Origin of the sequence: Stenotrophomonas sp. CFBP8980 (assembly GCF_034046095.1) — a bacterium.
Taxonomy (GTDB): domain Bacteria; phylum Pseudomonadota; class Gammaproteobacteria; order Xanthomonadales; family Xanthomonadaceae; genus Stenotrophomonas; species Stenotrophomonas lacuserhaii.
On record NZ_JAXCXF010000004.1, the window covers coordinates 57,672 to 114,621 of the forward strand.

Below are 56,950 nucleotides of genomic sequence, written 5' to 3' on the forward strand. Positions count from 1 at the left end.
TTGACTTGTGGCTAAAGGCTGGGCAGGCAGTGCCGTTATTGATTTCAGCAGCGGCAGCACACCCCTTCGGGGCGCCCATCCACTGCCCCCGTTACCGGCCAGGCTGATCTGCCGGACCCACTGCCAAAAAGGAAAACCGCACCATGGCACAAGTCATCAACACCAACACCATGTCGCTCAACGCACAGCGCAACCTGGGCACCAGCGGCAACAGCCTCGCCACCTCGATCCAGCGCCTGTCCTCGGGCCTGCGCATCAACAGCGCCAAGGATGACGCGGCCGGCCTGGCCATCTCCGAGCGCTTCACCACCCAGGTGCGCGGCATGAACCAGGCCTCGCGCAATGCCAATGACGGCATTTCGCTGGCACAGACCGCCGAAGGCGCGCTGGGCGAGATCGGCAACAACCTGCAGCGCATCCGCGAGCTGGCCGTGCAGTCCCGCAACGCCACCAACTCCGATTCCGACCGCCAGGCGCTGAACTCTGAAGTGCAGCTGCTGAAGGCTGAAATCCAGCGCGTTGCCGAGCAGACCAACTTCAACGGCACCAAGCTGCTGGACGGCAGCTTCCAGAGCCAGTCCTTCCAGATCGGCGCCAACCAGGGCCAGACCATCGACATCGCCCAGATCGCCAACGCGAACATCGCTTCGCTGGGCAACTGGAACAAGGTCGACACCGCCGCCAAGATGACCGGCGCAGCCCCGGCCGGCGCAGCAGGCGCAGGCGGTGGTGCCGCTACCCCGGGCACCGCCACGCTGGACCTGTCGGCGGTGGACGTGGAAGCCGAATTCAACTTCACCGTCGATGGCGCTGACGTCACCGTGGCAGCCGGCGTCGGCCGCAGCGCCGCTGACTTCGCCACCGCCGTGGCCGCTGCCATCAACGGCGAAGCCACTGGCCTGGCCACTGTTGACGGCACCAACGTCGCCCTGTCCAACACCACCGCCGCCGCAGTTGAACTGGCCGGCGACGTGCCGGGTGGCGTCACCACCGTGGCGGCCCAGACCGCTGGCGGCGCCGCCGGTGCCAACACCTTCTCCTCGGGCAGCTTCACCCTGACCGGTTCGAAGGGTTCGGCCACGATCAACTTCGGCGAAGCCGGCAGCTCGGCACAGCGCGCTGACGAACTGGTCAAGTCGATCAACGCCCAGAGCTACAACACCGGCGTCTCCGCTTCACTGGATTCGGGCAAGCTGGTCCTGACCGGCGCTGATGGCAACGTCACCGTGGCTGCCGGCGGTGGCTCCGATGCCGCTGGCCTGCTGGCCCAGACCGGCCTGACCGCAGGTTCCACCGCCGCCAGCGCCGTGGGCACCGCCTGGGCCGCCGGCGCTGCCGACACCGGCTTTGACGACCTGGACATCTCCGACGTTGCCGGTGCCGACAACGCACTGAAGGCGATGGACGCTGCACTGGACTCGATCAACTCCGCCCGCGCCGACCTCGGCGCCGTGCAGAACCGCTTCACCTCGGTGGTGGCCAACCTGAGCACCTCCTCGGAGAACATGTCCGCTGCACGCAGCCGCATCCGCGATACCGACTACGCTTCGGAAACCGCAGAACTGACCCGCAACCAGATCCTGCAGCAGGCCGGTACGGCGATGCTGGCCCAGGCCAACCAGTCCAGCCAGAACGTGCTGAGCCTGCTGCGCTGATCCTTCGGCCAGGCAATACGTAAGACCGGAAAGGGGGCGAAAGCCCCCTTTTCGTTTGTGCGATCGTTGGAAGAGCTGACGGCCAGCGGCCGTCACTACCGCAGCGTGGCATGGGGCTTGCATGAAGGCAGCCAGCGCAACCGCGCTCAAGCTTGCCCGACCACGGCCGATAGCTGATGCATGGCATCGGCTCGTGCCGTCACAGCACAAGGATCCCTCCATGTCCCTCGGCACCATCGGTTCCGGCCTCGACATTCCTACCCTGGTCTCCCAGCTGGTTGCCAGTGAGCGCGCGCCGCGCCAGAACCAGATCAATACCGCCGGAACCGCCGCGACCGCCAAGGTGTCCGCGCTGGGCAGCATCAAGAACGGCATGACCAGCCTGCAGACGGCCTTGAGCGCACTGGTCAAGGGTGCCGCCGCGCCGGGCATCAAGCCCAGCACGCCGACGGAATCGAACTTCACCGCCACCCTGGACACCGCCACGACCGCCGGCAAAGCGGCGGCCGGCACGCACGAGGTGGAGGTCAAAACACTGGCGCAGAGCCAGAAGCTCAGTTCCAAGGCCTATGAGAAGGACGCGGTGATCGGCGACGGCACGCTCAGCATCGGCCACGGTGACAAGACGATCAACGTCACCATTCCTGTCGGCGCCAAGCTGGCGGAGGTCGCTGCGGCGATCAACTCCGCCGCCGGCGGAAAGGGCGTCACCGCTGCCATCGTGACCGCCGATGATGGCCAGCACCTGGTGCTGAGTGCGGTGGATTCGGGCACCAAGGGCGCACTTACCATCAGCACGACTGGCGGCAATGGCGGCCTCGCCGACCTGGTCCACGATCCGGCCGGCACCTCGAAACTGACCGAGATGGTCGCGGCCCAGGATGCGGTGGTCGTGGTGGACGGCTTCACACGCACCTCCAGTTCAAACACGATCACCGATCTGGTTCCTGGCATCAGCTTGACGCTGACCAAGGCCAAGGAAGGCGAAAAGCAGACGCTGACCCTGACCCCGGACAACACGGCGCTGAAGTCCAACCTGACTGCCTTCGTCAGCGCCTACAACGCCATCCAGGGCACGCTGAAATCCTCGAGCGCCTACAACGCCGAAACCGGTACGGCCTCCACGCTGACCGGTGATGCGATGGTGCGCGGACTGCAGCAGCAACTGCGCAGCTCGCTCAGCGCCAACGTCAACGATCTCAAGGCCATGGGCGTGACCATCGCCGCAGATGGCACCCTGAGCCTGGACGCGGCCAAGCTCGATACCGCGATCGGCAAGGATCCCGAGGCGGTGAAGGCGTTGTTTGGGGCAGAAGGCAGCATTGGTAAATCGATGACCGCCCTGCTGAAGAGCAACCTCGATACCAGCACCGGCACGCTTACCCAGCGCACCAATTCGCTCAACAAGGAAATCAAGGCGCTGGAAAAGCAGCTTGATGACCTGGATGCGCGGATGGAGAAGGTGAGCGAGCGCTACACCAAGCAATTCACCGCCATGGAAAAGATGGTAGCGCAGATGCAGAGCGCGAGCGGTTCGCTCAGCTCGCAGCTGCTCAGCAACAGCTGATCGACTCAAGTTCGTCGGCCTCCGGGCCGATATCAAATGAAACATCTGGTGCCATCGCGCGTCGCCCGCCTCCGGGACCGCACGCACCATGGGACCCCAGGAGAGATACATGTACGGCACAAACCGGCAGTTCGCCGAGCAGTACCGCAAGGTCGGCGTCAGCACTTCGGTGGTCGATGCGGACCCGCACAAGCTGGTGGCGCTGCTGCTGGCCGGTGCCTGCGAGCGCATCCGCACCGCCGAGGCCGCGCTGCAGCGCAGTGACCAGGCGCGCAAGGGCAAGGCGATCGGCGAAGCCTGCTCGATCGTCGGCCATCTCGACGGATCGCTGGACCATGAGGCGGGCGGTGAGATCGCTGCCAACCTGTCCGCGCTCTACGAGTTCGTGATCGTGCGCTTGACCGAAGCCAACCTGCACAACGATCCGGCTGCGCTGAAGGATGCACTGAGCCTGATGATGGAGATCGACTCGGCCTGGAACGCCATCCCCGGCGACCAGCGCCAGATCCGTGGCGCAGGTACACCATGACCGACCTGCTGCTGCAGCCGCTGCACGCCTCGCTGGAGACGCTGGAAGCGTGGCTGCCCAGCGGCGACCATGAAGGCAGCGAACGCCTGATGGGCGAGCACCTGCAGGCGGTGGCCGCACTTTCACTGAGCATCGAACGCCCCACCGACGAGGCGATCCGCGCCCTGCTGGCCCACCAGCAGCGGGTGATGGGCCGCATGGTGCAGCTGCGCGATGAAGCCGCTGCCCACATCAACCACGGCAAGCGCTCCCTTCGCGCTGCGCATGCCTACCTGAAGGCAGAATCGCTGGCATGAATACGCCCGCCGCGCCCTCGATCCACCACCCAGCAGAAAGCGAGCTGTTCGATGAAACGCTGAGCTGCGACGTGGACCTGCCCGCGGACTTCCTGCGCGGCAGCGGCGGCGTGCGCGCCAGCGCGGCCGAGCAGCTGCTGCGCAGCATCGGCCTGGTGGAAGACAGCCGCGGCGAGGACAAAGACGACCGCGGCGAAGCCAGCCCCGGCCAGCAGCGCATCGAAGCCAAGCTCGATCTGGTGCTGCTGCTGGTCGGCCGGCTGGTACGCCAGCAGGCCGATGCCCTGCCCCTGCGTCCGCTGCGCTGGTCACGGCGCGGCATCCGGCTGCAGCTGGGCCCGCGCAGCGGCGCGGTTGCGGGCAGCGCGGGCACGGTGCGCCTGCAGCCCAGCGACTGGCTGCCCGACCACGTGGACCTGCCCGTGCAGGTGTTGGCCGAAGCGGCCAATGGCGCCGGCGGCCACTACCTGTGGCTGCGTTTCGACGAACTCGGTGACGGGCTGGAAATGGCGTTGGAACGCCACCTGTTCCGCCTGCACCGCCGCCAGATCGCCGACGCCCGACGCTACCGCTGAGGCGCAATACGGGATGGCCGTCGCTGTACGCGCCTGTCGCTATTGGCTGCCCGGTCCCGGTCCGCTATGGTGGTCCCTTCCCTGCCTGTAGTTGCTCACCTTGCGCGTTCTGATCGTCGACGACCACACCCTAGTCCGCGCCGGCCTTGGGCGACTGCTGCAGGGATTCGCCGACGTGCAGCTGGTGGCCGAAGCCAGCAACGCTGAACAGGCACTCCAGCAGGCCCTCCAACATGCACCGGATGTGGTGCTGATGGATCTTTCCCTGCCCGGGCGCACCGGTCTGGAAGCACTCAGCGATATCCGCCTGCATGCCCCTGGATCGCGCGTGGTGATGATGACCATGCATGACGACGTCGCCCACGTGCGCGATGCGCTGGATCGCGGCGCAGTCGGTTTCGTGGTCAAGGATGCCGCGCCGGGCGAACTGGAACTCGCACTGCGCGCGGCGCATGCCGGCCAGGTGTTCCTGAGCCCACAGATTTCGGCAAAGATGCTCGCCCCGATGCTGGGGCGGGAGAAGCCGGTGGGCGTCGCGGCGCTGTCCCCGCGCCAGCGTGAGATCCTGCGCCGGATAGGCAGCGGTCAGAGCAACAAGGAAATGGCGGCCGACCTCGGGATCAGCGTCAAGACCGTGGAGACCCATCGCGCCCGGATGATGGAATCGCTGGGCTGCCGTCGCGCCAACGACCTGGTGCTGCTGGCCGCGCGCCACCAGAGCGATCTGGAATAGCGGGCGACGACGCTTTTCCGACGCCGCGGCCGCCGCGGGTCGAGATTCCTGCGACGGCAGGCCGGGCTGCTACTGCGGATCAGGCACTTGCACCCGGCCCCGTGACGGAAACCCGTTGCGATGTAGGGATTTTCCTGACCACGGGTCAGGGGCGGCCCTAGCGCGCTCAGGAAGCCCCCGATTTCCCCTACCCCGGCCAACAAGCAAGATGTGTTCCATAACGCGTCGGGGATGGCGCAGGGGAATGCAGATGAAAGCCGCACTCAATGTCCAGCTGGGCCAGAACCTCCACCTGACGCCACAGTTGTTGCAGTCGATCCGGCTGCTGCAGCTCGATGGCCTGCAGCTGGAGCAGGAAATCCAGCGCGCCCTGGACAACAACCCGCTGCTGGAAATCGAAGAAGTCCGCGACAGCGTGACCGAGGCAGGCAGCGCGGTGGACGCGGCCACCGATGCGGCCGCCTTCGACGAACTGCCCGAGAGCGGCATGTGGGACATCCCCGGGGCCAGCTGGCAGGACGGTGACGACGACCGCATGGCGCGCATCGCCGCCGGCCAGTCCAGCGATCCGCACCTGCGCATCCTGCAGGGCCTGGCACTGGAGCTGGACGAGCGCGCACTGGGCATCGCCGCCTTCTGGCTGGAACATTGCGACGATGCGGGCTACCTGCAGTCTCCGCTGGCGCAGCTGCACCTGCTGGGCAGCGCCCGGCTGGACGTGGAGGCCGAAGAACTGGAAGCCATCCGCCAGCTCCTGCTGCAGGGCGACCCGGCAGGCATGGCCGCGCAGCACCTGGGTGAATGCCTGCAGGCCCAGTTGGACGCCCTGCCCGGCGCCGTGGCCGCCCGCCACCTGGCACGGCGCATCCTGGCCGGATCGCTGGAGCTGCTGGCCAGCCACGATTACCCCGCCCTGGCTGCGGCCCATGGCAGTGAAGAAGCCGACGTGCACGAAGCGGTGCGGCTGATCCTGTCCCTGCAGCCGCGGCCCGGTGACAGCCTGCTGCCCGAGCGCAACGCGGTGGTGGTGCCCGACGTCAGCGCCTGGCACGCCGACGGCCAGTGGCGCGTGGCGCTGAACAGCCGCAGCAGCCGCCGGGTGGGCATCAACCGGGACTACGAACAGGCCCTGGCCGACTGCCCCGATGCCAGCCCGGCCATGCGCGAAATGCTCGCCGAGGCGCGCTGGCTGACCCGTGGCCTGTCGATGCGCCACGACACCCTGCTGCGCACCGCGCGGGTGATCGTCGAGCGCCAGGCCGCCTTCCTGACCCGCGGCGACGAGGCCATGGCCCCGCTGACCCTGAAAGAGGTGGCCGATACCATCGGCATGCACGAATCCACCGTTTCGCGCATCACCACCGGCAAATACCTGCAGACCCCGCGTGGTACCTTCGAACTCAAGCACTTCTTCGCCGTGCGGCTGGAAGGGGCCAGCGTCTCCGGGGCGGCCGTGAAAGCCATGGTGCGCCGGCTGATCGAATCTGAACCGGCGGGGCGGCCGCTGGCCGATGAAGCCATCGCCGGGCTGCTGGCGCGCCAGGGAGTGAACATTGCACGCCGGACCGTTGCAAAATACCGGGAACAACTGGATATCGCCCCGGCGCGCGAGCGCCGTCGGCCGGTGGTCCGGCAACCGCTGATGGCCCGGGTGGGCTGAGGACGAACTGGAATGGACAAGCTCACCGTGTTGCTGGTTGATGACCACGAGGGTTTCATCAACGCCGCCATGCGCCACTTCCGCAAGGTCGACTGGCTGGCCGTGGTCGGCAGCGCCGGCAACGGACTGGAAGCCATCGAGCGCTCGGAGAGCCTGCGTCCGCAGGTGGTGCTGATGGACCTGGCGATGCCGGAAATGGGCGGCCTGCAGGCTACCCGCCTGATCAAGTCGCAGGACGATGCCCCGTACATCGTGATCGCCAGCCACTTCGACGATGCCGAACACCGCGAGCACGCGCTGCGCGCCGGCGCCGACAATTTCGTCAGCAAGCTGTCCTATATCCAGGAAGTCATGCCGATCCTGGAAGGGTTGAAGGGAAACTGAAATGAGCGAGTCACGGATCCTGCTGCTGGACAATGACGCCGTCCGCGCCGAGCACACCGTCGCCCTGCTGGAGTTCATGGATTTCAACCCGCGCTGGGTTTCCGACGCGGCGGATTTCTCCACCGGCCGCTATCGCCAGAACGACTGGATGGCGGTGATCGTCGGTGCCCTGGACGACAACGAAGCCAGCAGCGCGTTGTTCCAGTGGCTGGGCCAGAGCAGCCTGCCGCCGCCGGTGCTGTTGATCGACGGCGATGCACAGGCGTTCGCGCGCCGGCACGGCATGCATGAGGCCAACATCTGGCCGCTGGAGGCGCCGCTGCGCCACGCCCAGATGGAAGCGCTGCTGCGTCGCGCCAGCCTGAAGCGGCTGGATGCCGAACACCAGGCCGGCGCGGTGCAGGAGCAGGGCCCCACCGGCACCGGTCCAGCAGTGATCGCGCTGCGCCAGATGATCGAGCAGGTTTCGGCCTTCGACACCACCGTGCTGGTACTGGGTGAGTCCGGCACCGGCAAGGAAGTGGTGTCGCGCGCGATCCACCAGCGCTCACCGCGGCGCGACGGGCCGTTCGTTGCGATCAACTGCGGCGCGATTCCGCCGGACCTGCTGGAAAGCGAGTTGTTCGGTCACGAAAAAGGCGCGTTCACCGGTGCGCTGAGCACGCGCAAGGGCCGTTTCGAAATGGCCGAGGGCGGCACCCTGCTGCTGGATGAGATCGGGGACATGAGCCTGCCGATGCAGGTCAAGTTGCTGCGCGTGCTGCAGGAACGCAGCTTCGAGCGCGTCGGAGGCAACGAGACGATCCGCTGCAACGTGCGCGTCATCGCCGCCACCCACCGCGATCTGGAAAGCCGCATCGCCGATGGCAAGTTCCGCGAGGACCTGTTCTACCGGCTCAACGTGTTTCCGATCGACGTACCGGCGCTGCGCGAACGCATCGAAGACCTGCCGATGCTGGCCGAGAACATCGCTGGCCAGCTGGCGCGCACCGGCCGTGGCGAAGTCCGCTTCGCGCCCGAAGCGCTGCAGGCACTGACCACCTATGCCTGGCCTGGCAACGTGCGCGAACTGACCAACCTGGTCGAGCGGCTGGCCGTGCTGCATCCCGGTGGCACCGTGCGCGTGCAGGACCTGCCGGTGCGTTATCGCGCCGACCTGCCGGTGCCGGCGGTAGCGGCCGCCCCCGTGGTGGACGCCCCGGCGTCCGGCGATGACCGGCTGGACCTGCGGAGCTTCTCCTTCCATGCCCCCGGCCAGGGCCACGCCCCGCCGGCACCGCCGGCCGGCCTGCCGGATGACGGGCTGGACCTGCGCAACCACATGGCGACCATCGAACTGGCGCTGATCCACGAGGCGCTGGAACGTACCCAGGGCGTGGTGGCGCATGCCGCCCAGCTGCTCGGCCTGCGTCGCACAACACTGGTGGAAAAGCTGCGCAAGTACGGTATCGAACGCGACCAGCCGGAAATGACCGGCTGACCTGCCGGACGCGACTTCCTCCTGGTAGCGCCGAGCCGCGCTCGGCGAGCGCAGCGGCGAAGGCAACGGTGTGACGACCAACGGTCGTCACCTACCCAGCGCAAAGGGCTGACGGCCGGCGGCCGTCACTACCGATAAGCGCCCACGCGCCGATTGGGGCTTTTCTTGAAGCCACGCCTCCGCTCGTGGCGCACGCTGGAAGCTCCGTCCTGCCGGAGCACCTCCATGCGTACCCTCGCCTGCATCCTGCTGGCCTCCAGCCTGCTACCTGCCCACGCCAGCCCCTACACCGCCGGGCCCGGCTGCCGCCTGCCCGAGCATGTCGACGGCCGCCGCTTCACCAATCTCAGCGACCCCATCTGGGCCCCGGACAATCCGAACGCCGGGCGCATGGTCCGCGTGGATTTCTCGGGCAACCGTTACCTGCTCAGCGTGCTCGGCACGCGCCTGCGCGTCCACGGCAGCTATACCTATCGGCGCATCGCCGACAACATGGCGGTCATCGACATGCACGAAGCCTTCCAAGCCGCCGACAGCCACTATCAGTTGATGCTGAGCTGCCACACCGACCTGCAGGGCCGCTTCGTGTTCACCCAGTTCGATGGCCCCATCGAGCCCCGACGCCGCCAGAACGGTGGCACCTGGACCCTGCAGCCGCGCTGATCGGGCACTGCCGAGGCGGAAACCCGGCGCCGGGTTTCCGTCGTCGTCTTCCCGGATGGCAGCTGAACCACTCATCGATTCCGGCACGACACTTGCATGAGCCTCGGGGCAAGCCCCCCCGTTCCCGCTCCATGGAATCGCGCCACATGACCCACTCCGTCACCTCGATCCTTTCGCAGATCCGCAGCTTCCAGACCCAGGCCTCGCAGCCTCTGGCCAGCCCGCTGGGGGAGATGCCGCGTACCAATGCGATCCCGACCGGAGCCCCGGGCACCATCGGCGCGCCCGCGCCGGCCAGTTTCAGCGACACCCTGCGTGGCGCCCTGTCCGGGGTAAACGAGGCACAGGCCAAGTCCGGCGCCCTCGCCCGCGACTTCGAACTCGGCGTCCCGGGCGCAGACCTTGCCAAGGTCATGGTCGCTTCGCAGCAGTCCCAGATCGCCTTCCGCGCCACCGTGGAAGTCCGCAACCGTCTCGTCCAGGCTTACCAGGACGTGATGAACATGCCGCTGTAAGGATCACCTGCGATGGCTTTGACCCTTTCCAAGGAAGCACTGAACGGCGAAAAGGCCGGGCAGTGGTTTGATCGCCTGCAGAGCCTGCAGATCGCCCGCCGCCTGGGCCTGATGGCGATGATCGCAGTGGCCGTGGCCGCCGGCCTGGCCGTGTTCTTCTGGTCGCAGAAGCCGGGCATGGTGCCGCTGTACACCGGCCTGGACCAGAAGGCGACCGCCGAGGCGACCGACCTGCTGCGTGCCGCACAGATTCCGTTCGAACTGGACGCGGCCACCGGCGGCATCACCGTGCCGGAGAAGAACCTGCACGATGCGCGCCTGAAGTTGGCCAGCTCCGGCCTGACCGACAGCGGCCGGCTCGGCTTCGAACTGATGGAGCGCGACCCGGGCTTTGGTGTCAGCCAGTTCGTGGAAAGCGCGCGCTACCAGCACTCGCTGGAAACCGAACTGTCGCGCACCATCAACACGCTGCGCCCGGTGCGCGATTCCCGCGTCCACCTGGCCATTCCCAAGCCCAGCGCGTTCACCCGCCAGCGCGACGTGGCCAGTGCCTCGGTGGTGCTTGAACTGCGTGGTGGCCAGCAGCTGGAGCGCGGCCAGGTCGATGCCATCGTGCACATGGTGGCCGCCAGCATCCCGGATCTGACCCCAGAGCGGGTCACCGTGGTCGACCAGAGCGGCCGCATGCTCAGCGTTTCCGATCCGAACAGCGAAGCGGCGCTCAGTGCCGCCCAGTTCGAACAGGTGCGCCGCCAGGAAACCTCGTTCAACCAGCGCATCCGCGAACTGCTGGAACCGATGACCGGCCCCGGCCGGGTCAAGCCGGAAGTGACCGTGGCGATGGACTTCTCCACCACCGAAGAGGCGCGCGAGCTGTACAACGGCGAGCCGGCCAAGGTACGCAGCGAACAGACCAGCGAGAACTCCACCAGCACCGCCGGCCCGCAGGGTGTGCCGGGGGCGGCCAGCAATGCCCCGCCCGGCCAGCCGGCGCCGGCGGCCACCGCGGCCGCACCGACGGAGACCTCGCGCAATGCCACGCGCAACTACGAACTGGACCGCACCCTGCAGCACACCCGGCAGCCGGGTGGCCGCATCGAACGCGTTTCGGTGGCGGTATTGCTGGACAACGTGCCGCGCCCCGGCGCCAACGGCAAGATGACCGAACAGGCGCTGTCGGCGGCCGAACTGACCCGCATCGAAGGCTTGGTCAAGCAGGCGGTCGGCTTCAACGCCGAGCGCGGCGACACCGTGTCGGTGATGAATGCCCCGTTCGTGCGCGAAGTGACCCCGGTGGAAGGCCCGAACTGGTGGGAACTGCCGTGGGTGCAGGATGGACTGCGCCTGCTGCTGGGCGCCATCGTGGTGCTGGCGCTGCTGTTCGGCGTGCTGCGCCCCGCCCTGCGTGCGATCAGCGGCAACGGTCCGAAGCCGGCGCAGCTCGGCCAGGATCCGCTCACCGCCGATGTGCAGCTGGTGGACGATGACATGGACCTGCCGGCCCTGGAGCGCGACCGCGCCAGCCTGGGCGGCGTACCGCTGGCACTGCCAGTGGACTCTTACGAAGAACGACTGCGGATGGCGCGCGAATCTGTGAAGACCGACTCCAAGCGGGTGGCCCAGGTGGTCAAGGGCTGGGTGGCCCATGAGTGAGGCCCAGCTCAACGGCGTGCAGCGCGCCGCCATCCTGTTGCTGTCGCTCGGCGAACAGGAGGCAGCCGACGTGCTGCGCCACATGGAGCCGAAGGAGGTGCAGAAGATCGGCATCGCCATGGCGACCATGAGCAACGTCACCCGCGAACAGGTCGAAGGGGTGATGGACAGCTTCAACAACGAACTGATGTCCAAGACCTCGCTGGGCGTGGGCTCGGACGACTACATCCGCAACATGCTGGTGCAGGCGCTGGGCAGCGAGAAGGCCAACAGCCTGATCGACCGCATCCTTCTCGGCCGCAACACCACCGGACTGGACGCGCTGAAGTGGATGGATCCGCGCGCAGTGGCCGACCTGGTGCGCAACGAACACCCGCAGATCATCGCCATCGTGATGGCCCACCTGGAAACCGACCAGGCCGCCGACGCGTTGAAGCTGCTGCCCGAGCGCACCCGCGTGGACGTGCTGCTGCGCATCGCCACGCTCGACGGCATCCCGCCGAACGCGCTGAACGAGTTGAACGAAATCATGGAACGCCAGTTCGCCGGCAACCAGAACCTGAAGTCGTCCAACATCGGCGGCGTGCAGGTGGCGGCCAACATCCTCAACTTCATGGACAGCGGGCAGGACCAGGTGATCCTGGGCGAGATCGCGCGCGTGGATGCCTCGCTGAGCGGCCGCATCCAGGAAATGATGTTCGTGTTCGACGACCTGGTGGACCTGGACGACCGCGAAATGCAGCTGGTGCTGCGCGAAGTCAGTGGCGAGCGGCTGGGCCTGGCCCTGCGCGGCGCCGACATCCGGGTGCGCGACAAGATAACCCGCAACATGTCCCAGCGCGCCGCGGAAATCCTGCTGGAGGACATGGAGGCACGCGGCCCGGTGCGCCTGTCCGACGTGGAAGGTGCGCAGCGCGAGATCCTGGCCATCGTCAAGCGCATGGCCGATGAAGGCACGGTTACCCTGGGCGGCAGCGCGGAGGCGATGCTGTGAACAACACCGCCATCCGCTGGAATGCCCCCGACCTGCTGGCCGCCACGCAGCTGCTGCTCGACGAGCAGGCCCTGCATGACGAACCTGAGATCGAACCCGAACCGATCCTGCAGCCGCCCACGCTGGAAGAAATCCAGGCCATCCAGGACGCGGCCGAAAAAGAAGGGTTCGCCCATGGCCATGCCGAAGGCTATGCCCAGGGGCAGGCCGAAGTGCGTCGCGTGGTCGCGCAGATGGAAGGCATCCTGGACAACTTCAGCCGGCCGCTGGTGCGGCTGGAAAACGAGGCCGTCGCCGCGCTGGGCGAACTGGCCGTGCGCATTGCCGGTACCTTGGTGGGCCGTGCGTACCAGACCGATCCGGAACTGCTGGCGCAGCTGGTCGCCGAAGGCGTGGATGCGGTCGGCACCAGCAGCCGTGATGTCGAAGTGCGCCTGCACCCGGATGACATCGCCGCATTGTCGCCCCTGCTCACCCTGTCGCCGCAGCAACGCCTGGTCCCCGACGCAGCGCTGAGTCGCGGCGACCTGCGCGTGCATGCCGAAAGCGTGCGCATCGACGGCACCCTGGAAGCCCGCCTGCGCGGCGCGCTGGACAAGGTGATGCGCCAGGTAGGGGGCCCGACATGAGCACCCTGGACCTGCCGCTGCCGCCGGAATGGACCGGTGCGCGCAACCTGCGCCTGGGCGCACGTCTGGACGCCCTGAATTTCGACACCCTGCATGGACGCGGGCTGATCCGCGAAGGCGTGCTGCGCCGCGCCGTCGGCCTGACCCTGGAAGCGGTCGGCTGCGAGGCCCCGCTCGGTGCCAGCTGCAAAGTTGAAGTGGACGGCGGCTGGGTGGATTCGGAGGTGGTCGGCTTCGCCGGCGAACGCACCTATCTGATGCCCAGCGCCGAACTGCATGGCCTGCTGCCCAACGCCCGCGTGGTGCCCTCGCTGCGGCGCGGAGGCGGCGTGGACGTGGGTGAAGGCCTGCTGGGCCGGGTCATCGACAGCGATGGCGTGCCGCTGGACGGCAAAGGTCCGATCCGTGCCGAAGGCTCGGTCGGGATGGCCGGCGTCTCGATGAATCCGCTTTCGCGCGAACCGATCACCCAGCCGCTGGACGTCGGCGTGCGCGCGATCAACGCGCTGCTGCCGATCGGGCGCGGCCAGCGCGTCGGCCTGTTCGCCGGTTCCGGCGTCGGCAAGTCCACCCTGCTCGGCATGATGACCCGCTTCACCTCGGCTGACGTGATCGTGGTCGGGCTGATCGGCGAGCGCGGTCGCGAAGTCCGTGATTTCGTCGAATCCACACTGGGCGAGGAAGGCCTGCGCCGCGCGGTGGTGGTGGCCGCCCCGGCCGACCGCCCGCCGCTGGCGCGCCTGCACGGCGCCTACCGCGCAACGGCGATTGCCGAGTGGTACCGCGACCAGGGCCTGAATGTCCTGTTGCTGATGGATTCGCTGACCCGTTTCGCCCAGGCGCAGCGTGAAATCGGCTTGTCGGTCGGCGAGCCGCCCACCACCCGCGGCTACCCGCCGTCGGTATTTGCCAAGCTGCCCGCCTTGGTGGAACGCGCCGGCAACGGCGCCAAGGGCCGCGGCTCGATCACCGCGTTCTACACCGTACTGACCGAAGGCGATGACCCGCAGGACCCCATTGCCGATGCGGCGCGCGCCATCCTGGACGGCCACATCCTGCTCTCGCGCCGGGTCGCCGACAGCGGCCTGTATCCGGCCATCGACGTGGAAGCGTCGGTCAGCCGCGTGGTCACCGAGATCGCCGACGAGCCGTGGCGCCTGCGCATCCGCAAGCTGAAGCGGCTGGTATCGGCGTACTCCTCCAACCGCGACCTGATCGCCATCGGTGCTTACCAGCGTGGCAACGACGCGGCCACCGACGAAGCACTGGAGCGCTGGCCGGAGATCGTCGAATTCCTCGGCCAGGACGTGGCCAAGGCCGCCGACCTTCCCCACAGCCAGGCCGCATTGAAGCGCCTGGTGGAACCGGAGAATCCCGCATGATGCAATCCAAGCGCATCGACCCGCTGCTCAAACGCGCGCAGGAAAAGGAAGACACCGTCGCCCGCGACCTGGCCGAGCGCCAGCGCACCCTCGACACCCATCTGTCGCGGCTGGACGAACTGCGCCGGTACGCCGAGGAGTATGCCAACGCACAGATGGCCGCCACCAGCCCGGCGCAGCTGCTTAACCGGCGCGCCTTCCTGGACCGGCTGGACAGCGCGGTCAGCCAGCAGAGCCAGACCGTGGACAGCAACCGCGAAAAGGTGGAAGCCGAGCGCGCGCGCCTGCTGCTGGCCAGCCGTGACAAACAGGTGCTCGAGCAGCTTGCAGCAAGCTATCGCGCGCAGGAGCAGCAGGTCATTGAAAAACGCACCCAGCGCGAGATGGATGATCTCGGCGCCCGCCGCGTACGCCTGTTGCAGGCCGGCGACGGCGAATCCGGCGGCCAGTCATGATGGCATCTCCCCTCGCAAGCGGTGTGGCCGCCGGCGCAGGTAACGGCACGTCCGCACGCACGGCGTCTGCTGGCAGCGAAGCGCCCGACAACGGGTTCGACCGCCTGCTGAAGGGTGGTGAGCGCAGCAAGCCCTCCGCCCCGCCAGCCGCGCAGTCCACCGATGCAGCCCCGCCCCGGAAGGATGCGCAGGCACCTGGCGAGCACGCAGACGCGGCCGTCGCCGACCCTGCCGCCGAGGCAACCCCGGCCAGCCCGGCTGCACCTGCCGACAACGCCGATACCGAAACATCCGACGAGGTGGCCGCCGCGTGGCCCCCGCCCGGACTGGCCGGCCTGCTCCTGTCCGCCGCACCGGTGGCACCGGAAACGGCGCCGACTTCGGCTACCCCAGCGACAAACGGCGCCCCGGCATCGGTTCCCGCCTCGGCATTGCCTGCACTGGCGAACGCCGGCGCGGCCGCCGCCGCGGGCGGCATCGCACTGGTGCCGGACGGCCCTGCAGCGGACGCATTGCCGGCCGACATCGAGGCAGCGCTGGCCGCGCTGAGCGCCGAACCGGGCGAAGCCAACGACGAAGCCGCCCCGGCCCCGCTGCTGCACGCCCCCGGTGCACTGCAAGCCACCCGTTCGGCCGCTGATATCACCCTGGCGCGGGCGCTTGACCCGACCCCCACCCCGGTTTTCGGGCAGGAAGGCTTCGATGAAGCCATCAGCGCACGCGTCGGCTGGCTGGCCGAACAGAAGATCGGCCACGCCCACATCCGCATCAGCCCCGACGACATGGGCACGATCGACGTGCGCCTGCAGATGGACGGCGACAAGGTCCACGCCAGCTTCAGCAGCCCGCACGTCGAGGTGCGCCATGCGCTGGAAAGCAGCCTGCCGCGGCTGCGTGAACTGCTCGGCGAGCAGGGTTTCCAGCTCGCCCATGCCGATGTCGGCCAGCAACAGCAGGGCGATTCCGGCCAGTCCCCGCGTGGCGGCAGCTTCCCCGCCAGCGGCGATGGCGAACCCGGCACGGCCGAGGTGACGCTCTCCAGCGCCCAGTTGATCCGCCAGCGGGGGCTGCTGGACGTACACGCGTGACGGTTTGCCGCCGCCAATAAACCGTCAGGCTTGGTCGCGAACGGCTGAGCCCCTCGTGGTGGGTCGCGACGAGCCTCTCCTGGATTGGGCCGGGCGGTGGGGCTGGTCGGGGGACGGCAAGAGCCGCTCCTGCGGGCCTCGTTTCGCGCCATCCATGGCGCTCAACGCCCCCGCCCAGCCCCACCGCCCGACCCCCTGACAGGTTCCGGTGACGCCACCCTTGGGATGAGAAAAGCGCTGGCGCCCGCGACCGGAAAAACAGCACTTTTCGTTCGAAAAGACTGGATTAAAGTGATGCCTCACGATAAAGTGCGCGGCCGTTTTCCGCTCTACTTCCGCATGCGCGACGACAAAGACCCTGGCACGTTCGAACTGGCGCTTCCGCGCAAGCGGGGCAGGCCGCCGAAATTCGGGTACGCGATGAGCGATGCGCAGCGTGCTGCGCGCTATCGTGCGCGCCGCGCGGGCCAGGCCAACCATGCCGATGTGCGCAAATGCTCGGACATGGTGCTGCTGGACAAGATCCGTGGTGCGATCAGGGGCAAGGATCCGGAGCTGACCGGCTTCCTGGTGCACGTACTGTGGCAGCGTTATCCGCTGCAGCTCAAGTAAGGCGGATACGGCGGGGTGGTGATTGCCACGTGGCTTGTTGATAATGCGGGCTTCATGTTCCACCCGCATTCGCGCCCGGGATGGCTGGCGCGTTAAGTAGAGATGGCTTTCTGATGACCACCGGCAACGACACCGCGCCTGCAGCAGGCTCCCCTTTGTTCTACAGCCGCCCGGTGCCGCTGCAGTCGGATATCCACGGCGACCTGCGCATCCTGCCGGGCAAGCTGGGTTTCGCTGCCAAGACCAATGCGATTCCGTTGATCGTCAACGAATTCTCGTTGGCACTGCACCATTTCCCGATCCTGTTCGCCGGCCCGGAAGCGGTCCCGATGGCCGCCCTCGGCGTGACCGAGGACAACCTGTTCGTCACTGACGGCCAGTGGGAGCCGGACACCTACGTGCCGGCCTATGTGCGCCGCCATCCCTTCATCTTCATCGATACCGACGGCAGCCAGAACTACGTGCTGGGCTTCGACGAGGGCACTGAGCGCATCGTCAAGGGCGGAACCGAAGGCGAGGCGTTGTTCGTGGACGGCAAGCCGAGCGAACTGCTGCAGCAGGCCATGGAATTCTGCGGCCGCTTCACCGCCGACCACAACCATACCCAGGCGTTCTCCAAGGCACTGATCGAGCAGGACCTGCTGGTGATGCGCAACGCCAACGTGCGCCTGCCCAATGGCCGCGAACTGACCCTGCAGGGCTTCAACGTGGTGGACGTGGAGAAGTTCCAGAAGCTGCCCGACGACGTGGTGCTGGCATGGCACCGCAATGGCTGGCTGGGCCTGGTGCACCAGCACCTGATGTCGCTGTCGCGTTTCGGTGATCTGACCCGCAAGCAGGCCCAGCGCGACGCCTGATCGCGTGGTTCGTGGTAGCGCCGAGCCATGCTCGGCGTTCCTGCCACGCTGGTGACGGAGGCTTTCCGCCGAGCATGGCTCGGCGCTACCGTCCATCCGTCTCCGTCTCCGTCTCCGTCTCCGAGATCTGGTAGTGCCGACTTCAGTCGGCACCTGGCGCGATCGCGACAGAGGCTTTCCGCCGAGCATGGCTATGCCGCTCGTCCTGACCGGCACCCTACGGGCCGTCGCTACCGGGCCTTCGGTTTGCGTTTGCGCGTCGCTGCGGTCGCTGCCGGCGTTGGCTGGGGCCGCTGTTCCAGCCATGCCAGCGTGTCGGCGTAGGCAATGAAATGCCGCAGGTATTCCGGTGACAGGGCCTGCATCGCGCCAAGCATGCGATGTACCAGCACGGTCGAATTCAACGGGCCGCCCTCGGCAGGCGTCTGCTCCAGCGCAATACGCAGGCGGCTTTCGGCATGCAGCTGCTGCCAGGCATCGCGCATCGGCTGCAGCGCCGGCAACTGCGGATAGTGCTGCAGCGAGACCGAGCCCGCCTCCAGCTGGCGCACCAGTCCGGCCAGCCCTGTACCGGTGCGCTCATCGCGCATCGTCGGCATCCTTCGCGCCCGGACGCGGCATCGGCGCGATTTCCACGCGGCGGTTGCGCGCCCGTCCGGCTGCATCGGCGTTGGAGCTCACCGGCTGCTCGGCACCGAACGCGGCGGCGAATACGGAAGACGAAGGCAGGCCCTCGGCGATCAAGGTGCGCGTCACGGTCAGCGATCGCTGGGCGGACAGTTCCCAGTTGTCGGCGAACTGCCGGTTGTGCGCGTGCACCGGCTGGTCATCGGTGAAACCGCTGACCATCAGGATGTCCTGGCGTTGCGCCAACCATCCCTTCAACGGGCCGGCCAGGCTGCGCAGCACCTCGCGTCCCTCCGGCTGCAACTGGTCGGAATTCAGCGCGAACAGGACATTGCCGCTGATGCCGATGCGGCCATCCACCAGCGTGACCCGGCCGCCCGCCAGCGGTCCGGCCAAGGCCTGTTCCAGTGTCTGCTCGGCGGCCTGGCGCTGCCTGGTTTCCGCATCCAGTCGCCCGCTCAGCTCCAGCTGCATGGCCACCACGCCCACCAAGATCAGCACGAAAGCGCCCAGCAGCACCGACATCAGGTCACCGAACGCGGCCCAGATGGGCGTGCCGCTGTCGCCATCCAGTTCGTCGTGACCGCTCATGCGTTCCCTGCCGACGTGCGGCCATTACCGAGCTGGCGCAGCTCTTCGGTGATCTGCTTCTGCGACAGCAGGCTCAGGTCCACCACTTCGCGCGCCTGCGCCACGTAGTAGGCCAGTTGCTCATCGCTGCGTGCCAGCGAAGCGTCGAGGGCGCCGGCCAGCTGTTCCAGATGGGTTGACAGGCTGCTGCTGGTCGCGGTGAACGCGGTCACTGCGCCTTCCAGTCCGGCGGCCAGTTCGCGGCTGCCGGTGGCCGCATCGGCAACGCTGCCCACCAGCTCCTGCAGGGTGCCCGCCTGGGCGTCAACCTGTTCGGCGAAGCGCTCGCCGGTGTGCTGCATCAGCCCCGCGGCGTTTTCGATCAGCTGGTCCACTGCGGTCCGCTGTGCACTGGACGTGGCCTGGATCGACTCCATCAAGCTGCCGACCGTACCCAGCAACTGGGCGCGCTCTTCAAGCATTGATGTATCGCGCACCAGGCTGTCGGACAGGCGCTGGCGGAGCTCGGCGACCACTTCGGCGGCGGCGCGTGGCGCTTCGCTGGCGACATCCAGCAGGCGGGCGATTTCGGCGATGGTGGCGGCGGACTGTCGGCGCGCCTCTTCGCCGATGCTGCTGGCGGTCTGCTGCAGCGTTTCGCTGATGTGCTGCTGCTGTGCGGTGGCCCGTTCGCTGTGCGTGGCCCACTGCGCACCGGCCTGTTCGGCCAGCGCGGTGAAGGCCTGCGACCACTGCTGCAGGCGCGCCTGGTCGTCTTGTCCGCTTCGCTCCAGCAAGGCGTGGTGCGTGTTCTGCAGCTGGGTCACCAGCTCGTGCGCATGGGCTTGCTGCGCCTCCAGTGCCGCCGCCCGCGCCAGCGCGTCGCGTTCGCTCGCCGCGCTGGCCGCGGCCTGCTGCTGCTCCGCCAGCGTGGTCCAGTGGGCGCCCAGCTGCTCGACCTGCCCGCGCAGGCGGCCATCGAGTTCGCCCAGCAGTCGATCAGTGCCGTCCTGCTGGCTGGCGATGACGTTGGACAGCGCGCTGCCAAGTGCGGTGACAAGCGCGGCATTGGCCGCCTGCTGCGCGTCGAGCGCTCCGTCGAACTGCGCGCGCAGGTCGCTGGATACCACCTGCGTCGATGCCTGCAGCGCATCAAGCTGGCGCTGCACCGCGTCGGTCACGCTGGCCTGGGTGCGCGCGGCGGTAGCCTCGATGTTTCCCAGTGCATCACGCAGCAGCGGTTGCAGCGTGGTGCCGATGGCTTCACTTCCGGTGTGCACGCCGCGCTGCAGGGACTGCTCCAGTTGCGCGGCCAGGCGCTCCTGCGCGGCGTCATGCCGGGCGATGAATGCCTCCTGGCGTGCCTCCAGCTGTGCATGGCTGGCCGCAGCTGCCTGCTGCACGCCGTCCACCATCTGCTGCAACTGCTGCACCAGGGCGGGCAGTACGGCCGCCTGGGCCTGCATCAGGCGCAGGCCTTCCGAACGCTGCCATGCCGGGCCATGCACCGACAGGTCCGTGCGGATGTGCTGGTCAAGCACCTGCACGGCGGCCAGGCGCTCACGCCGCAGCAAGGCCGATAGCAGGCCGAGCATGGCCGATGCCGCGACACCGGCGATGGAGGTGCCGAACGCTACGGCCAGTCCTTCCACCGGCGATGCCAGCGAGCCGCGGATGGCCTGCAGGTCGGTCGCGCTCTGCAGGGCCATGCCGGTGCCGCGCAGCGTCGCCATCATGCCCAGCAGCGTCCCGAGCATGCCCAACAGTACCAGCAGGCCGACCAGATACGGGGTGAGCGCGGGGCCGGGCAGGGCGGTCCGGTTGCCTTCCACGCGCAGCCGCACTGGCCCGCGCAGGGGAGATGGCACCCGCTTCAGCCAGTCATCCAGGTCTTCCCGGTCATCCCCGTTGCGGGTGGCGCCAAGCAGTGCGTCGGTCGCGCGGCGGAACTGCAGCAGCTCCCACCCGCCAACGCAGTAGCACGCGGCGATGAGCAGTGCGACGGCGGCGCCGAGCGTGTTGTGGCCGATGTAGCCGATCCCGATCCAGACGGCAGCGGCAAGTCCGAGGAGGAAAACGATCAGGTGCAGTACGTTACGCAGCATGGGGCGGTGCTCGGTGCGGATGGACGGCGGCGGACAGCCCGTCGATCGGGTGGAAACGGAGGTCGAGTTCGGCCAGCAGCAGGTCGCGCACGGTATCGCGCAGCGCGGGCGGCCAGGACGGCTCGGGCAGGGAGTCGGGCATCACGGCAGGCGATGTGGCGTCCGGGTTCGCGGAAGTGGCATCTGCGGTCGCGATGGCGGGCAGGCAGCCGGCCAGGTGGGCGGGCAGGCGGCTGAGCAGCCGGTACTCCCGCGGGGCCAGCACCTGCTCCATCACGGCATCGATCTCGGCCAGGCGTGCGCCTTGCTCGCCGGTCCGCGCCAGCACGTCGCGCAGGCGACCGCGAAGGCGGCCGGTGCTGGTCAGTTGGGCGCGCTGGAGCGCGGCGTGCCGCCGCTCGAGTTCGGCCGGCCCCATCGGCTGCAGCAGGGCGGTCACCAGCGCGTGGATGGCCTCGGCGTGGGCGCTGCGCGAACGCGCGCATTCTTCGACAAGGCGGTCAGCGTCGGTGTCCACCGGCGGCTCCGGGAGATCAGGAAGGCTGCCATCCAGCGCCCGTGCGAGGGCGACGGCGCGGTTCCAGTCGACCCAGCCGCCCAGCGCCGCAGGCAGCGCGGGGCTGTCTGGTGTACCGGAATGATGATCAAGCCGCTGCAGTGCGCGGATCAGGGGCGGCCCGGCAACGGGCGGCCGAGGTGACGGTTTCGCCATTGTCAGGAGGCCAAAAGACGCGATTTTACACGCTTGCCGGCGCGGCTGCCTGCGCCGGACCGCCATCCGCCACGTGAACGGCCGTTGCTTCACTCGACATAACTGTACAGGACGTCCGGTATAGTTACGTCCATCCCGCAAGCGTGCCTATCGTCATGTCGTTGACTGCCCCCGCTCCTTCCACGTCCGCATTGTCTCCCGCACGCCGCTGGAGCCTGCTGTTCACCGTAGCGGCCGGCCTGTTGCTGGTCACCTTGGACAATTCGGTGCTGTACACCGCGCTGCCGACGCTGGCCAGCGAGCTGCATGCCAGCGACAGCCAGCAGCTGTGGATCATCAATGCCTATCCGCTGGTGATGGCCGGCCTGCTGCTGGGCGCTGGCACCCTGGGCGATCGCATCGGTCATCGGCGGATGTTCCTTGTGGGATTATCTGCGTTCGGCGCGGCGTCACTGGCGGCGGCGTTCTCGCAGTCCGCTGGCCAGTTGATCGGCGCGCGCGCCGCACTGGCGGTTGGTGCCGCCGCGATGATGCCTGCGACCCTCGCACTGATCGGGCTGACCTTCCATGAAGAACGGGAGCGCAACATCGCCATCGCCATCTGGGGTTCAGTGGCGATCATCGGCGCCGCGCTGGGCCCGATCATCGGCGGACTCCTGCTGGCGCGTTTCTGGTGGGGATCCGTTTTCCTGGTCAACGTGCCGGTGGTGGTGCTGGCCTTCATCGCCACGTTCGCACTGGCGCCGAAGGGCGTGCCTGACGGCAGCCGTCGCTGGGATTTCGTCTCTTCCCTGCTCGCACTGGCGGCATTGTCCGGGCTGGTGCTGGGGATCAAATCGGTGATTGCCGCGCCGCCGGCGTGGGTCACGGCCGCCATCGCGGCCAGCGTGGCCTCGATCGCTGCCGCCGCCTTCGTGCGCCGCCAGCGCGTGCTGCCGTATCCGCTGCTGGACGTTGCCATCTTCCGTAATCCGGCCTTCCTCTCCGGCACGCTGGCGGCGGTGTTCACCTTGTTCGCGCTCGCCGGACTGCAGCTGGTGACCACCCAGCGCTTCCAGCTGATCGCCGGATTCACCCCGCTCCAGGCGGGCCTGCTGGTCTCGGTGGCGGCGGTGGGCAGCCTGCCGAGCGCGCTGTTCGGCGGGATGTTCCTGCATCGGGTCGGCCTGCGACCATTGATCAGTGGCGGCTTGGCGTGTGGCGCCTTGGGCGTGGCGGTGGTCGCATTGGGATTCGCCCACGGACTGGGATGGGCCATCGCCGGCATGGCAGTCACCGGGGTGGGGATGGGTGCGACGATTTCCGTGGCGTCCACGGCCATCATCGGCAATGCGCCGGCCGACCGCGCCGGCATGGCCTCATCGGTGGAAGAGGTGGCCTACGAATTCGGCGGGCTGCTGGCCGTGGCGGTCCTGGGCAGCCTGGCGGCGGCGTTGTACAGCGCCTTCCTGCCCGCCGACGCTGCGTTGCCGGCGGCGGCACGCGATGGCATCGGCCAGGCGCTGCAGGCTGTGGGGACCCCCGCGCCGCAGTGGCTGGATGCGGTACATGCCGCGTATGACCGGGCGTACCGGTGGGTGCTGGCGGTCATTTCGGTGGCGCTGACCATCGGCGCGATGCTCACCGCGTTGCTGCTCCGCGGCGGGCCCGGTGGCCGCGAAGCCGCACCGGTTGCCGTACATTGAACGCATGAGAACGAGCAATAGAACCCGGATCCTCGATGCGGCCGTGCGGGTGATCAACCGCGATGGCGTACGTGCGGTGACGTTCGAATCGGTGTCCACCGAATCCGGACTGACCCGCGGCGGACTGCTGTATCACTTCCCTTCGCGTGAAGCGCTGCTGCGGGCTATCGACGAGCATCTTGTGCAGCGCTGGGAGGCTTCGATGCAGCAGCTGCTCGCGGTGCCAGCGAGCGAATCGAGCGCGATTGAACGGCACGCGGCCTACCTGCGGGTTTCGGCACAGAGCGCTACCCGCGCCGAGCTGATCTTCATGCTTGAATCGGTCGAGCCGGATACCGACGTGGCGCCCTGGAGCGAGGCCATGGCGCGCTGGGCGCCCGCGCCGCCACGGCCCGGCGAGACCGATCCGGCGGCTTGGGACAACTTCATTGCGCGGCTGGCCGCGGACGGCCTGTGGGTGTACGAGGGAATGTACAACGGCAAGATCGCCGAGGACGTGCGCGCCGGAGTCGTGCAGCGCTTGCTGGCGATGCTGCAGCCGGTGACGGCCGGGCCGGTCAGGTGACGATGCGCTCCACCAGCCCTGCTTCGCCTGGCTTCAGTGAATCAGCGTCAGGGAAGTCGAACAGGGTGAACATGTCGATGACCAGCAGGGCAGGCTGAGACGGACGCATCGGTTCGGTCCTCGCAGCCGCTCAATCGCCGGTCTGGCAGTGCGGAGCAGCCAGTGGCTTGGATTGGGGTGAGTCTTTCTGGCGCAGGAAGATGGTCAGGATCACCAGCGACAGCACGGCAAGGAACTCACTCTGCCAGTTCTGGAAGGACTCGAACCAGAAACTGCTGCTCGCCAGATGCTCCCAGCACGTAGGCGGCGGCAGGCCGCGCGCCAGCTGGTCGTCCACCTCGGCGCGCCAGCTGCCGGCCAAGTGCAGCAGGAAGCTCATCAGGAACAACAGCATGAACGCGATGGCCAGTGAGTGGCCATACAAAGTCTTCCACAGCCCGCCCTTGCGCACTGCCCACGGCGTGCGACCGGGCTCGATACGCTCGTGTTCCTCTGCATGGGAAAGCGGCCTCGACTCCGCCGACCCCTTCTGCCGCAGGCTTACCGTCAACAGGACGTACATGCCCATCTGCAGGAATTCGCTTTCCCAGTTCTCGAAGGTAGCGCTGATGAAATGACCGCTGTGGAGATAGCCCCAGAGGTTCAGCGCAGGGCGGTGGAGCTCGGCGAGCTCCTGGTTATGGTTCAGGAAGCCAGCCCATACCTGCCCTCCCAGGAAGCACAGCAGGAGAGCGAACAATACGATGGACAGGCCGTTTCGTTTCCACATGCCAATGCACCCGGTCTGGTTGATCTCACCATTGGCCACGTGCCCACCTCGACACGTGGCCAGCTCGACAGGAGGGCGGCACCGCGGTGCCGCCCCAGGTCAGGGCTCTGGATCGGGGGTCTTGCCCCAGCTGCCGGCCTGGCCGAAGTTCGGCTGCGTGCTGCCATCGCGCTCGGCCTTGCCGTCGGGCTCTCCTTCGCCGAGCTTGCCGCCCTTGCCATGGCCGCGCTGGTTGTATCCGGCGTTCTCGGTGGCGCGCTTGTCGTCGGCAGAAGGCTCTGCCTGCCCAGCGGGTTCGTGTGCCGGATCATGATCGGGTTGCATGGTGGTCTCCTGGCAGGCGGTCGGGTCTCAGGCGGCTGCAGCCTCGGCATTGCCGCCGGACTTGGCCAGCATCGTCAACTTCTCATCCGTGGCCTTTTCTTCCTCCAGCGTCTCCAGCAGCAGCGGCAGGGCATCCTTGTAGCCGAGCTGCTTGGCCAGCGCGGCGATCGTGCCGTAAGAGGCAATCTCGTAGTGCTCGACCTTCTGCGCGCCACCGATCAGGGCAGCGTCACGCACCGGGCCTTTCTCGATGCTGTCGATCACTTCCTTGCCTTCTTCCACCAGGCCCTCCATCGCGGCGCACTTGATGCGCTTCAGGCGGATGCCCAGCACCTCCACCACCTGGTCCAAGCGCTCGATCTGGCCCTGCGTTTCTTCCAGGTGGGTCTCGAACGCGGCGGCAAGATCGGGGTTGGTGGCGGCGCGTGCCAGGCGCGGCAGCGCTTTGGTCAACTGCTTTTCGGCGCTGTAGATGTCCGACAGTTCGTGGATGAAAAGGTCTTCAGCGGTTTTGATAGCCATCGAAAGCTCCGTGTTGGATTGGGTGGACAGAGATTCCGAGCCTAGGCATGCAGGTGTATGCGGGTCGTCATGCGAGCGCGAAGAGGATCGTGAGGACTGTGTGCGTGCCGCGTTTTCTTCACTTCGGGCAACGGATTTTTGTTTCCGGGTTCACGCAGCGCTCGCGTCCAGGCGACTGCAGCGGAACGATGCTCGAAGAAACTCAGCTTCCGACGGAGATCGACATGAGTGACGACAAGCAGCAGACCGGCAGCCCCGACCGCGATCGGATCAACGTCAACGAGGACTACGAGGTCCAGTACTGGACCCGGACGCTGGGCGTCAGCCGCGAAGCGCTCGAGGCGGCCGTCAAGGCGGTGGGACCGACCGCCGAGGCCGTGCGCGCGCACCTGCGTCGCTAGGCCGTCCCGGCATGTCGCTGAGCGAGTACCAGCGCAAGCGGAGCTTCGGCCGGACCCGGGAGCCGGAGCCGGGCAAGAAAGTGCCGGCCGGCCAGCGGGCCATCTTCGTCGTCCAACTGCACCATGCCAGCAGGCGCCACTATGACTTCCGCTTGCAGATCGGCGGCGTGTTGAAGAGCTGGGCGGTGCCGAAGGGACCCAGCTACGATCCGCGCGTGAAGCGGATGGCGGTGGAAGTGGAGGACCACCCGGTTGACTACGCCGGGTTCGAAGGAGAGATACCCAAGGGCGAGTACGGAGGCGGGCACGTGGCGCAGTTCGACCACGGCGTGTGGTCGACCCGCGGCGACCCGGAGGCGCAGCTGGCGAAGGGCCACCTGCGATTCGAACTGTTCGGCACCAAGCTCAAGGGCGGATGGCATCTGGTGCGCTCCGGCAAGCCGGCGCGGCAGCCACAGTGGCTGCTGTTCAAGGAGGACGATGCCTATGCCGGCGATGTCGAGGCGGACGACCTGCTGGTCGACGTAACGACGGCACCTGCGGCGGACCTCAAGCGCGCCGGTAGTGGCAAGTCCGTCAAGCGTCGGCTGACGTCGGTACCGGTGAGCGCGCGGTCGCGCCGGGGTGGGTGGTCTGGAAAGGCGCTGCGACTGACCGGGGCGCGCAAGGCCGAGGCGCCGGAAGGGCCGTTCCAGCCACAGTTGGCCAAGCTTGGCGATCATCCGCCAGCCGGAGACCAGTGGGTCCACGAAATCAAATGGGATGGCTACCGGATACTGGCTACCGTGGCCGATGGCCAGGTGCGGCTGTGGTCGCGCAATGGGTTGGACTGGACCGGGAAGTTGCCCGAGATCCGCGAGGCGGTGGCCGCGCTCGGGATGAAGTCGGCGGCGCTGGATGGTGAGCTGATCGCGGGCGGCGGCACCAAGGAGGACTTCAACCTGCTGCAGGCCACGCTGTCCGGCGAACGCCAAGGTGCGCTGTCCTATGTGCTGTTCGACCTGCTGCACCTGGACGGCGTGGATGTCACCGATGCGCCGCTTCTGCAGCGCAAGGCGTTGCTGCAGGAACTGCTGGCCGATCCACCGCCGCACCTGGCGCTGAGTTCGCACATCGCCGGCGACGGTGACGCGGCATATCGCCTGGCCGGCGAGCAGCACTTCGAAGGCATCATTTCCAAGCGCGCCGACCGCGGCTACCAGGCAGGACGTAGCGAGGACTGGCGCAAGACCAAACAGCTGGCCAGCGACGAGTTTGCCGTGGTGGGCTACATGGCGCCAAAGGGGAGCCGGACCGGATTTGGTTCGCTGCTGCTGGCGAGGCCTGACGCACGCCATGGCTGGTTGTACGCCGGTCGGGTGGGCTCGGGCTTCACCGACAGCCAGATCACCGAGCTCAGCGCGATGATGGGGCAGGGGGGGGGCAAGCAGCCAACCGCGTACGTACCGACCACCGAGACCGATTTGCGCGGGGCCACGTGGTTTCCGCCACGCTTCGTGGTGGAGGTGTTCTATCGCGGGATCGGCGGCCAGCAACTGCTGCGCCAGGCATCGCTGAAGGCGGTGAGGCCGGACAAGAACGTTTACGACCTCGCCAGCAGCGACCGTGGCCAAGGCACTGCCGCGGCCACGGCGCGACCTTCGCGGCGGCCGGCCAGCGCGTCCCGCGCCGCTGAAAGCAAAGGTCCTACGGTGGTGGCAGCACGTGCGCCGCCGACGCTGTCCAGCCCGACCAAGGTGATCTTCCCGGATATCCAGGCGACCAAGCAGGAGGTCTGGGACTACTACACCGCCGTGATGGACCACCTGCTGCCGGAAATCATCGGGCGGCCGTTGTCGATCATCCGCTGCCCCTCGGGAACCGCGAGGCCGTGTTTCTTCCAGAAGCACCACACGGCCGGCCTGGAGCGCGTGGGCTCGGTGCGGCTGAAGGAGGACACCGGCGTCAATGCGCACTACCTGGTGGTGGAAGATGCGGCCAGCGTGTTGGAGCTGGTGCAGTTCAACGCGCTGGAGTTCCATCCGTGGGGCAGCCATGCTGCCTCGCCCGATCGGGCCGATCGCGTGGTGTTCGACCTCGACCCGGGCCCGGAGGTGCCTTTTACGGAGGTCAAGAAGGCGGCCACCGACATCCGCAGGCTGCTGCAGCAGCTGGAGCTGGAATCCTTCCTGCGGGTGTCCGGCGGCAAGGGGTTGCACGTGGTGGTGCCGTTGCACCCGGGCTGCGATTGGGACCTCACCAAGCGCTTCGCGCACGGGTTCGCCGACGCGCTTGCCCGATCCGAGCCCGATCGTTTCCTGGCCACCTCAAGCAAACGCCTGCGCAACAGGCGGATCTTCGTGGACTATCTCCGCAACGGACGTGGTGCGACAGCGGTCGCGTCCTATTCGTTGCGCGGCCGGCCGGGTGCGCCGGTGGCATTGCCCATCGCCTGGAACGAGCTGTCCAGGTTGAAGCGCGCCGACAGTTTCACCCTCCGCGATGTACCTGCCCGGCTGAAACGACGTCGCAAGGATCCATGGGCTGGCATCGACACGCTCCAGCAGAACCTTTCCCGGTGGGCCCAGGACGACTGACCGCACCTGCCCGCCCTTCCATCACGCACGAGGGTTATTCCATGCGCATTGCCTTCCTCAACACTACTGCCGTGCTCGCGCTGGCCGCCTGCGGCGGGGGCACCACCTCGTCCAGTGTGCAGGCGCCCGGGGCGGAGGCGGCGCCCGCCACCAAGGCACTGGACGCGGGTGCGGCGCTGCTGCAGGACCGCCCGCCGATCGAAGCGATCAACGCCTACCTCGACGGTTTTCATTTCTACAATGGGCACCCGGCAGGGCAGATGGAAGCGCACCATTACTGCAGCATCCTCAACGAGGACGTCATCCAGTGCACCATCTACGATGGCAATGTCCGCGACGCCAAGCTGATGGGCGTGGAGTACATCATCAGCGGGGCGTTGTTCGGCAGCCTGCCCGAGCCGGAGAAGAAACTCTGGCACAGCCACGTGCACGAAGTGAAATCGGGACAGCTGGTGGCGCCCGGCATCCCCGCGCCGGCCGAACATGCGCTGATGGAGAAACTGGTAGGCACCTATGGCAAGACGTGGCACACCTGGCATACCGACCTGGACAAGGACCTGCCGCGGGGCATGCCCCAGCTGATGATGGGGTTCACCGCTGACGGCCAGATCGACCAGGCCATGCTGGCGGCGCGTGATCAGCGGATCGGCATCGACAGCGGAGAGCGCAGGGCGGCGCGCGCCGATATTCCATCGCCGCCGATCGATCCGGGTGCCGATGCCTGGCAGCGCGGCCAGGTCATCCAGATCGAAGACCCTTCCGGCAACCGCCACGCCCCGCACGCCGCACCCTCCGGCCAACCGGTGCCGCGGCCAGCGGACGCGCACTAGTTTCAGGCCATCCGGGTCGAGGGTGAGGGTGAACGCCCCCCGGCGCGCCATGTTGCTGCGCGGCGCGCACGGTGTGGGCTTGGTCGATCAGCGTCCGGTGGCGGGGGTGCCAGCCAGGCGCTCGGCCTGGGCCAGGTGATCGGCCACGTGGCCACGCGTCTGCTGCAGGAACGCGCGCACCTGGGCATCGGTTGCTGCAGGCAGGAGGCTGTCATCCAGCGTCTGCAGCGCCTTGCGATGGTCCTTCACCATGGCCTGCAGGTAAGCACTGTCGAACGCGGCTCCCTGGTGCCTGGCCAATGCGGCGGCTTCAGCCTTTGCCTCGGTGGTCCTGGCCTGCGCCGGTGCGCTGCTGCGGTCGGGCTTCCAGGCTGCCAGCATCTTTTCGTTTTCCGTGTGCGCGCGGATCATGGTCTGCGCATACTGGCGGGCAGGTTCGGTCCGGGCCCACGACAGAGCAAGCTGCCCGGCGTTGATTTCCGCCTGGTTGATTGCCGAAAGCACCCCCAGGGCCTGCTGCTGGCGCAGTTCGCCAGACGGGGCGTTGGCGGTGGACGCAGCGCTGCTCGATGGGGCGGGGGCTGCGCTGGTCTGTGCATTGGAGGCGCCGCTGGCGATGAGGCCCAGGGCGACGACGGCGGCATGAAGGGGAGTGGCGAAGGACATGGCGCGGATCTCATGGATGAGGAAGCTCGATGCTGCCGCCTGCGCTGGCAACGCGGTGAGAAGCAACTGTGTGTGGATGGCGCGCAGGTGTAGACGCACAGGTCACGCGCGCTTGACGGCTTCCCGATGGTTCAGGATGAGTGACGAAAATCGCTGCTGTGTTGCCGTCGCCGCGACGCTGGAAGCAGGAAAGCAAGCCGCCGCGCCGAGGGCGGGTGGTTCCGGAGTGCCGGGCCCGCCGGGGAGGCGCCGCCTTGACCTTCCCACGGTGGGAATCCCCAGACTGTCCCCCAACGTGAGCTTTCGAGGTATACGCCATGGCTTCGGCCGTTCTTCCAGACGCTTCCGGGCGAGGCGATCCGTCCAACGGGGCACTGAGCGTGCCGATCACGGGAATGACCTGCGCATCGTGCGCCGCACGCGTCGAGCGCGCGCTCAACGCGGTTCCCGGCGTGAGGACAGCAGTGGTCAACCTGGCTACCGAACGTGCGCAGGTCACGTTCAACGGCGTGCCCGACCCGCAGGCAGTGGCTGATGCGGTGGTCAAGGCAGGCTATGCGCTGGCGGAAGAAAGCAGCGCGCTGACGATCCACGGCATGACCTGCGCCTCCTGCGTGGGGCGGGTGGAGAAAGCCCTGCGACAGCTGCCCGGCGTGGTCCAGGCCGATGTGAACCTGGCCACCGAACGCGTCCAGGTGCGCCACCGTGCCGGGGTGGTCAGCCTCGGCCAGCTCGCCGGTGCCATCGAAAAAGCGGGCTATCGCGCGCATCCGGTGATGGATGCGCATGCCGGGGCGGAAGACCAGCAGGCCGCGCGCCGCGAGACCGAAGCGGCTGGCCTGCGTCGTTCACTGTGGCTTGCCGCGGTCCTCGGTCTGCCGGTCTTCGTGCTTGAGATGGGCTCGCACCTGGTGCCATCCGTGCATCACTGGGTAATGCATACGCTCGGCCAGCAGACCAGCTGGTACCTGCAGTTCGCATTGGCCACGCTGGTCCTGCTCGGGCCGGGGCTGCGCTTCTTCCGCGCGGGCGTGCCGGCGCTGCTGCGCGGCGGGCCGGACATGAACTCGCTGGTGTCGCTCGGTACCTCTGCAGCCTATGCCTACTCGGTGGTCGCAACGTTCGCCCCGCAGGTGCTTCCCCCCGGCACCGCGAACGTCTACTTCGAAGCTGCCGTGGTGATCGTTACGCTGATCCTGCTGGGCCGCACGCTGGAGGCGCGCGCCAAGGGACGCACTTCGCAGGCGATCAAGCGACTGATCGGACTGCAGCCGCGGACCGCGCGGATAGAGCGCGGCGGCGCCAGCGTGGAAATACCGCTGGACCAGGTGGCGGCCGGCGACGTGGTGTCGGTCCGCCCGGGTGAAAAGGTACCAGTGGACGGGGAGGTCGTCGAAGGCGCTTCCTGGGTGGACGAAAGCATGATCACCGGGGAGCCGGCGCCTGTATCCAAGGGCGTAGGTGCCGGGGTAGTGGGTGGCACCCTGAACCGGACCGGCGCGTTCCGCTTCCGCGTCACCCGGGTGGGCGCGGACACGGTGCTGGCGCAGATCATCCGCCTGGTCGAGCAGGCGCAGGGCTCCAAGCTGCCGATCCAGGCGCTGGTGGACAAGGTGACGCTGTGGTTCGTGCCTGCGGTGATGGCTGCGGCGGCGCTGACGTTCGTGGCGTGGCTGGTGTTCGGGCCTTCGCCAACGCTGACCTTCGCACTGGTCAACGCGGTGGCCGTGCTGATCATCGCCTGCCCGTGTGCGATGGGGCTGGCCACGCCGACGTCGATCATGGTGGGTACCGGCCGCGCGGCTGAACTCGGCGTACTGTTCCGGAAAGGCGAGGCACTGCAGGCCCTGCGCGATGTCAGCGTCGTGGCACTGGACAAGACCGGAACGCTGACCAAGGGCCACCCTGAACTGACCGATCTGGTGCCGGCCGCAGGCTTCGATCATGACCGGGTGCTGGCGCTGGTCGCGGCCGTGGAGTCCCGCTCGGAGCATCCGATCGCCGAGGCCATCGTGGCCGCTGCCACCCGGTACGGGCTTGCTGTCGGGGCGGCCGAAGGCTTCGATGCGACCCCGGGCTTCGGGGTCACCGCCACCGTTGACGGTCAGCAGGTGGCCGTCGGCGCGGACCGTTTCATGGCCCGGCTGGGCCTGGATGCCAGCGTGTTCCTGCCGGTTGCGCAGCGGCTGGGAGCGGAGGGCAAGAGTCCTTTGTATGCCGCGATCGACGGTCGCCTGGCGGCGATCATCGCGGTAGCCGACCCGATCCGGGACACCACCCCGGAGGCGATCAAGGCGCTGCATGCGCTCGGGCTGCGCGTGGCGATGATCACCGGCGACAATGCCGCTACCGCAGCGGCGATCGCTCGCCAGCTTGGCATCGACGACGTGGCGGCCGAAGTGCTGCCCGATGGCAAGGTGGCCGCTCTGAAGCGGTTCCGCGCCGACGGCGCACGGGTCGCCTTCGTGGGTGATGGCATCAACGATGCGCCGGCGCTGGCTGAAGCAGACGTCGGCCTGGCAATCGGCACGGGGACCGATGTGGCGATAGAGGCCGCCGACGTGGTGCTGATGGCCGGTGACCTGCGCGGGGTGGTCAACGCCATCGCACTGAGCCGGTCCACGCTGCGCAACATCAAGCAGAACCTGTTCTGGGCCTTCGCCTACAACGCCGTGCTGATCCCGGTCGCGGCCGGCGTCCTGTATCCCTTCAACGGCACGTTGATGTCACCGGTTTTCGCCGCTGCGGCGATGGCCCTTTCAAGCATCTTCGTGTTGGTGAACGCGCTGCGGCTCAAGCGCTTCCGCGCACCGCTCGCGCGTGCTCCATACTGACCGCACAGCGGGCAAGGAAACCAGCGTGAACATTGGACAAGCAGCGAAAACCTCCGGCGTGTCGGCCAAGATGATCCGTTACTACGAAGGCATCGGCCTGATCCCGCCCGCTGCCCGGTCGGAGGCCGGCTATCGCTGCTACACCCAGCAGGACGCCCACACCCTCCGCTTCATCCGCCGCTCGCGCGACCTTGGCTTCACGGTGGAACAGATCGCCGAGCTGCTGCTGCTGTGGCGTGACGGCGAACGTGCCAGCGCGGATGTGAAGCGGGTCGCTTTGGCGCACGTTGCCGAACTGGAAGACAGGATCAGCGGACTGCAGGCCATGGCGCGCACGCTGCGTGATCTTGCCAGCAGCTGCCACGGCAACGATCGCCCCGACTGCCCGATCATCGAAGAGCTCGCAGAGCCCGTCGGTGCCGGGAAAGACAGCGCCCCGGGAGCCTCCCCGCGCAGGACGCCGCGCTTCGGCACGGATACGCCGGCTTCGCCGCGTGCGCGCAGGAGCCTGCCGCGCAACGGTTGACCGAAGGACGTTCGGCAGCATCCGCGACGACATGAACGCACGCCAAGGACGATGCTATTTCCTCGAAGAAGCAGGTTGACCTTGCCACGTTGGCAACGCGGAAAGTAGTCGGCGTGCCAACCCACCAGGAGATGACCATGCTTCAGTTCCACATTCCCCAGATGACGTGCGGTTCCTGCGCCAAGCCGGTGAGGGCCGCCTTGCTGGGTGCCGACCCTTCGGCCGGAATCCAGATCGACATGGCAGCGCGGACGGTGAGCGTGGACACGGTGCTGGAGCCAGCCGTGTTCCTCGCCGCACTTGCCGAAGCGGGATACCCGCCCCTTTCCCGGCCTGCCGGCTGATCCTCGTCCAAGGAGACGTGCCCATGTGCACCCGACAACTGCTCACCCTCGGCGTTGCCGTCGTGTTTCCAACAGCGGCAGCCCTTTCCCCGGCCTCCGCTGCGGGAAGCAAAGGAACCGTGGCACTTCCGGGCGCTGCGGAGAAGGCAACCGCCGAGCTCGACCGGCAGGACTTCGCACGCAGCACATGCAACGTGCACCCGGAATAGACGAGCCGAGGCGCAGGGTGGTTGGCAGACGCCCTAGCCGGACCTGCCATGAGCGATTTCCCTGCATCCCGGACGGCCACGCCGCCGCCCCCCGCCACGCACGCTTCCCCCCTCTATCCGCTGCGCCTGACCATCAACGGCGAGGCGTATACGCTTGAGGTCGAATCCACGGTCAGCCTGCTGGACCTGCTGCGTGACCGCCTGCAGCTGACCGGCACCAAGAAGGGTTGTGACCACGGCCAATGCGGCGCGTGCACGGTGCTGCTCGACGGGCGCCGCATCAATAGTTGCCTGACCCTGGCGGTCATGCAGCAGGACGCTGACATCACCACCGTTGAAGGGCTGGCGGACGGCGACTCCCTGCATCCCCTGCAACAGGCCTTCATCGCCAACGATGCCCTGCAATGTGGCTACTGCACGCCCGGCCAGCTGTGTTCGGCGCAAGGTTTGATCAATGAGGGTCAAGCCTGCACCCGTGATCAGGTACGTGAACTGATGAGTGGCAACATCTGTCGCTGCGGGGCTTACCCGCAGATCACCGATGCGGTCATGACGGTTCTTGAAGAAATTCAAGGCCCGCCGGATATACCCGAGCCGTCCCCCGCGCACTGGACACCCGGCACGGTGCCCGCATGATTCCCCCCGCCTACGAACGCGCCGCGTCGCTGCAGCAGGCCTTGCAGCAGCTTGCCAGCGCCCCCGCGCGCCCCGTCCAGCCCATTGCCGGCGGCACCAACCTGCTCGACCTGATGAAGCTGCAGGTGATGCAGCCCCGCGTTTTGTTGGATGTCAACGCGCTGCCGCTGGATGCCATCACCGCCACCGAAGAGGGCGGTCTGCAGCTCGGCGCCACCGCCCGCAATGCCGATACCGCCTACCACCCGCTGGTGGAACGTGACTATCCCTTGCTTTCGGCAGCCATCCTGGCGGCAGCCTCACCACAGATCCGCAACATGGCCAGCAACGGCGGCAACTTGCTGCAGCGCACGCGCTGCACCTATTTCTACGACCGTGCGACGCCCTGCAACAAGCGCGAGCCCGGCAGCGGCTGTTCGGCCGTGGGTGGGCTGACGAAATACCACGCGATCCTCGGCGCCAGCGAACACTGCATCGCCACGCACCCTTCGGACATGTGCGTCGCGCTGGCCGCGCTGGATGCCACGGTGCACGTCGCCAGTCTGCGCGGCACCCGCGAAATCCCCTTCGGCGAGTTCCATCGCCTGCCGGGCGACCAGCCCGAACAGGACAGCACACTGGCGGCAGACGAGCTGATCACCCATCTGACGCTTCCGCCAGCCGGGCGGTTCGCTGCGCATAGTGCCTACCTGAAGATCCGCGAGCGCCTGTCCTACGCGTTCGCGCTGGTTTCGGTCGCCGCCGCGCTGGAAATCGGGCCTGACGGACGCATCGCCGATGCGCGGCTGGCGCTGGGCAGCGTGGCGCACAAGCCATGGCGCAGCCCGGACGCCGAACAACTGCTGATCGGCACGATGCCGGACGATGCAGCCTTCGTAACAGCGGCCGAACGGTTGCTGGCAGGGGCGCAGTCGCAGGGTCAGAACGCCTTCAAGATCCCGCTTGCACGCCGCGCCGTGGTGCGCGCCCTGCAGGCCGCCGCCGAGGGCACCATCGACAATAGTGGCCGACGCCGCGGCCAACCGGAGCATGCCGCATGAGCGCCTATCCCAAGCAACCGCTGGTTCCCGTTGCCGAGCCGGGAACCGGCCACGTACCGACAGGGACCGGGACGCCGCGCATCGATGGCCGGGCCAAAGTGACTGGCCAGGCGCGCTACGCGGCCGAATGGCCGGCGGAGGATCTGGTCCATGGCGTGGTGGTCAACAGCAGCATCGCAAAGGGGCGCATCCTCGGCTTTGACCTGGACGCCGCGCTGGCCGTGCCGGGCGTGTTGCAGGTGCTGACCCACCTCAATCGCCCGCACATGCGCGGTGCTGGCGTCTTCTACAAGGACATGACGGCCCCTGCGGGATCACCGTTCCGGCCGTTGTACGACGCACAGATCCGCTACAGCGGCCAGCCGGTCGCGCTGGTGCTGGCCGAGACCTTCGAGGCGGCGCGTCACGCGGCCGGGCTGGTGGGCGTGCGTTATGAGGTCGAGGCGCACGAAACCAACCTGGTCACCTCCGTCGAACGGGCGCGTGAGCCGCGCAAGATGAAGGCCGGATTCTCTGCGCCGCCGAAGGACAAAGGCGAGCCGGACCAGGCTTTCGCACAGGCCACGCACCGCATATCGGCTGATTTCTACAGCGGCGTGGAACATCACAATCCGATGGAGCTGTTCGCCAGCACGGTGATCCGCGGTGACGACGGCCACCTGACCATCCATGACAAGACCCAGGGCTCGCAGAACAGCCGCTGGTATGTCTCGCATGTGTTCGGCCTGCCCAAGCGCAAGGTCACCGTGCGCAACGCCTACGTGGGCGGCGCGTTCGGTTCCGGGCTTCGCCCGCAGTACCAGCTTCCGCTGGCGGTGATGGGCGCGCTGGCGCTGGAGCGCTCGGTGCGCGTTGTCCTCACGCGCCAGCAGATGTTCACCTTCGGCCACCGTCCAGAGACCGTGCAGCGGGTGAAGCTCGCCGCCGATGCCGATGGCACCCTGCGCTCGATCTGGCACGAGGCCGTGGCCGAGACATCGCGCATCGAGGATTACGTGGAGGTGGTGGTCAACTGGAGCGGCCAGCTGTACGCCTGCGACAACGTGCATGTGGGCTACAAACTGGTCGACCTGGACCAGTACACGCCGATCGACATGCGCGCCCCGGGCGCGGCGCATGGCATGCATGCGCTGGAAGTGGCGATGGACGAGCTGGCCAATGAAATCGGCATGGACCCGCTGGCGCTGCGGCTGAAGAACTACGCCGAAACCAATCCGGCCGATGGCAAACCGTTCTCCACCAAGGCATTGCGCGAGTGCTACCGCCGCGGTGCAGAGCGCTTCGGCTGGGCCGATCGCGCGCCATTGCCGCGCGCGCGCCGCGAAGGCCACGAATGGGTCGGTTGGGGCATGGCGACCGGCCAGTGGGACGCGATGCAGATGTTCGCGCGCGCCCATGCCGAGCTGCATGCCGATGGCCGGCTGGTGGTCAGCAGTGCGGCCACCGATATCGGCACCGGCACCTATACCGTGATGAGCATGATCGCCGCCGAGGCGCTAGGCCTTCCGCTGGAACAGGTCACCTTCCAGTTGGGTGATTCCACGCTGCCGGTGGCCCCGATCGAGGGCGGCTCATCGCATGTCAGCACGGTGGGCTCGGCGGTGGACGGGGCCTGTGCCAAGCTGCGCCGGCAGCTGCTCGCGCTTGCTGCTGGAAGGAAGAACTCGGCGTTCAGCCGTGCCGGCGTCGATGACGTGGTATTCGCCAATGGCAGCATGGCACTGCGGGCTGACCCGGGCAGCGCGGTTGCACTCACCACGCTGCTGGCCGACGCCGGCAAAGCCAGCATCGAAGCGAAGTACCTGTTGCTGCCCAATGTGTTGAAGCAGCGCCGCTATACCCGCGCCACGCACAGCGCCGTGTTCGTGGAGGTACGCGTGGACGAGGAGCTCGGTACGGTGCGGGTGATGCGCGTGGTCAGTGCGATCGCCGCGGGTCGCATCCTCAATCCCACTACCGCACGCAGCCAGATCATCGGCGGGGTGGTGTGGGGCATTGGCGCGGCGCTGCACGAGCACACCGAATCCGACCACCGGTTTGGCCGTTTCATGAACCACGATCTGGCCCAGTACCACGTCTCGGTCAATGCCGATATCCATGACGTGGACGTGCTGTTCGTGGAGGAAGACGACCGGGTGGTCAGCAGCCTCGGGGCGAAGGGGGTAGGGGAGATCGGCCTGGTGGGCGTGTCGGCGGCGATCTGCAACGCCATCCATCACGCCACGGGCAAGCGCATCCGCAGTACGCCGATCACCCCGGACAAGGTGATGGCCCAGCGCCCGTTTAAGCACGCAGAAGGGGAGTAGGGCGCCGGAAGCGCGCTACTCTTTGGCCCCCTGCGAGTAGCTCACCGTGCCATCCTTCTCGATGAAGCGGAGCTCAGGATGGCCTTGGTAGGTCGTCAGCATGGCGACCGACCCGTTCTGGTGGATGACGAACAAGGACGCACCGGCCTTTTCATTGGCCACTACCTTGAACACTTCACTGCCGTCGCCTGCACCATCCAGCGTCAGCACCGCCTCATCGCCGGTGTCGACCGTCAGGTAGCCGCCGCGCTCATTGCCGTCTGGACCATTGAGCAGGATGCCCGCCGCTGGCGCGACGCGTTCTTCGCGTTTTCCAAGGACCATGGGCCCGTTCACCGGTGCGCCTATTTCCACGCGGGCAACTCCAGAGGCGTCCCTGACGATCAGGCCACGGGCTTCCAGGATGCGGGATGGGTCATTTGCCTGGCCTGCTTCATGCAGGGCGTAAAGCGAGATCGTCGCCGCGGTCAACGAAATGGCGATGTTGAGCAGGAGTCCTTTCAAGATGTTCTCCGTGGGTGCAAAACGTTAGCGCTGAATGATCGGTGATGAGGGCTACTTCAGGCAAACCGGCCGGTTCTGCAGGTACGGGCATTGACTGCGCTTGCGTCTGGTCCAATAGTCAACCCTGCCAGGACGCAATGGAGAGCGCATGACCGTACCGACAAGCATGATCCTGTTCCAACGCATGGGTGTAGCGGCCGCGCTGCTTGTGCTGGCATCAACCGCCGTTGCCAAGCCGCCTGCCGAAACCGCGTTTGATGCCTGGCTGGTGGCGTTCAACAGCAACGACAAGGCCAGGCTGCAGGCGTTCAACGCGCACCACTTCGCCGACGCGGATCTCAACCTGGACTACCTGCTCGACAGCCGCGAAGAAACCGGCGGTCTGGACGTGGTAAAGGTTGAGCGGAACGAGCCGGGGATATTCGTGGCGATGACACGCGAGCGCAGTTTCCCGGCATACAGGCGGATCACGATCACGGCTGGAGCAGCTGGCGACACCAAACTCGCTGAGATCAAGCAGGAACCGCAGCCCCTGTCGGAGGAACAGGCGCTGAAGGCGCTGGATTCATTCGCCACGCAGCTTTCGAGGGCCGACCGTTTCTCTGGCGCGCTCGTCATCGAACGCAATGGCAAGCGGCTGTACGGCAAGGCATTCGGACTGGCAGATCGTGAAAACCACGTGCCCGTGCGCCTGGATACCCCCTTCCTGTTCGCCTCCCAAGGCAAGATGTTCACCGCGGTTGCGGTATTGCAGATGATCGAAGCCGGCACGCTGCAGTTCGACGATCCCATCGGGAAGTATCTGCCGGACTATCCGAACAAGGAGATGGCGAAGGTCACCATCCGGCAACTGCTCTCCCATCAGGGGGGCACCGGCGATATTGGCGTACTCCTGCCGGAGGAGGGCGCAAATCGCGCCTGGGCCCGCACCATCGACGATCTCATGAAGCTCAACGGTCATCGCGGCCCGTCGTTTGCGCCCGGATCAGCCTTCGATTATTCGAACTACGGCTTCCTGCTGCTCGGCGCGCTGGTGCAAGAAGTCAGCGGGCAGGGCTACTACACCTATCTGGATGAGCACATCTTCCATCCTGCCGGCATGACCGCGACGTACTATCCAGACAGGGAACACATGTCGGGAATCGCGAGCGGCTACACCGAAGCCGAGGACGGGAAGTTCGTACCCAGTGCCAGCCAGCTTCCGTGGCAAGGGTCGCCAGCCGGGGGAGGCGTTTCCACCGTGGAAGATCAGTTGCGCTTCGTCGACGCGCTCAAGGCAGGCAGCTTGATCCTATTGCCGCTGTTGCAGGAGGCGATCAAGCAGCAGACCAACTGGTATGGCTATGGCTTCATCTCGTCCGGCCCGGAAGAGTTCCCGCATTGGGGCCACGGCGGGGGCGCGGCCGGCACCAGCGCGGCGCTTTCGGTCTACCCGACCAACGACATGACGATGGTCTGCTTGAGCAACCGCGATCCGCCGATCTGCGATCGCCTGCTCATAAATCTGCATTGGCATCTGTCTCCACCAGCGCCGGCAGCGCGCTAGGTAAGCACTGTGCCCGGAACGGGACCCGGTCGCGACGATCTCCCAGCACGGGGCCCCTCCGTCATAGTGGAGTCAGAATGCGGCCTGGTGTACGTCGGCCATTGCGACGCGTCGCTCTGGGGCAACATCCGATGGCGGGACGCCGGCTTTTGTGCGTTGTATCCGGTAGCCTTATTATCGAGCTGTACAAAGAACAACGCGGTCCAAGGCGCTCATTCGAGGGCGTGTTCCAGGTCGCATCCCCGCCTGACCCAGAGTTGTACGCTGGGGCCTGCCTTTAGTCTCAAGCGGCATCGTGGCGCTAAGTTGAATGTCCCACGCACCCATCACCGGCTGGCGCTACAGTACCTCCACCACCACCTTGCCCTTGGCCCGCCCCCACATTGGCCCTGCTGGTGCTGATGGCAGCGAACGCGCCCGGATGTTTTGCCAGCTGGATCGCTATGGTCCCTGCACCACCGGAGCCGGCCTGGACAACGCGGATCAGACCACCTTGCAACGACCGGATAGTCCCGCCAGCGCGATGGCGCTGAGGGTGGCTGTCGGTGCGGCACAGCCTGCGCCCACGATGGTGACCTCCAGGCCGGCCGCCTCCGGCGACAACGCCGTGTGCGTGATGCAGTGCTGGGTCATCATGCCGACCAGTCGGATGGCGGTGACATCCTGCGCAGCCAGCGTTTCGCCCAGGCGCGTGCCAAGGAAGCTGTCGGCCTGGTGCTTCTCGATGACAGGGCAGCCCTGCAACGCCTCGGCGATGGCGGGATGCAGGTCAGCGCCGGTGGTTCCCCGCGCCATGAACGGACCCTCGCTCGGCGCGATGTGCTGGATTCCCACGACCACCTCGTCGGCCTGCCTGGCCTTTGCGATGGCCTCCAGCGACGCCGCCAGCGCCGTCTCGCTGTTCTCCAGCGTGAAGCGGCCGCCCGCGAAATAGTCATTCTGGATATCGACAACAATCAGTGCGGTTTTCATCATCACTCCTTCAGAAAGTCAGGGTTTCGCCATCTTCAGGAATCAGCACGCTGTCCTGGATTGCTTTTTCATCCACGTAGCGGCGGAGGTCAGCACGGGAGACGGTCATGTGGTTCACCGCATCCATGTGGACCGCTACGATCTTTGCCTTCGGGGCGAGCGCGTGGACACGCGAGGTGTCGTCCACGCCCATGATGATGCCGGTATCGAAACCCTTCACCCGCGCATCGCCGGTGTTGAGCACGATGACGTCCGGGGTATGGCGCTTGATCGCGTCCTGCACGTCTCCGGTCCATACGGTGTCACCGGCGAGGTAGATGGTCGGTTGGCCGGATTTCTCGAACACGAAGCCGGTGACGCTGCCAAGCAGCGTAGCCAGCGGCTCGACCTTGAACATGTCCGCCGAGCCATGCTGGGCAGCGACGCGGGTGATGCGCACTCCGCCGAACGTGGTGTGTGCGGGAAGGATGCGCACGTCAGCGAACCCCTTCGCGCGGAGCAGGGCAGCGTCTGCTTCGTGCTGTACGAACATCGGCATCTCGCGCGGGATGAGCGTTTCCGCGGCGGGATCCCAATGATCCAGATGGGTGTGGGTCAGCAGCACGGCATCCACGTCCTTCAGCACCTGGCTGACGTCGAACGGGAGCTCGACCGTCGGATTGCGCAGCTCGCTGCGATAGGTGTCCGGGAAGCCCGGATAGGCGCCTTTGGCAGCGAGCATCGGGTCCACCAGCAGCACCGTATCGCCATAGGTGATCCTGGCCGTTGCGTTGCGGATCTGCTGGATGGACGTAGTCGTGGCAGGGGTGTCTGCAGCGTCGGCAGCGGTGGCGAGGCCGAGTGCCAACAGGGCCCCCAAGGCGAGCGAGGTCGATTTCATGTGCGTGTCTCCGCGTGGATGGACGACGCCTAGATTGACGCCCGCAGCAACCTGTGAATACTGGCCTGAGAGACCAACATCGATGGATTCGGGCCATGCCCACTGACCGTTCAGCCCAGCAGGAACCAGCACCCATCCCGGTGGTCGTGGTCGCGCCGGAGGGCGTGAGTGCCTTCCATCTTTCCGTACCCCTCATGATTTTCGACATCGAAATGGACAACCGGTCGCTGTTCCAGCTCCGTATCGCCTCCGAGCGGCAGGGGGTCACGTTGTCGGGCGGGCAGGTGGCAGTGACGCCTCACGGGGGCCTTGAGCTGCTCGACCAGGCCGACGTAGTGATCATCCCCGGCTGGAACGATCTGGATGAGGCGCCCAGCGGTGCGCTGCGCGCGAAGCTGATCGCTGCGCATCGACGCGGCGCGCATGTCGTGGGTCTGTGCTACGGCGCTTATGCACTGGCTTACGCGGGTTTGCTGGACGGACGTCCGGCCGCCACGCATTGGCTGGCAGAGGGCGACTTCCACGGACGGTTCCCGACGGTCAGGCTGGACATGAACGCGCTCTACGTCGATGAAGATCGCATCGTGACGTCCGCCGGAACCGGCGCTGCATTGGATTGCTGCATGTATCTGGTCAGGAAACTCTGCGGTGCCCGCGAGGCCAACCGCATCGCGCGCATCATGGTCCTGCCGCCGCATCGCGAAGGGGGCCAGTCCCAGTACATCGACCAACCCCTGCCGGATTCACCGCAGGACGCACTGCTCAGCCGGTTGCTGGACTACATCCGCGAAGACCTGCGCCGGGATCATTCGCTGGATGAGCTTGCCGGACGGGTCGCAATGAGCCGGCGATCATTTACCCGACGCTTCCAGAAGGCCACGGGCATGACGGTGGGTGCCTGGCTGGATGCCGAGCGGCTGCGTCGCGCCAAGGACCTGCTGGAATCGACGTCACTGTCCATCGATCAGGTAGCGGAGCAATCCGGGTACCGCACGGCCGTGTCGTTCCGCCAGAGCTTCAATCGAGCCTTCCAGGTGAGCCCGCGCGAGTGGCGGCGGGCGTTCGCGCTGAATGAATGAGTGAGGGAGGGGAGGGGGCGGCTGGATGCAGATCGCCCGATCCGGAGGCGGGGAAGGCGCTGGTCAAAAAAGTCGGCGGGGATTTGAGGGGCGGGGACTATCGCCCGCTGGCTCTCTTGAGCTTGTCGCAGCGCGGAGTCAAACAGTACCTTTGCCTGCCGGATTGCTGCCGCATGTGTAGCCGACTTTTCAGCCTCCACTTCGCACAGCTTGCCAACCCGCTGCCGGGCCAGGCCGGTACACTCGGCCAAGAAATCGTAGTGGCCCACCGTGGGCAATACCTGCAGGTGCGCCTTGCCACCCGCTGCGGCAATAACCTTGCTGTTGGTCGCGGGCGAGGCCACCTCATCGGCTTCCCCCGCAATTACAGAAAGCGGTGCGCCCAACTGCGCCAGCTCACCCGGATCGAACGCCTGCACCATCGCCGGTGCGGAATGGACGCCACGGTGGTGGGGGTGTGGCGTGCGCGGATACCCGCCACACGAAGCGCGCCCGACCGGCGACGTATCGGCTCCACCCCGCAGGGCAGGGGTGGGGCTTCGAGCTTGATGGCTTCCACTAACTGCAGCCGGCGCAGACCTTCCCGGCGCACCTGCTCCGGATCCTCAGGTCTGCCGGGGGTGCTGGTTTCTCTGGCCATCGGAAGGACTCGCGGGTTCCCTCAGCATTTGTTCGGTGATCTCCAGCAGTGCGCGCAGCCGATCCATGTGGCGGAGGTCCTGGTGGTAACCAACCCAGATGTCCCTACTGGGGGGCTGCCCGAGCAGATCGATGCGACGAAGACCTTCCACGCCTTCCGCCAATGGTCTTGGCAACACTGCAACGCCGTTGCCCCGAAGGCACATCTGGGCCTGAACGCTACGGCTGGTGCTGGTCAGCGAGCGCTTGGAGTGAGGGAACCGGTCCAGTAACCAAGTGACGTCAGGGAAGTGGGCCTGGGCTGAATTCATGAGAATCAAGCGCACCGATTGCGGGTCATCGATCACCGCCTGCGCTGTTGCCGCCGATCCGTAGAGGCCGTACGGCATCGTCATCAGCCGGCGCTGGACAATGTCCGGCTCACTGAATGGCACGATGCGAAAGGCAACGTCGGCCTCGCGACGGGAGAGATCAAGAAGGCGGTAGCTCGCAATAACCTCGGGCACGACGGCAGGGTGAAGGCGCCCGAGTTCAATGAATATGGGCGCCAGGACGTACGCGGCGAACCAGTCGGCTGCGGCGATCCGCAGAATGCCTTCCAGGCGCTCATGGTTGCCGGCCAAGCGCCGCTCCATGGACAGCGCCGATTCCTCCATGGATTCAGCAAGTGCGAGCACCGCGTCTCCCGTATCGGTAAGTACAAGGCCGTCCTTCGTTCTACGAAACAGAGGCTGCTCGGCCTCGTCCTCGAGCGCCTTTATCCGACGACCCACCGTCGGATGGCTCACGCCCAGGCTGCGAGCTGCCTCGCCCAGCGATCTTCCGCGGACGACCGCAAGAAATATGCGGATATCACTCCAGTCCACGCCATGGCCACCCGTTCAAGAATGTACGCGGAATATGCAGGAACGGCAGTCCTCAAACAACCCTGTCAGGGGCAACATGCGCCCTGCATCGACGTTGCTGCCATTGGAGTTGGACGACATGAGTAAGCTGAACGGTAAAGTGGCGCTGATAACAGGCGCATCCAAAGGAATCGGCGCGGGCATAGCCCGCCGCTTGGCAGCCGAAGGCGCCAAGGTGGTTGTGAACTTTGCGACGAGCGAAAGCGAGGCGAAGGACGTGGTCGCCGGCATTGAAGGGGAGGGTGGACGCGCGATTGCGGTGCGCGCCGACGTCCGCAACAAGCCGGAAGTGGATAGGCTGATCAAGTCGACCATCGATCATTTCGGTCAGCTGGACATCGTGGTCAACAACGCTGGCATCTACCAGTTCGCGAAGATCGAGGCCACCACCGAGGCACTGTACCGCCAGCAGTTTGATTTGAACGTGCTTGGCCCGCTTCTGGTCACTGGCGCGGCCGCCCCATTCCTCGCCGAAGGCAGCAGCATCATCAATATCAGTTCCTTCGTGACGCGGATATTGCCGGCCGAGAGCTCGATCTACAGCGGTACCAAGGGAGCCATCGACGCCATCACAGGCGTGCTGTCGCGCGAGCTGGGGCCACGTGGAATCCGCGTCAACTCAGTTAACCCAGGGCTCATCGAGACAGACGGTACGCACGCCAATGGCGTGATGGGGTCTGACTTCCAGGTGTGGAACGAGCAGCAGACTCCACTCGGCCGGATTGGCCAGGTAACAGACATCGCCTCGATCGTCTTGTTTCTCGCGTCTTCTGATGCGGCCTGGGTGACCGGCGAACGCATCATTGGCGCCGGCGGCATGCGCTGACCCGAAGACCGAGCGCGACTTACCAGGACCAGCTCCATGCCCATTGATTCCAATCCGGGTGCGACCGACGCGCGCCGCTGGCCTGCCTTGGCCGTTCTCCTGACCGGCACGCTTCTGCCGCCATTGGACTTTTTCATCGTCAACGTAACATTGCCCTCGATCAGGACGGATCTGCATGCGTCAGCGGATGTGGCGCAGCTCGTGGTGTCTGTCTACGCGATGGCCTACGCCGTCATCCTAATCCTGGGCGGTCGCCTGGGTGACCTGTATGGGCGTCGGCGCGCTTTTGTTGCAGGCATGCTCGGATTCGGGCTGGCATCGACCATCTGTGGGCTCGCAGGCTCGGCCGGTATGCTGGTCCTGGGCAGGCTTCTGCAAGGCATCTCTGCAGCCGTTATGGCACCGCAGGCGCTGGCGTCCATCCATGCGATGTTTCCGGCAAGCGAGAAGAGCCGTGCGCTCAGTCTGTACGGGGCAACATTCGGGCTGGCCGCTGTCGGCGGCCAGCTTCTTGGAGGTGTGCTGGTCTCGGCAGATCTTTGGGGCATGGGGTGGCGCAGCGTCTTCCTCATCAACGTTCCCGTCATTGTTCTTGCCGTGCCTGCCGCATTGACGTTGGTGCGCGAAACCAAGCAAGAACATGCAGGGGGAATGGACTTCGCAGGGGCTTTGTTGCTGGCACTTGGCGTTCTCGCGGTCGTGGTGCCCCTCATTGAAGGACGCGAGCATGGCTGGCCCTGGTGGAGCCTGGGATTGCTGGGGCTGAGTCCACCACTCTTCGTCATCTTCTGGCGCTACGAAAAGCGTCGGGAACGCTCGGGCGGTACGCCCCTGGTGCCTCCTTCGGTCTTGTCGCCAGCCAATGGGCTGTATCTCGGCCTGGCGGCGGCGGTCCTTTTCTACGCCTTGGCGGCGTTCTTCCTGACCTTCGCGGTATATCAGCAAGCGGGTCTACACCGCGATGCCCTGGCTGCGGGGCTCGCGATCCTGCCGGTCGGGATGGGACAGCTGCTGGGGCCACCGTTGGGCCTGCGGCTCTCGCGATGGCTGGGATCGAGCGCGGCTGCATTCGGTATGGGGCTGGAGGTGACGGGCCTGATATTGACAGCTGGCGCTGCCGCGATCGGCAAGCCGTCCCTTGTTCCTCTGCCCCTGGTGCTTATCGGTGTAGGCCAGGGAATTGCCGTACCCGCGTTGGTGCGGCTGAACATCGATCTGGTGGAGCCCCGCTGGGCGGGCCTGGCGGCCGGCATGGTCAGCGCGGCAATGCAGCTTGGTGCCGCACTGTCAGTCGCTTTGGTCGGCGGGGCCTTCTTCTCACTGGCGCCCGATGGAGCAGCTGCCGATCTCGTGGAATCGGGCTTTGCGGTCGCGTGCCTCCTGATCAGCATCGCTATGACGGCGGCTGCAGTTCTCAGCAGGAGGCTGGCTGGCAGCAAGCTGGATCGGAAGAACGTCGAGGCCAGGAAGCCTGGGCGTGCAGCATGCGCACGCGCTCGAAGTTCGCATCGTTGACCGTATACGGCGCATGCGGGGCGGACGCGGTGCCTGGGAAGCTAGGTATGAGAGTGCACAGAAGCGACTGCGATGCCGGATTTTCCCTTAGGCGCTACGCGGCTTTAATAGAGTTGTGATGATTGGCACGCTCATCGTGACCGTGGCTACCCACGACCTTGCCAAGGGCGTGTTGACAGGCGTGATCCACCGCCGTTGATGAGCGATGCGGGCACCGAGAGGTGCCCGCACCCTTTCCGGCAGTCATCGAACTGCCATATGGCAAAGCAATATTCCGACCTTACTGCCTCGCCACCTTGGATACCTCGGCCAGAATCTGCGCGCCTGAGGTGCCGCTGCCGATGATCGCCACGCGCGTTCCAGCGAAGGGTTCGGAATGGCGGTAGTGGGCCGAGTGCACTCAGGCGACTCAGCGGCTCCGTGCATCGGCAGGAAAGTAGCGTTTGCCCAGCCGCAGGGCGACGTGGACCAGCAGAATCAGCACGGGCACTTCCACCAGCGGGCCGATCACTGCCGCGAAGGCTACCGGGGAAGCCAGCCCGAACGCCGCGATCGCCACGGCGATGGCCAGTTCGAAGTTGTTGCCTGCTGCGGTGAACGCGATCGCGGTGGTGCGGGGGTAGTCCTTGGCGATCAGCTTGCCCATGAAGAAACTGATCACGAACTGGATGATGAAGTACAACGTCAGTGGGATCGCGATGCGTACCGCGTCCATCGGAATCCGCAGCACGTCGCCGCCTTTCAGGCCGAACATCGCCACGATGGTAAACAGCAGTGCGGCGAGGGTGATCGGACTGATTGCAGGTAGAAATTTTTCTTCATACCAGCGCACACCCTTACGCGCCTTCAGCCACCGACTGGTGAGGAAGCCCGCCAGGAACGGGATGCCAAGATAGATCAGAACAGCTTCGGCGATGGTCCAGAAACTGACATCGATCACGCTGCCCTGCAGACCAAACACCGGCGGCAGCCAGGAAAGGAAGAACCAAGCGTAGACGCTGAACAGCGCGATCTGGAAGATGGAGTTGAATGCCACCAGGCCGGCGACGTACTGGCCGTCACCGCGGGCGAGCTGATTCCAGACCAGCACCATGGCGATGCAGCGTGCCAGGCCAATCAGGATCAGGCCTGTCATGTACTCAGGATAGTCGCGCAGGAACAGCACCGCCAGGCCGAACATCAGGAACGGGCCGACGATCCAGTTCTGCAGCAGCGAGAGCATCAGCACGCGCTTGTCGGCGAAGACCGTGGCCAGTTCCTCGTACTTCACCTTGGCCAGCGGCGGGTACATCATCAGGATCAAACCGATCGCGATCGGGATGTTGGTTGATCCAATCGACAGGCTGTTGAGCGCGCTGGGCAGGCCCTCGAACAATGCGCCCAGCCCGACGCCGAGCGCCATGGCGGCGAAGATCCACAGCGTGAGATACCGGTCCAGGAAGGACAGGCGGGAGGTGTCAGCGGTCATGGCTATTCCGGGAAATGGTGATAGATCGGTTGGTCAACAGCCTGCAGGGCGCTCACAAGCCTGTTCGTCGGCACAGCAGTTCTCGGTGAGGTAAGCCACCAGGCCGTTCATGGCCTGGAACTCGGCCCGGTAGCAGATGGTCCGGCCACGTTGCTCGGCGCTGATCAGGCCCGCTGCAAGCAGCTCCTTCAGGTGGAAGGAGAGGGTGGCCCCAGGCAAGGCGAGCGCCTGGGCAATGTCGCCGGCCAGCTTGCCGCCGCTGCCGGCCTGCACCAGCAGGCGGAAGATGGACAGGCGGGTGGCGTGGCCCAGGGCAGCGAGGGCCCGGGTTGCGTGGTTATGTTCCATGATTCTAGAATATTGGAAACGATACCGCAGGACAACCTCGTGAAGCAGATCCCCAATGTGGTCCCTGGTGCCTTGGATGTTCCTTCGGCCGCCAAGCTCAATGACCCTGGTTGGCAACCGCCACATCGCCCGCGCATCCTGATCCTGTACGGCTCGCTGCGGCCTCAGTCGTTCAGCCGCAAGCTGGCGCTTGAGGCGCAGCGGCTGCTGGAACAGCTCGGGGCGGAAACCTGCCTGTACGACCCGCATGAGCTGCCGATGCTGGACTCGGTGCCGGCGACCCACCCCAAGGTGCAGGAGCTGCGCCAGGCCTCACTGTGGTCGGAAGGGCATGTCTGGGTGAGTCCGGAGCGGCATGGCACGCTTACAGCGGTGTTCAAGAACCAGATCGACTGGCTGCCGCTGGAAGAGGGCAGCGTGCGCCCGACGCAGGGTCGCACGCTGGCCGTGATGCAGGTCTGCGGCGGCTCGCAGTCGTTCAACGTGGTCAACGCGCTGCGCGTGCTCGGCCGGTGGATGCGGATGGTGACGATCCCCAACCAGTCGTCGGTCGCCAAAGCCTGGCAGGAGTTCGATGACCACGGTCGGATGAAGCCTTCTGCCTATTACGATCGCGTCGTGGACGTGATGGAGGAACTGGTCAAGTTCACCCTGTTGGTGCGCGGGCGCAGCGACTACCTGGTGGACCGTTACAGCGAGCGCAAGGGGGCAGTTGAAGCAGCGGCGCTGACGGCCGCTGCAGGCGTGGTCGAGACCATTTTGAACGAAGAGGAAAGTGCGTGAACGCTGTCATCTATCACAACCCCAAGTGCGGCACCTCGCGCAATACGCTGGCCCTGATTCGCTTCGCCGGGCTCGAACCGGAAGTGATTGACTACTTGACCCACCCGCCGAGCCGTGCGCGCTTGGTCGAACTCATCACGGCCGCGGGGTTGAGCGTGCGCGATGCCATCCGGCAGAAGGGTACGCCGTATGACGAGCTGGCACTGGGAGATGCGGCATTGAGCGATGACGCGCTGCTTGATGCGATGCTGGCGCATCCGATACTCATCAATCGTCCCTTTGTGGAGACCCCGATGGGCGTGCGCCTGTGCAGGCCGTCCGAAGTGGTGCTGGATATTCTGCCGCCGCTGCCCGGGCCATTCCAGAAGGAAGACGGTGAGGTGGTGACTGGTCACAAGGGAAATCCGACGCGATGACGCCGAGATTCCTGGCTGTGATGGCGTCGGCGCAATGCTCAGGCTCGCGGGGCAGCCACGAGCAGTGCGACGTACTGCGCCGTAACATAATATACATTATGCGAAATGATGTATTGCTCGTAGGGCACCGTTGCTGGACCCTGACTGGTCCTTAATCAGGCTTCGGTTGCCGCTGGGCTTAAGGCCAAGCTCGGCCCGTGGACATTGGCCACCGTGCGCCATCGCGTTGCCGTGCTCTCCACCGCGCACCGACTGAAGCAAGTGGCCAAACCCTGCGAGCAGCCGGCGATCCGTACCGTGCTCAGCCGCGCGGCGCGGGCGTCGGTCAAACGCGGCGAGCGCCCGCGGAAGAAGACCGCGATCACCCTCCCCGAGCTGGAAGCCCTGCTGGCCACCTGCGACGACAGTTTGGAAGGGATTCGTGACCGGGCCCTGCTCCGCTTCGGGTTTGCCAGTGGCGGGCGCCGGCGTAGCGAGATCGGTGCGGCTGATCTACGCGACCTGCGCCGGCCTGGCGAGGCGGGCTACATATATCGGCTCGAGCACAGCAAGACCCAGCATGCCGGCGTTACCGCCACCTCGACGCCTGACAAGCTGGTGCTGGACCGGGCCGCTCTCGCCCTGCAGGATTGGCGAAGTTCATCGTCGCGCTGGCGGCATCCGCGTGGTGAACAAGGTCAGCTACCGCGCCAACGCCTCCTGCAGGCCTCACGACCGGCGAGCTTGCGCGCATCTGCACGACGGACACCCCGTAGATCCCAGGCGAAGCACAGTGCCGTCAGTGGCATGCTAGTCAGCAGGTAAACTCCGACTACTAAGTCCTCCGGCACGGACATTTCCGTGAGGGCCTGCGTAAACGGTTTCGCGTAGAGAAGTGAAAGCGCCGTTATTGCCAAGAGCCAGAAGTGGAAAAACAGGTAGCGTGTCGTCCGGCGCGTCCAACGGGCCGGACTGTCAATTGACTCTGTTGAAATACGTAGTGCCGCGACTCGCAGTCGCGTGAAGTTCCCCAGCATTCCGCACAGGATCATGTTCCCGGCGTAAGCGGCGTAAATATAATCCATACTCATTCGTATAACTCCAGCGTCGTATCGTCCACCGGCCCGCTGCCCGTTGCAGACTCATGCGCCAGCTGTTCGGCGTCGGCAGGCGCCCCATGGAACAGGGCAAGCAACACCAGCCCGCGTAACGCCAAGCTGATTTCTGCGTCTTCGACCACCCCATCACCCACGACCGATAACGCCGCATTTCCATGTGACGTTTGATCCCTGGCGCAGCTTCACGTGGAACGCGCGCATCCCCTCGGCGGAGACTGAACGGGGAGGGCTTGTTTCTCAAGGAACCTTCTATTCAGCTTTTTCGGTCGAAACCTGAACTTAATAGGAGGACTGACCATTTGCGCGCTCGGCATTTGATCCGCCGACACCTTCCCACAACCGATAACGAACACAAATCACAGCAGGCTTAACCGCCCCGCCCCGCCCCGCCCCGCCCCGCCCCGCCCCAGGCCTTAAAGGCGAATTAAGGTGATCGACAGGCCGCCGCCTGTAGGCATCGTTTCGATCGTCCGCTGCTGGCGGACTCCAGGGGCATCAGTAGGCATGGTCGCGGAGCGTCGCGGCAGACCCTGCTTAGCACCGCGGCCGGCGGAGTCTCGGGCCCGCTACGGCTCGAACTAGGGATGGTCTTAGCAGATCGTCCACAGCGCTGAATTTGTAAGCCAAGCGTGTCCGCGCCTTGCCTGAGCGGAATATTCTGGTGAAAACGGCGTTTCGAAGGCGCCGTTGGATACATCCAGGCGGATTTATCCCTGGGTCGGCGCGAGCTGCCGGCGCGTCATCCACAAATTGGACACGGTAGCGGACCTTGGTGTAACCAGACTGGCGCTTGATGACCCGGAATGGGTGCTCCACCTTCGCACGCATGCTGGCTTTGCAACTCTCCCAGCGCTCGTGCTGCCGACGGTCGCGCGCGTTCTTGATCGCTTTCACTTTTCCTCGCTTCCTGGCGATGAAGAAGGCGGCCTTGGAGTCCTCAAGTTCCGGCCGTGAATCTGCTCCGGTATAGCCGCTGTCGCCCAGCACGCAGTCCTCCTTGCCGTGCAGAAGCTCGTGCGTGACTGTGACGTCGCCTACATTGGCAGCGGTGCACGTCACATGGTGCACGAGGCCGGAAAACTCATCCACGCCGATGTGCGCTTTCATGCCGAAGTACCACTGATTGCCCTTCCTGGTCTGGTGCATCTCCGGATCACGCGCCTTGTCGGCATTCTTGGTCGAGCTGGGCGCGTGAATGATCGTGGCATCCACGATCGTGCCCGCACGCAGGCTCAGGCCCTGATGCTGCAGATGTGTATTGACCGCCTCCAGCATCTTGGCGCCCAGCGCATGGGTCTCCAGCAACCGACGGAAGTTGAGGATCGTGGTCTCGTCAGGAATGCGCTCCAAGCTGTTGATGCCGGCGAATCGACGCATCACCGCTGTGTCATACAGCGCTTCTTCCATCGACGGGTCGCTCAGCGCATACCACTGCTGCAGGAAGTGGATATGCAGCATGGTGGCCAGCGGATACGGCTGACGGCCGCGGCGCCCTGCAATCGGGTAGTGCGGCTCGATCAGTGCCAGCAGTCGCTTCCAGGGAACCACCTGATCCATCTCGTTGAGGAACAGCTCGCGGCGCGTCTTCTTGCGCTGGCCCAAGCCTTCGGCATCACCGAATGTCAGCTGCATGGAGGGTCCTTCAACGTGATCTGATGGACCTCAAGCTTGCCGGCCAGCGGCCCGCACTACCATCGGATTTCGCGCAGGTTTGTTCAGACCATCCCTAGAGGATGGAGCCCCTGTTCTTGGGGCTCCAACGTGTGCGAACTCGGGTCAGGCTGGCGCCAGATCCGCAGCTCTCTCCATGCGAGCGATGAGAATCTGCCTTTCGCCATTCTGGACATTGGAGTACTTTGGTGTGATCGAATTCGCTCTGGTCGTTTCCCAGTAGTCGACGCCGGGATCCAGCATGAGGGTGAGCACCCGGCCGTCGTCGAAATGCACTCGCAGTGTTCTCTGGTGAGGTACCGCTTGTCTTGACTTCTCGATCGTAGAGACCTTGAAGTCAGACAGCAGCTTCTGCAGGTCGCGTTCACGCGAAACATCGTTCTGCCAGTCACTGTATGCAGGTCGCTGCCCAGAAGGTCTGCTCATGACCGACATGGTGGTGATCTCCACTTCACGGTCGGCTCCGTGCGTGTAGCCTGTCAGCCCCTTGACGAGCGCTGCAAACACCCCGGCGCTACTGCAGCTGCGGAAGTAGCGATCGCTGTACTCGATGCGCTCAACACTGTCTTTCAGCATGGCGGGCAAGTCCGCACAAAGCTCATACAGCGCAGGAAGAATCAGCTCATTGAAGAACTGGCGCGGCTGCAGTGGCTTGTGCGGAACGATATCAAATACAGAGGCGCTGACATGCGCGTGCAGGTTGCCGGCCAGGCCTTCCGCTGGCACCCACTCGACCTGCGGGAACGCCGGGGAATGGCCCTGGATGTAGGCGCCGGTGTTGGTCTCCTGTGCCCAGCCGCTTCGTCCTTTGGACCCCTCCAGTAGAACACGCGGAACAAACCCGCCCTCTGGCTCACTCCATAGGCCAACAGAGGAAATCGCGCCTGCTTCCACGAGGATCGCGCAGCGCCGGCGGAACGTTGCCTCGCCGTCAAACCGGCCGCGCGGCACCACCAGATTGCGCACCGATGCGGGCTGGCTGTCCTGGGTGCGTCGGGCAAGTTTCAGCATCAGGCTGCTCTCACCCGGGTCCTCTTCCTCTCCAATGTAAAGGGTCAGCACCGGAGCTGCGGACAGCAAAAGCGTTGAGTTGACAGCATCGGTCAGGCTGCGTGCTTCCCATCCAGCGTCTTCGCCAAGCAGCGCCATGGCATCGTCAGGCACGAGCAGCGTGCCTCGGAACTGGCCGCCCAGGAGCTTCTGGACCGCGTGGCGATCCAGTACATCTGCCACGTCGCGGGTCTCATGTGACAGCAGGCATTCCGGGCACGCCGAGTCACAGCTGGCCGGGCACGCGGCAGCCTCGACAATGGCTGCCGAAAGAAGCTCCTCGACATTGTTCTCGAGTCTTGAAACGTATCCCGCGCCGCCTGAGGCTCTGTCAAAGATAATCACTGCAAGCCCGGCGTTGCCCTGCATCAGAACCCTCTGCACGGCAAAGCCCAGTTCGCCCAGGTCGATGCCAAGGCGTCTGGCCGCAACATTGCGCAACAGTACCGCCAGCGTTGCGGCCACTGCCTGATCTGACAGTGGCGCACCGTCCACCGACGGCACCAGCAAGTACTCAAGCACGTCTGTCCGTGTGGTTGCACCCAGCGCACCGAGCCGCTTTACCAGCCAGCCGCTTTCCTGGGCTGGCTCGCACCAGCGGTCTGTGAAAGGTTGGCGGTGCCGATAGCCGCCGCCCTTCTCCGGACTGGCCGAACCTGGCTCACACCAGCCACATGCCAGGCAGAGCGAGAAGCCGGAATGATCCTGCCCGAACGTGTGGTGATAAACCTCCGCAGAGCGCCCAACACGAGACCAGCCCGCCTGGCTGGCCAGCGCTCGACGGATAACATGGCTGCCGTCTGCGTTCCTGACACTGAAACGAGGCATTTCACCCGGTATATAAGTCGGTCTGGAGACGTCATCATTGGGTTTGGCGCCAAGCGGGACGACAAAACCAGCCGGTATGATGTACTCGAATATCCCCGGGGTGTGTTCGTCCACCACCTGGCCGCAGACCGAGCAGGCGTCCGGGCGCTCGGGTCTGTCGGTTACTTCACTGCAGGACTGGCAGATCAGGCGCCAGCGCAGATCTTGGATCTCTCCTGGCGCCATCGCCCCGGCAGGACGCTGCCAGTTCATGGTGAGGCCCCCTACCCTGTAGACCGCGCCTCCAACCACCACGTTGGCGCCTGGCTGATACTCGCGCAGCGCGACCGCAAGCTCGCGGCTGAGCGAACGGTTGCTCAGGCTCTCCCGCTCGGACATCTCGGCCCGGCCAACAATCGACTTGACGATCAGCAGCTCGCGTACATCCACCGGGAAACCGCGCGCCGGCAGGACGCCGCGAATGGTCAGAAACTGCAGGAGGTAGGCCTTACCCATCCGCACAAGGCGGTAGGAGAGTGCGTTTCTTGCCTCTTTCTGCGTGGCCGGCACTGCATCCCAATGGATCTTCGCTGAATCCCACTCGGCATACCACGACGTCGCTGCAGACTCGAATGCCTGCCTCGCCGCTTCGAGCAGTGGCTGCAAGGCTACACCCGCAAGACTTGAGCGCTCCAGCATGACTCTGATGGCATCATGCGCGGCGGGTTTGAAGTTGCTCGTTTCCTGAAGGAAAGCCATCAGCATCTGGAACGGCGCTTGGTCGCGTGTATCGGATCCTGCTTGCTCTTTCACTGGGGCTTCGAGTCCGAAGAAGCCGCCGGCTGTCATCTTCATGATTTCCCCGCCATTTCCCTGGGCGGAGATGAACTCGCGCAGCAGCCAGGCGTTGAGGTGGCGCTGGACGATGACCGGGCTTCCAAGCTGCACCACTGGCGGCCTGATACTGGTCGCCAGGAAACCGGCCGGGTCCTTGAAAATGCCCAGCGAGCGTGGCTCGTCGCGGCATACCGTATAGGCCAACGCACGCGTTTCACCGCGGCGGCCAGCGCGGCCCGCACGCTGCAGGTAGTTGGCGACCGTTGGTGGGGGATTTGCCATGGCCACAACCGCGAGGCTTCCGATATCCACACCCATTTCCATGGTAGTGGAACAGCTGAGCACATTGAGATTCCCGGCCTGGAACTCTGCGGTCAGCCGGTCGAGCTGGCGCTGATCAATCTGGGCGGAATGTTCGCGTGCCGCGTAGAATCGTGTGCCAACAAGCGCACGGTCAAGCGCTTCAGGCCAGAGCCCGAGCCTGACCAGCGGGTGGTCGCGTCGACTTTCCTCCAACCACTGCTCACGCTCCGGCACTGGCACGGAAACGCCGGCGCGCTGCCAGAACGTGTATTGCGGGACCGGCAGGGAGACCGGTTCACATGCAATTGGCACTCCGTCAGCCTGGTGATAGGGAGATACCCCCCGCAGTACCGTGTCCAGCAGGCGCCGGGTGACCGGACAGAGCCAGAGCTGAGTCGGCCGCGACAGCGATACGGTTGACCAGCGCAGGCAATGACCTCTGCCTTCGACGTTCAGCAGGTGCTCGCTGGAAATCAGGCTGCGCTTGGCAGCGTCGAGCACCTCGCTGACAAGCTGTGGGCGCATGCCGGGGAATGCAGCGCGGAGCAGGCGCGGTAGACGCGCGCGACCGCCGCTGCCGGTCTCGCTGTCAAGCCTAGGCCACTGGAACCTGTTGCCCTTCTTTTCGCCCTTCTCTATCCGGTCAACCAGATACTTGCGACTGAAGCGCGTTCCGATCCAGTTCTTCTCATCCTCGGAAAGCTCGACGCAGGCGTTCTCACGGATCACAAAATCCATGTAGATCTTCAGGAAGCTCTTCCACTCACCAACATCGCCACCAATCTCCACCCATGCCGACGGAAGCTGGCCCGCTGTGATCTTCTCGATCCCGGGATAGCAGATCGAGACCAGGCCAAGCGTCTCCAGGGAGTTTGTCCGCTTGGGCCTGCGATACAGCTCGCGCAGCAGCAGCAAGCGGGAGACAATGCCTGCAGACGTCGGCCCCATGAGCTCGGAAAAATAGGGCGCAATGGTTGAATCGATCTCAGGCTGGTCTGCCAGCCTGCTCTGGATCTCCGGCCACGACTGCGGGTGGCTGCCCTTGAGTCGGGCCTCGTGCTTCTCCAACTGCGAAGCAAGGTCTTCACGCTCCAGCGTTGCGGTAGCATGTGCCAGCTCGGCCTGGATCTGTAGAACCTTGCCTCTGCTGAACTCAATTTCCCCGAGCGTCAATGGCCTTGGCAACAGCTGCGGGACCACGTAGCGGATGTAATCCCTGAGTGCAGAATCGTACATCCTGGCCGCTCCACGCGCGGTCCCCTGTCGGCTGTCAGTGAAGGTCAACAGTCTCCGTCCTTCCATCAAGACGGAATCACCCACTGCCGCCGGA

50 protein-coding genes and 4 pseudogenes (1 of these 54 running past the window's edge) are annotated in these 56,950 nt (G+C 65.9%); 37 read left to right on the forward strand and 17 right to left on the reverse strand.

Annotation, left to right across the window (positions count from 1 at the left end; all coding sequences use genetic code 11):
- Positions 1–143 precede the first annotated feature (143 nt).
- From SOM47_RS10440 to SOM47_RS10530, 19 genes are all read left to right on the forward strand, one after another.
- Complete coding sequence (locus tag SOM47_RS10440) at positions 144–1,655, forward strand: flagellin N-terminal helical domain-containing protein (RefSeq protein ID WP_320505502.1); 1,512 nt, start codon at positions 144–146, stop codon at positions 1,653–1,655.
- Positions 1,656–1,875: 220 nt separating this feature from the next.
- The gene (gene fliD, locus SOM47_RS10445; RefSeq protein WP_320505503.1) at positions 1,876–3,222 is read left to right on the forward strand and encodes a flagellar filament capping protein FliD; all 1,347 of its coding nucleotides are present in this window, start codon (positions 1,876–1,878) and stop codon (positions 3,220–3,222) included.
- 109 nt (positions 3,223–3,331) lie between these two features.
- Positions 3,332–3,751, forward strand: a complete 420-nt coding sequence (gene fliS, locus SOM47_RS10450) for a flagellar export chaperone FliS (RefSeq protein ID WP_101099019.1) — start codon at positions 3,332–3,334, stop codon at positions 3,749–3,751.
- The gene (locus SOM47_RS10455) at positions 3,748–4,047 is read left to right on the forward strand and encodes a hypothetical protein (protein WP_320505504.1); all 300 of its coding nucleotides are present in this window, start codon (positions 3,748–3,750) and stop codon (positions 4,045–4,047) included. The genes fliS and SOM47_RS10455 overlap by 4 nt, the downstream gene beginning before the upstream one ends.
- Positions 4,044–4,622, forward strand: coding sequence for a PilZ domain-containing protein (locus tag SOM47_RS10460; protein ID WP_042615426.1), 579 nt, complete (start codon positions 4,044–4,046; stop codon positions 4,620–4,622). The genes SOM47_RS10455 and SOM47_RS10460 overlap by 4 nt, the downstream gene beginning before the upstream one ends.
- Before the next feature lie 100 nt (positions 4,623–4,722).
- Positions 4,723–5,355: a response regulator gene (locus tag SOM47_RS10465; RefSeq protein WP_042615450.1), complete on the forward strand. Its 633-nt coding sequence runs from the start codon at positions 4,723–4,725 to the stop codon at positions 5,353–5,355.
- 250 nt (positions 5,356–5,605) lie between these two features.
- Entirely contained in the window at positions 5,606–7,015 is a 1,410-nt protein-coding gene (gene rpoN, locus SOM47_RS10470) for an RNA polymerase factor sigma-54 (protein ID WP_320505505.1), read from the forward strand.
- 12 nt (positions 7,016–7,027) lie between these two features.
- Positions 7,028–7,399 carry a response regulator gene (locus tag SOM47_RS10475; protein WP_057507695.1) on the forward strand — a complete coding sequence of 124 codons (372 nt, stop codon included), beginning with the start codon at positions 7,028–7,030 and terminating at the stop codon, positions 7,397–7,399.
- 1 nt (position 7,400) lies between these two features.
- On the forward strand, positions 7,401–8,879 hold the full coding sequence (locus SOM47_RS10480; protein WP_320505506.1) for a sigma-54 dependent transcriptional regulator: 1,479 nt from the start codon (positions 7,401–7,403) through the stop codon (positions 8,877–8,879).
- A 225-nt stretch (positions 8,880–9,104) separates the two neighbouring features.
- Positions 9,105–9,542 (forward strand): hypothetical protein, encoded by a 438-nt coding sequence (locus SOM47_RS10485; protein WP_320505507.1) that lies wholly within the window; start codon positions 9,105–9,107, stop codon positions 9,540–9,542.
- Positions 9,543–9,688: 146 nt separating this feature from the next.
- Entirely contained in the window at positions 9,689–10,057 is a 369-nt protein-coding gene (fliE, locus tag SOM47_RS10490; protein ID WP_182657657.1) for a flagellar hook-basal body complex protein FliE, read from the forward strand.
- 12 nt (positions 10,058–10,069) lie between these two features.
- Complete coding sequence (gene fliF, locus SOM47_RS10495) at positions 10,070–11,710, forward strand: flagellar basal-body MS-ring/collar protein FliF (protein ID WP_320505508.1); 1,641 nt, start codon at positions 10,070–10,072, stop codon at positions 11,708–11,710.
- Positions 11,703–12,704: a flagellar motor switch protein FliG gene (gene fliG, locus SOM47_RS10500; RefSeq protein WP_042615421.1), complete on the forward strand. Its 1,002-nt coding sequence runs from the start codon at positions 11,703–11,705 to the stop codon at positions 12,702–12,704. The genes fliF and fliG overlap by 8 nt, the downstream gene beginning before the upstream one ends.
- Positions 12,701–13,333 (forward strand): FliH/SctL family protein, encoded by a 633-nt coding sequence (locus SOM47_RS10505; RefSeq protein ID WP_414715789.1) that lies wholly within the window; start codon positions 12,701–12,703, stop codon positions 13,331–13,333. The genes fliG and SOM47_RS10505 overlap by 4 nt, the downstream gene beginning before the upstream one ends.
- On the forward strand, positions 13,330–14,715 hold the full coding sequence (locus tag SOM47_RS10510; protein WP_057507691.1) for a FliI/YscN family ATPase: 1,386 nt from the start codon (positions 13,330–13,332) through the stop codon (positions 14,713–14,715). The genes SOM47_RS10505 and SOM47_RS10510 overlap by 4 nt, the downstream gene beginning before the upstream one ends.
- Positions 14,712–15,170: a flagellar export protein FliJ gene (fliJ, locus tag SOM47_RS10515; RefSeq protein ID WP_042615418.1), complete on the forward strand. Its 459-nt coding sequence runs from the start codon at positions 14,712–14,714 to the stop codon at positions 15,168–15,170. Before SOM47_RS10510 ends, fliJ begins: the two co-directional genes overlap by 4 nt.
- Positions 15,170–16,258, forward strand: a complete 1,089-nt coding sequence (locus SOM47_RS10520; RefSeq protein WP_320505509.1) for a flagellar hook-length control protein FliK — start codon at positions 15,170–15,172, stop codon at positions 16,256–16,258. Before fliJ ends, SOM47_RS10520 begins: the two co-directional genes overlap by 1 nt.
- A gap of 225 nt (positions 16,259–16,483) precedes the next feature.
- Positions 16,484–16,870: a hypothetical protein gene (locus tag SOM47_RS10525; protein WP_320505510.1), complete on the forward strand. Its 387-nt coding sequence runs from the start codon at positions 16,484–16,486 to the stop codon at positions 16,868–16,870.
- A gap of 113 nt (positions 16,871–16,983) precedes the next feature.
- Positions 16,984–17,727, forward strand: a complete 744-nt coding sequence (locus tag SOM47_RS10530) for a SapC family protein (protein WP_191768724.1) — start codon at positions 16,984–16,986, stop codon at positions 17,725–17,727.
- A gap of 230 nt (positions 17,728–17,957) precedes the next feature.
- On the opposite strand, the gene SOM47_RS10535 is transcribed toward SOM47_RS10530, so the two are convergent.
- From SOM47_RS10535 to SOM47_RS10550, 4 genes are read right to left on the reverse strand one after another with little or no spacing between them, the layout of a single operon-like run.
- On the reverse strand, positions 17,958–18,317 hold the full coding sequence (locus SOM47_RS10535; RefSeq protein ID WP_320505511.1) for a DUF2894 domain-containing protein: 360 nt from the start codon (positions 18,315–18,317) through the stop codon (positions 17,958–17,960).
- The gene (locus tag SOM47_RS10540; protein WP_320505512.1) at positions 18,307–18,945 is read right to left on the reverse strand and encodes an OmpA family protein; all 639 of its coding nucleotides are present in this window, start codon (positions 18,943–18,945) and stop codon (positions 18,307–18,309) included. Before SOM47_RS10540 ends, SOM47_RS10535 begins: the two co-directional genes overlap by 11 nt.
- Positions 18,942–21,029 carry a hypothetical protein gene (locus tag SOM47_RS10545; RefSeq protein WP_320505513.1) on the reverse strand — a complete coding sequence of 696 codons (2,088 nt, stop codon included), beginning with the start codon at positions 21,027–21,029 and terminating at the stop codon, positions 18,942–18,944. Before SOM47_RS10545 ends, SOM47_RS10540 begins: the two co-directional genes overlap by 4 nt.
- On the reverse strand, positions 21,019–21,807 hold the full coding sequence (locus SOM47_RS10550; protein WP_080335062.1) for a DUF3348 family protein: 789 nt from the start codon (positions 21,805–21,807) through the stop codon (positions 21,019–21,021). Before SOM47_RS10550 ends, SOM47_RS10545 begins: the two co-directional genes overlap by 11 nt.
- Before the next feature lie 89 nt (positions 21,808–21,896).
- Here SOM47_RS10550 and SOM47_RS10555 point away from each other — a divergent pair, with 89 nt between their 5' ends.
- Both SOM47_RS10555 and SOM47_RS10560 read left to right on the forward strand, forming a co-directional pair.
- Positions 21,897–23,426, forward strand: a complete 1,530-nt coding sequence (locus tag SOM47_RS10555) for an MFS transporter (RefSeq protein WP_192083478.1) — start codon at positions 21,897–21,899, stop codon at positions 23,424–23,426.
- Between the two features lie 4 nt (positions 23,427–23,430).
- Positions 23,431–23,991, forward strand: a complete 561-nt coding sequence (locus SOM47_RS10560; RefSeq protein WP_042612837.1) for a TetR/AcrR family transcriptional regulator — start codon at positions 23,431–23,433, stop codon at positions 23,989–23,991.
- Between the two features lie 130 nt (positions 23,992–24,121).
- On the opposite strand, the gene SOM47_RS10565 is transcribed toward SOM47_RS10560, so the two are convergent.
- The 3 genes and pseudogenes from SOM47_RS10565 to SOM47_RS10575 form a co-directional block, all read right to left on the reverse strand.
- Positions 24,122–24,760, reverse strand: coding sequence for a DUF6766 family protein (locus tag SOM47_RS10565; RefSeq protein WP_320505645.1), 639 nt, complete (start codon positions 24,758–24,760; stop codon positions 24,122–24,124).
- A 120-nt stretch (positions 24,761–24,880) separates the two neighbouring features.
- Positions 24,881–25,084, reverse strand: a pseudogene (locus SOM47_RS10570) (hypothetical protein); the annotation flags it as partial.
- Positions 25,085–25,111: 27 nt separating this feature from the next.
- Positions 25,112–25,606 carry a YciE/YciF ferroxidase family protein gene (locus SOM47_RS10575; RefSeq protein WP_042612839.1) on the reverse strand — a complete coding sequence of 165 codons (495 nt, stop codon included), beginning with the start codon at positions 25,604–25,606 and terminating at the stop codon, positions 25,112–25,114.
- A 224-nt stretch (positions 25,607–25,830) separates the two neighbouring features.
- On the opposite strand from SOM47_RS10575, the gene SOM47_RS10580 reads away from it, so the two are divergent.
- From SOM47_RS10580 to SOM47_RS10590, 3 genes are read left to right on the forward strand one after another with little or no spacing between them, the layout of a single operon-like run.
- Positions 25,831–26,007, forward strand: coding sequence for a DUF3606 domain-containing protein (locus SOM47_RS10580; protein WP_080335071.1), 177 nt, complete (start codon positions 25,831–25,833; stop codon positions 26,005–26,007).
- Positions 26,008–26,018: 11 nt separating this feature from the next.
- Positions 26,019–28,583, forward strand: coding sequence for a DNA ligase D (gene ligD, locus SOM47_RS10585; protein ID WP_320505514.1), 2,565 nt, complete (start codon positions 26,019–26,021; stop codon positions 28,581–28,583).
- A gap of 41 nt (positions 28,584–28,624) precedes the next feature.
- The gene (locus SOM47_RS10590; protein WP_320505515.1) at positions 28,625–29,413 is read left to right on the forward strand and encodes an OBAP family protein; all 789 of its coding nucleotides are present in this window, start codon (positions 28,625–28,627) and stop codon (positions 29,411–29,413) included.
- Positions 29,414–29,500: 87 nt separating this feature from the next.
- Here SOM47_RS10590 and SOM47_RS10595 read toward each other — a convergent pair whose 3' ends face one another.
- The gene (locus SOM47_RS10595) at positions 29,501–30,079 is read right to left on the reverse strand and encodes a DUF4142 domain-containing protein (protein WP_320505516.1); all 579 of its coding nucleotides are present in this window, start codon (positions 30,077–30,079) and stop codon (positions 29,501–29,503) included.
- 317 nt (positions 30,080–30,396) lie between these two features.
- Between SOM47_RS10595 and SOM47_RS10600 the strand changes: the two genes are divergently transcribed.
- The 6 genes from SOM47_RS10600 to SOM47_RS10625 all read left to right on the forward strand — a co-directional run bounded on the left by SOM47_RS10600 (position 30,397) and on the right by SOM47_RS10625 (position 37,974).
- A complete protein-coding gene (locus SOM47_RS10600; RefSeq protein ID WP_320505517.1) occupies positions 30,397–32,913 on the forward strand; it encodes a heavy metal translocating P-type ATPase in 2,517 nt (838 codons plus the stop codon).
- Between the two features lie 25 nt (positions 32,914–32,938).
- On the forward strand, positions 32,939–33,439 hold the full coding sequence (gene cueR, locus SOM47_RS10605; RefSeq protein WP_320505518.1) for a Cu(I)-responsive transcriptional regulator: 501 nt from the start codon (positions 32,939–32,941) through the stop codon (positions 33,437–33,439).
- Between the two features lie 137 nt (positions 33,440–33,576).
- Positions 33,577–33,783 (forward strand): cation transporter, encoded by a 207-nt coding sequence (locus SOM47_RS10610; RefSeq protein ID WP_192084153.1) that lies wholly within the window; start codon positions 33,577–33,579, stop codon positions 33,781–33,783.
- Between the two features lie 257 nt (positions 33,784–34,040).
- Positions 34,041–34,628: a (2Fe-2S)-binding protein gene (locus tag SOM47_RS10615; RefSeq protein WP_320505519.1), complete on the forward strand. Its 588-nt coding sequence runs from the start codon at positions 34,041–34,043 to the stop codon at positions 34,626–34,628.
- Positions 34,601–35,668 carry an FAD binding domain-containing protein gene (locus SOM47_RS10620; RefSeq protein ID WP_320505646.1) on the forward strand — a complete coding sequence of 356 codons (1,068 nt, stop codon included), beginning with the start codon at positions 34,601–34,603 and terminating at the stop codon, positions 35,666–35,668. The genes SOM47_RS10615 and SOM47_RS10620 overlap by 28 nt, the downstream gene beginning before the upstream one ends.
- Entirely contained in the window at positions 35,665–37,974 is a 2,310-nt protein-coding gene (locus SOM47_RS10625; protein WP_320505520.1) for a xanthine dehydrogenase family protein molybdopterin-binding subunit, read from the forward strand. The genes SOM47_RS10620 and SOM47_RS10625 overlap by 4 nt, the downstream gene beginning before the upstream one ends.
- Positions 37,975–37,989: 15 nt before the next feature.
- Here SOM47_RS10625 and SOM47_RS10630 read toward each other — a convergent pair whose 3' ends face one another.
- On the reverse strand, positions 37,990–38,478 hold the full coding sequence (locus SOM47_RS10630) for a hypothetical protein (RefSeq protein ID WP_320505521.1): 489 nt from the start codon (positions 38,476–38,478) through the stop codon (positions 37,990–37,992).
- 148 nt (positions 38,479–38,626) lie between these two features.
- Here SOM47_RS10630 and SOM47_RS10635 point away from each other — a divergent pair, with 148 nt between their 5' ends.
- Positions 38,627–40,024 carry a serine hydrolase domain-containing protein gene (locus SOM47_RS10635; RefSeq protein WP_320505522.1) on the forward strand — a complete coding sequence of 466 codons (1,398 nt, stop codon included), beginning with the start codon at positions 38,627–38,629 and terminating at the stop codon, positions 40,022–40,024.
- A gap of 483 nt (positions 40,025–40,507) precedes the next feature.
- On the opposite strand, the gene SOM47_RS10640 is transcribed toward SOM47_RS10635, so the two are convergent.
- Both SOM47_RS10640 and SOM47_RS10645 read right to left on the reverse strand, forming a co-directional pair.
- A complete protein-coding gene (locus SOM47_RS10640) occupies positions 40,508–40,996 on the reverse strand; it encodes an isochorismatase family protein (RefSeq protein WP_320505523.1) in 489 nt (162 codons plus the stop codon).
- A gap of 10 nt (positions 40,997–41,006) precedes the next feature.
- Complete coding sequence (locus tag SOM47_RS10645; RefSeq protein WP_320505524.1) at positions 41,007–41,876, reverse strand: MBL fold metallo-hydrolase; 870 nt, start codon at positions 41,874–41,876, stop codon at positions 41,007–41,009.
- Between the two features lie 95 nt (positions 41,877–41,971).
- Between SOM47_RS10645 and SOM47_RS10650 the strand changes: the two genes are divergently transcribed.
- The gene (locus tag SOM47_RS10650; protein ID WP_192083489.1) at positions 41,972–42,955 is read left to right on the forward strand and encodes a GlxA family transcriptional regulator; all 984 of its coding nucleotides are present in this window, start codon (positions 41,972–41,974) and stop codon (positions 42,953–42,955) included.
- A gap of 605 nt (positions 42,956–43,560) precedes the next feature.
- Here the strand turns inward: SOM47_RS10650 and SOM47_RS10655 are convergent.
- A complete protein-coding gene (locus SOM47_RS10655; RefSeq protein ID WP_042612857.1) occupies positions 43,561–44,460 on the reverse strand; it encodes a LysR substrate-binding domain-containing protein in 900 nt (299 codons plus the stop codon).
- A 118-nt stretch (positions 44,461–44,578) separates the two neighbouring features.
- Between SOM47_RS10655 and SOM47_RS10660 the strand changes: the two genes are divergently transcribed.
- Positions 44,579–45,325: an SDR family NAD(P)-dependent oxidoreductase gene (locus tag SOM47_RS10660; RefSeq protein ID WP_042612946.1), complete on the forward strand. Its 747-nt coding sequence runs from the start codon at positions 44,579–44,581 to the stop codon at positions 45,323–45,325.
- Positions 45,326–45,361: 36 nt separating this feature from the next.
- Positions 45,362–46,603, forward strand: a pseudogene (locus SOM47_RS10665) (MFS transporter); the annotation flags it as partial.
- A gap of 517 nt (positions 46,604–47,120) precedes the next feature.
- Here the strand turns inward: SOM47_RS10665 and SOM47_RS10670 are convergent.
- From SOM47_RS10670 to SOM47_RS10680, 3 genes are read right to left on the reverse strand one after another with little or no spacing between them, the layout of a single operon-like run.
- Positions 47,121–47,240: a hypothetical protein gene (locus SOM47_RS10670; protein WP_265182987.1), complete on the reverse strand. Its 120-nt coding sequence runs from the start codon at positions 47,238–47,240 to the stop codon at positions 47,121–47,123.
- A gap of 9 nt (positions 47,241–47,249) precedes the next feature.
- On the reverse strand, positions 47,250–48,308 hold the full coding sequence (gene arsB, locus SOM47_RS10675; RefSeq protein ID WP_192083491.1) for an ACR3 family arsenite efflux transporter: 1,059 nt from the start codon (positions 48,306–48,308) through the stop codon (positions 47,250–47,252).
- Positions 48,309–48,341: 33 nt separating this feature from the next.
- Complete coding sequence (locus SOM47_RS10680) at positions 48,342–48,656, reverse strand: ArsR/SmtB family transcription factor (RefSeq protein ID WP_042612860.1); 315 nt, start codon at positions 48,654–48,656, stop codon at positions 48,342–48,344.
- A gap of 39 nt (positions 48,657–48,695) precedes the next feature.
- Between SOM47_RS10680 and arsH the strand changes: the two genes are divergently transcribed.
- The 3 genes and pseudogenes from arsH to SOM47_RS10695 all read left to right on the forward strand — a co-directional run.
- Entirely contained in the window at positions 48,696–49,439 is a 744-nt protein-coding gene (arsH, locus tag SOM47_RS10685; protein WP_042612947.1) for an arsenical resistance protein ArsH, read from the forward strand.
- Complete coding sequence (gene arsC / locus SOM47_RS10690) at positions 49,436–49,855, forward strand: arsenate reductase (glutaredoxin) (protein WP_192083492.1); 420 nt, start codon at positions 49,436–49,438, stop codon at positions 49,853–49,855. Before arsH ends, arsC begins: the two co-directional genes overlap by 4 nt.
- A 144-nt stretch (positions 49,856–49,999) precedes the next feature.
- Positions 50,000–50,495 (forward strand): annotated as a pseudogene (locus tag SOM47_RS10695) (site-specific integrase); the annotation flags it as partial.
- A 1,164-nt stretch (positions 50,496–51,659) separates the two neighbouring features.
- Here SOM47_RS10695 and SOM47_RS10700 read toward each other — a convergent pair.
- Positions 51,660–52,584: pseudogene (locus SOM47_RS10700) on the reverse strand (IS5 family transposase).
- Positions 52,585–52,728: 144 nt separating this feature from the next.
- A protein-coding gene (locus tag SOM47_RS10705) for a DEAD/DEAH box helicase family protein (protein ID WP_320505525.1) crosses the window boundary here: on the reverse strand, positions 52,729–56,950 show its 3' portion. Its footprint extends 1,910 nt past the window's final position; 4,222 of the gene's 6,132 nt are visible here — the last part of the coding sequence; its start codon lies beyond the right edge, outside the window; the stop codon is at positions 52,729–52,731.

What these genes read in the sequence shown, in the direction of transcription:
- SOM47_RS10440 (WP_320505502.1), top strand. Translation starts at nt 144, where the DNA reads ATGGCACAAGTCATCAACACCAACACCATGTCGCTCAACGCACAGCGC.
- fliD (WP_320505503.1), top strand. Translation starts at nt 1,876, where the DNA reads ATGTCCCTCGGCACCATCGGTTCCGGCCTCGACATTCCTACCCTGGTC.
- fliS (WP_101099019.1), top strand. Translation starts at nt 3,332, where the DNA reads ATGTACGGCACAAACCGGCAGTTCGCCGAGCAGTACCGCAAGGTCGGC.
- SOM47_RS10455 (WP_320505504.1), top strand. Translation starts at nt 3,748, where the DNA reads ATGACCGACCTGCTGCTGCAGCCGCTGCACGCCTCGCTGGAGACGCTG.
- SOM47_RS10460 (WP_042615426.1), top strand. Translation starts at nt 4,044, where the DNA reads ATGAATACGCCCGCCGCGCCCTCGATCCACCACCCAGCAGAAAGCGAG.
- rpoN (WP_320505505.1), top strand. Translation starts at nt 5,606, where the DNA reads ATGAAAGCCGCACTCAATGTCCAGCTGGGCCAGAACCTCCACCTGACG.
- SOM47_RS10475 (WP_057507695.1), top strand. Translation starts at nt 7,028, where the DNA reads ATGGACAAGCTCACCGTGTTGCTGGTTGATGACCACGAGGGTTTCATC.
- SOM47_RS10480 (WP_320505506.1), top strand. Translation starts at nt 7,401, where the DNA reads ATGAGCGAGTCACGGATCCTGCTGCTGGACAATGACGCCGTCCGCGCC.
- SOM47_RS10485 (WP_320505507.1), top strand. Translation starts at nt 9,105, where the DNA reads ATGCGTACCCTCGCCTGCATCCTGCTGGCCTCCAGCCTGCTACCTGCC.
- fliE (WP_182657657.1), top strand. Translation starts at nt 9,689, where the DNA reads ATGACCCACTCCGTCACCTCGATCCTTTCGCAGATCCGCAGCTTCCAG.
- fliF (WP_320505508.1), top strand. Translation starts at nt 10,070, where the DNA reads ATGGCTTTGACCCTTTCCAAGGAAGCACTGAACGGCGAAAAGGCCGGG.
- fliG (WP_042615421.1), top strand. Translation starts at nt 11,703, where the DNA reads ATGAGTGAGGCCCAGCTCAACGGCGTGCAGCGCGCCGCCATCCTGTTG.
- SOM47_RS10510 (WP_057507691.1), top strand. Translation starts at nt 13,330, where the DNA reads ATGAGCACCCTGGACCTGCCGCTGCCGCCGGAATGGACCGGTGCGCGC.
- fliJ (WP_042615418.1), top strand. Translation starts at nt 14,712, where the DNA reads ATGATGCAATCCAAGCGCATCGACCCGCTGCTCAAACGCGCGCAGGAA.
- SOM47_RS10520 (WP_320505509.1), top strand. Translation starts at nt 15,170, where the DNA reads ATGGCATCTCCCCTCGCAAGCGGTGTGGCCGCCGGCGCAGGTAACGGC.
- SOM47_RS10525 (WP_320505510.1), top strand. Translation starts at nt 16,484, where the DNA reads ATGAGAAAAGCGCTGGCGCCCGCGACCGGAAAAACAGCACTTTTCGTT.
- SOM47_RS10530 (WP_191768724.1), top strand. Translation starts at nt 16,984, where the DNA reads ATGACCACCGGCAACGACACCGCGCCTGCAGCAGGCTCCCCTTTGTTC.
- SOM47_RS10535 (WP_320505511.1), bottom strand. Translation starts at nt 18,317, where the DNA reads ATGCGCGATGAGCGCACCGGTACAGGGCTGGCCGGACTGGTGCGCCAG.
- SOM47_RS10540 (WP_320505512.1), bottom strand. Translation starts at nt 18,945, where the DNA reads ATGAGCGGTCACGACGAACTGGATGGCGACAGCGGCACGCCCATCTGG.
- SOM47_RS10545 (WP_320505513.1), bottom strand. Translation starts at nt 21,029, where the DNA reads ATGCTGCGTAACGTACTGCACCTGATCGTTTTCCTCCTCGGACTTGCC.
- SOM47_RS10550 (WP_080335062.1), bottom strand. Translation starts at nt 21,807, where the DNA reads ATGGCGGTCCGGCGCAGGCAGCCGCGCCGGCAAGCGTGTAAAATCGCG.
- SOM47_RS10555 (WP_192083478.1), top strand. Translation starts at nt 21,897, where the DNA reads ATGTCGTTGACTGCCCCCGCTCCTTCCACGTCCGCATTGTCTCCCGCA.
- SOM47_RS10560 (WP_042612837.1), top strand. Translation starts at nt 23,431, where the DNA reads ATGAGAACGAGCAATAGAACCCGGATCCTCGATGCGGCCGTGCGGGTG.
- SOM47_RS10565 (WP_320505645.1), bottom strand. Translation starts at nt 24,760, where the DNA reads ATGTGGAAACGAAACGGCCTGTCCATCGTATTGTTCGCTCTCCTGCTG.
- SOM47_RS10575 (WP_042612839.1), bottom strand. Translation starts at nt 25,606, where the DNA reads ATGGCTATCAAAACCGCTGAAGACCTTTTCATCCACGAACTGTCGGAC.
- SOM47_RS10580 (WP_080335071.1), top strand. Translation starts at nt 25,831, where the DNA reads ATGAGTGACGACAAGCAGCAGACCGGCAGCCCCGACCGCGATCGGATC.
- ligD (WP_320505514.1), top strand. Translation starts at nt 26,019, where the DNA reads ATGTCGCTGAGCGAGTACCAGCGCAAGCGGAGCTTCGGCCGGACCCGG.
- SOM47_RS10590 (WP_320505515.1), top strand. Translation starts at nt 28,625, where the DNA reads ATGCGCATTGCCTTCCTCAACACTACTGCCGTGCTCGCGCTGGCCGCC.
- SOM47_RS10595 (WP_320505516.1), bottom strand. Translation starts at nt 30,079, where the DNA reads ATGTCCTTCGCCACTCCCCTTCATGCCGCCGTCGTCGCCCTGGGCCTC.
- SOM47_RS10600 (WP_320505517.1), top strand. Translation starts at nt 30,397, where the DNA reads ATGGCTTCGGCCGTTCTTCCAGACGCTTCCGGGCGAGGCGATCCGTCC.
- SOM47_RS10610 (WP_192084153.1), top strand. Translation starts at nt 33,577, where the DNA reads ATGCTTCAGTTCCACATTCCCCAGATGACGTGCGGTTCCTGCGCCAAG.
- SOM47_RS10615 (WP_320505519.1), top strand. Translation starts at nt 34,041, where the DNA reads ATGAGCGATTTCCCTGCATCCCGGACGGCCACGCCGCCGCCCCCCGCC.
- SOM47_RS10625 (WP_320505520.1), top strand. Translation starts at nt 35,665, where the DNA reads ATGAGCGCCTATCCCAAGCAACCGCTGGTTCCCGTTGCCGAGCCGGGA.
- SOM47_RS10635 (WP_320505522.1), top strand. Translation starts at nt 38,627, where the DNA reads ATGACCGTACCGACAAGCATGATCCTGTTCCAACGCATGGGTGTAGCG.
- SOM47_RS10640 (WP_320505523.1), bottom strand. Translation starts at nt 40,996, where the DNA reads ATGAAAACCGCACTGATTGTTGTCGATATCCAGAATGACTATTTCGCG.
- SOM47_RS10645 (WP_320505524.1), bottom strand. Translation starts at nt 41,876, where the DNA reads ATGAAATCGACCTCGCTCGCCTTGGGGGCCCTGTTGGCACTCGGCCTC.
- SOM47_RS10650 (WP_192083489.1), top strand. Translation starts at nt 41,972, where the DNA reads ATGCCCACTGACCGTTCAGCCCAGCAGGAACCAGCACCCATCCCGGTG.
- SOM47_RS10660 (WP_042612946.1), top strand. Translation starts at nt 44,579, where the DNA reads ATGAGTAAGCTGAACGGTAAAGTGGCGCTGATAACAGGCGCATCCAAA.
- arsB (WP_192083491.1), bottom strand. Translation starts at nt 48,308, where the DNA reads ATGACCGCTGACACCTCCCGCCTGTCCTTCCTGGACCGGTATCTCACG.
- SOM47_RS10680 (WP_042612860.1), bottom strand. Translation starts at nt 48,656, where the DNA reads ATGGAACATAACCACGCAACCCGGGCCCTCGCTGCCCTGGGCCACGCC.